Raw genomic sequence first — 57,671 nt, forward strand, 5'->3', positions numbered from 1 at the left:
CTGGGTATGAACATTCGCCAGAACACCATTAACACACGTATTGAGCTGCTGATCGATGATCTGCTGTTGTCCATACTGAAGGCGATTCCTGCTCATCATCCACAGCAATTGCCCGATATACCTTTCTGGGCGACTCTGGAAAAAGGGCAGACCCGATTGCCGTTCTCAGAGCTGAAAACGCTGGAAGCTGGCGATATTGTTTTTTTAGACCAGCACATCAACGACGATCAGGTCATTGTTCGTATCAACCAGCGCACCGCATTTCTGGGAGAGATCGCCAATACCGGAGTCAGCATCTTACAGAGGCATCAGACAATGGACGAATATGAGCAAGAACAGGCACTAGCCGACGCTGAGAATGGCCATGAACAGGAAGGGCCGTCAGAAATGTCGCCTGCCGATGCAGACGTCAGCGTTGACCTGCACGACCTGCCCGTCACCCTGATGTTTGAAGTCGGCCAGCAACAGCTCACCCTGGCAGAGCTGCAGGGCATTCAGGCAGGCTATATTTTTGAACTGGATCGCTCAGTCCAACAGCCCGTTAATGTTCGTGCCAATGGCAAGCTCATTGGTCACTGCGAACTGGTACAGATTGAAAATCGCCTCGGAGCACGCATCACTCACCTGCACGATCAGTAAACCAGCTGAGTTCTCCTGAAAACAAGGGACAGGACTGACCACCCATGGAAAGCGGTATACTGAACCTCACCAGCCCTTTTTATTTAATGATCCCATTGGCGCTTATGGCGCTGATTCCCTTTATGGCGGTCATGGGTACCTCTTTCCTGAAACTGGTTGTCGTCTTTTCCATTCTTCGAAACGCGACGGGTCTGCAGCAGATTCCCCCGAACATTGCCATGAATGCCCTGGCGATCATCCTGACACTGTACATTATGGCCCCGGTCGGTTACGAAATGTACGAGCGAATTCAGCCTGAAACCCTGAATTTTGAAGACCTGTCCTGGATCGAAACGGTTCAGGATGGCATCACCCCTTACCGGGAGTTCCTGAAAGCCAATACCACGGCAGAAGAGCGCAACTTTTTCCTGAAATCTGCCCGGCTTCTTTGGCCCAGCCGTTACCAGACAGAGTTGTCAGCCGATGACCTGATGATACTGCTGCCGTCGTTTTGTATCAGTGAACTGACCAAGGCGTTTCAGATCGGGTTTCTGCTGTATCTGCCGTTTATCATCATTGACCTGATTGTATCCAACATACTGCTGGCCATGGGTATGATGATGGTGTCGCCCATGACCATCTCCCTGCCCTTCAAACTGTTGTTATTTGTTTTGCTGGAAGGCTGGACAAGACTGATTCACAGCCTGGTACTCAGTTACAGCTAGACCTTTCAGGAGGAGAAAAGAATGGTTGATGGTGAAGTGATACAGCTGACAGCTCAGGCACTACTGCTGACCCTGATCCTGTCCATGCCCCCCATCATTGCGGCGGCAGGCGTGGGCCTGATTATCAGCCTGGTGCAGGCGCTGACCCAGATTCAGGAACAGACCCTGCCCTTTGCGTTCAAGCTGATTGCCGTCATCATCAGTATTTTTGCCACCGCTCGATGGCTGGGTATTGAAGTGTATAACTATTCGCTGGCTATCATGACCAAAATTGGCACGATCTGAGATGCTTATCCCGATTGATGAACTCAAGGAATGGTTTTATGTGTTCTCAATGGGAGCCCCACGGATTGTTGCGCTGTTTACACTGATTCCTTTTCTGAATAAACGTCTGCTCGGTGGTGCCATGATGCGTAACGGCGTGGCCATGGCACTGGTGCTGTTTATGCACCCCATGCTGGCGGAAGCCGTTCCGGACAAAACACCCACCATCTACGCAACCCTGTTCATTGTGTTAAAAGAGGTCTTTATCGGGGCGCTTCTGGGCTTCGTGATTACTATCCCTTTCTGGGCTCTGGAATCGGCCGGTTTCTTTATTGATAACCAGCGGGGTGCCTCCATGGCGAGCGCCATGAACCCTTTATCGGGCGCTGAATCATCACCGATGGGCATTCTGTTTTCGCAGGCGTTCACTGCTATTTTCATGGTCAGCGGTCTGTTTTTGCTGCTGGTAAAAAGCCTGTTTATCAGCTATGCCTCCTGGCCCGTCTTCAGCTACTTTCCCAACATAAATCCGGAAGGTGCCATCTTTTTCCTGAAGCAGTTTGACCTGATCATCAGCCTCTCCATGTGGCTGGCCGCACCGGTCATTATTGCCATGTTCATTACCGAGTTCGGCATCGCCCTGATCAGCCGCTCGGCACCTCAGCTGAACGTGTTCATTCTGGCTATGCCGATTAAAAGTGGTGTCGCCGCCGCCATTCTGGTGGTCTATGTCGGAACGATTCTCACCCTTGCCCGTAAACACGACGAAGGCATTCCAACGCTGTTTATGATGCTGGGAGAACTCTGGCGATGAGTGCGGAAAAGACCGAACAACCCACCCCGAAAAAACTGAGGGACGCACGCCAGAAAGGTCAGGTCGCCAAAAGCAAGGAAGTGTCGGGTACTTTTGGTTTTCTGCTGGTCATCGCTACCCTGTGGTTTATGAGTGATGACTACATTAACACCATTCAGGAAATGGTGATTCTGCCCTCTACGGTTTATAACGAAACCTTTGAGGAGGCCTTCAAAATTGTCACCATGGGCATTCTCACCAAATCCATTGAACTTCTGATACCCCTGGTCGGCGTTACCCTGTTAGGTGCAATCATTGGCAATGTCATGCAGTTTGGTTTTCTGCTGGCCGGTGAATCCATCAAGCCTGACATCAAAAAAATCAGCCCGATCGGTGGCTTTAAAAAAATATTTGCCATGAAAAACCTCATGGAGTTTTTTAAGTCGGTGGTTAAAATCGTCTTCCTTTCCATTGTTGTCTATTACGTGATCAAGGGCAGTCTGGGTGATATGGTCAATATGCCTTATTGCGGTAGCAGCTGCATTCTTCCCATTACCGGCATACTACTGAAAAAACTGTTGCTCTACGCCATTGCCGCTTTTATCGTTATCGCCGTACTCGACTTTATGTTTGAAAAGCATCAGTTTACCAAGCAGAACAAAATGTCGAAGGATGAGGTCAAACGGGAACATAAGGAGAGTGAAGGTAGCCCGGAGATCAAAGGCAAACGTAAAGAGATTCATCAGGAAATTCTTAATGAAGCTGAAAACACCAAAAAATCCGATGTTGTCATTAAGAACCCGACCCATCTGGCAATCGGTTTGCATTACAGTGAGGACAAAACCCCATTGCCCATTGTCACGGTAAAAGGTCGTGGCGGGCGCGCCCGCTTTATTATTAAAATTGCAGAGAAAGAAGGGATTCCCATTCTGGAAAACGTCCCCCTTGCACACGCCCTGTTTGACACCGATATTGCCAGCTATATTCCCAGTGAACTGATTGAACCTGTTGCCGAAGTTTTCCGTTGGGTGGAAGACCTCAAGGAACAGGAGAAGTATGGAGAGTTATAAACCCACCATTTTTGACAGCCCCCTGACCTCTTCCCGTACCTCCTTATCGCCAACACGCTCGTCAATGGAGGTAATGCGCTCGGTTTTATAACCCCTGACGCCTACATTCATCTCCTGAACCTCATGGTTGCCGGACTTCAGCAGAATTTCCCTGAACAAGGTTTTCTCGCCTTGAGCCAGTGGACCCGGCTCTGGTACAGCGCCATTTTCAGCAATTCTTGCAGTCAGGAATTTAATCTCTGCATCAAGCATTCCCGTCCGGTCCTTGCCGCTTTTACAGTTAATTAACGGTACACCTCCCAGCTTATGGGTAAGCAAGGCAACTCTGGCAGCCAGTTTATAGGCGTCCTTGTGTTCGTGGTGATGACGACCTTTTCGATAAATATCTTTGATCTGCCGGCTAAGGTCCTGAACGGTTTTCCTGTCTTTTGCCAGCTGACTGGATTCCTGCTTTATTGCTTTAATCAAAGCGGCATCGGGTTTAGCCCGATTTTCTTCAGCCGTCAGTTTGTAAGCGAGTAACTTCTGCTTTTCTTCGTACTGACCAAGCCAGTGAGCAGCCATACCGCCGATTTCACCACTGTGCTTCGAGTTGCCAACCAGGTCTGTGATGGCTTGCTGGTTCATACGGGCCTGATTTCGCCGTCCGCCAAAAACTGACGACAACGGCCCGACACCACCCCAGTTAACCGGAATATTGAACTGTGACTGTCGTAAGTTCACCCTGACTTTCCGGGAGGTACCATCAGGCCCAGCCAGCTCAATCTCTACAGGCTGGTTTCCGGGAGCAGTGAAATATTTGAAGGCCTCATTCTGGGTTTTCTGCATTTTCGCTTCTTTGCCGGACCCTACCCCGGTCGTCAACAGTGATGTCGACGTAGTAAAGAGCGTCGGTATATCTTTTCCGGTTTCTGCTGCTTTGAGTGCCTGCTGGAATAACTCAGGCTTGGTAGAGAGGGCTGCAATCAAAATCTCTTCCGCTTTTTTTCTGGCTCCCTGAGCTTTTAGCGCTTTTGCATCATCACCGCCTTTCACGCCATAAGGGTCTACGACACCATGTCGAATACCGGTAAATTCATTGTGATCACCAATCTGAAAATCGGTGCGCAACAAGTTGGTCGCATGTTTCAGGTTCTTTGTATCAGCACAGCTGACACCTTTGCTTCCCTGGTAATCCAGCAGTTTCTGCTGCTCTCCATTGACCTCAATCTGTGAGGCAGGGGTTTGCTTTGAAGAAAAGATCCGGCCATCATGCTCAAACGACTTATGAATGACCTTCCATTCCCGGTTATTCAACTGCTCAGCACAGGCTTCCTGAAACCTGGTATTGATCCGGGAAGGCTCAACCCCGGCTTCGACCAGAGCGTCCTTCAACAACTGTGGATACAGATCCTTGGCAACTTTGACTTCATCTTTCGATACCGGCCTGTCGCCACTGAGCTGAACGGTTCTCTCAAGCTGGAGAAACTGCTCATCCAGCCGCAGCCCCACCTCTGCCAGCCGGTTTTTCAGGGGGTCATTACCAGCCTTCACGGCAACAGCCAGTTCATCGGCTACCAACGCTTTGGCCGCCTGAAACTGGAGCGACTGAAGCTTGAACAATTCTTTGTGGTTATGAGTACTATTGGCATTTAATTCATCTTCATGGGGCGAAGAAAGCTGTAGCCTGCCCTGCTCTGCCTGCAAAACATCACTGTCTGATACATGGCCCTTAAAGGCTGAAAGCACCTCATCCCCGGACAGTCCTAACTGATCGACGAAAGAGGCAAAGGTTTGCGGGTAGTTCTTTAACGATTTGACCGATTCCGGCGTAACTTCAAACTCATGACTGGCAAGAATCTGTTTCAGATGGGCTTTGATGTCTTTCAGTGTCTCTGCCAGTTCACCACCCCGGGATTCAGTCGCTTCTGAAATCGCATCATCGGTCACCTTTAATGCAGCATTCAGGTACTCATTGCGAACCGCTTCAAACTGGCTTCGCACTTCAGGGTCAGACCTTTTTTCTCCCTGCGACAGAATCAGTAAATCATCCAGTCTGGCTGAGGTTGTTCTGCCCGAAGTGACCTGCGGCTTAACGCCTGAGACTTGCTTTGACAGAGGGCTGGAAACCTCAACACGACGATCATGAATAGAGCGCTTTGCCGGTTGGCGCTTGCCGGAGGCTTTGGCAGACCCGGGGAGAATTTTGAGTTTTACTCCGATGCTTTTGACGGCTCTGTTCAGGCGACTACTGCGTTTGTGGACAACTTCATCGTGTTTTGCCGGGTCAAGAGGATTAAAAGACGCATTGCGTACACCACCAACTGATCCGTTACCTTCCATGGTTTTTCACCTTATCCCCGGAAATGATTCAGCAACATTGCTGTAAACCTTTGTCGTTATTAGGAAAGCATAGTCAATTAAGAAGTTAATCAGTAGTCAGATAGTGGCAATGCTCACAGTTAATGAAATAACTAATAATCAGTTAGGTAGATTTTCTTATTGCTGCAAATTCTAAAGAGGCAGAGACTAACCCATCAAATACACGGATCAAATGCTGCATAATTCCGCCCCGAATCAAGGCTTCTGACAGCACAGAGTGCTCAATTGTAAGCAGACAGACGAGGGCTGATGGCACGATCCATTATTGCCGACCTCCAATCCTCACGGTGATGACCAAAATGGCACTGGATACTACTGAACTGAACGAGTATCGAACTGAACACGACCTGCTGGGTGATGCCAAAGTACCGAATACAGCCTATTACGGTATTCAAACTCAGCGCGCTATGGAAAACTTTAATATTTCCGGTGTCGAACTGAGTCACTATGACAACGTGCCAACTGCTCTGGCGATGGTAAAGAAAGCCTGTGCTCTGGCTAACCGTGATGTGGGCATGCTCGATGCAGCCAAGGCTGACGCTATTGCCGACGCCTGTGATGAAATCATCGCAGGCAAACTGCACGACCAGTTCCGTGTAGACATGATACAGGGTGGCGCAGGCACTTCCACCAACATGAATGCTAACGAAGTCATCGCCAACCGTGCGCTGGAGCTGATGGGCTATCGTCGTGGCCAGTACGAACACCTGCATCCGAACACCCACGTTAACATGGCCCAGTCCACTAACGATGTCTACCCGACCGCCATGCGACTGGCTATGGTGTTGAAGCACAGCGAACTGATCGTTGCTGCCCAAAGTCTGAAAAATGCCTGTGTACAGAAGGCAGAAGAGTTCAAGAGCATCCTGAAGATGGGCCGCACCCAGCTGCAGGACGCTGTGCCGATGACTCTGGGTCAGGAATTCAAGGCGTTCGCCACCACCATCGGTGAAGACATTGACCGTATCAGGGATATGGCAAAACTGCTGTGCGAAATCAATCTGGGCGGCACCGCCATCGGTACCGGCATCACTGCCGACAGCCGTTACGCGCCTCTGGCTGTTCAGTACCTGTCTGAAATTTCCGGTCAGAACATGATCCTGGCAGGCGACCTGGTGGAAGCCACTTCCGACATGGGTGCCTTCGTGATCTTCTCCAGCGCCCTGAAGCGTATGGCAGTAAAACTGTCCAAGATGAGCAACGACCTGCGTCTGCTGTCTTCTGGTCCTCTGTGTGGCCTGAACGAAATCAACCTGCCTGAAATGCAGCCAGGTTCTTCTATCATGCCTGGTAAAGTAAATCCGGTTATCCCGGAGTGCATGAGCCAGATCGCTTTCCACGTCATCGGCAACGACATGGTGGTAACCATGGCTTCTGAAGCTGCACAGCTGCAGCTGAACTACGCTGAGCCGGTTCTGGTTTACAAGATTCTGGAGTCCATCCAGCAGCTGACCAACGGCATGTTCATGCTGACCGATCGCTGCGTTAAAGGCATCACTGCCAATGCAGAAGTTTGTCAGGCTTACGTAGACAACTCTGTTGGTCTGGTAACTGCTCTGAACCCATACCTGGGCTACGAGAACTCCAGCCGCATCGCCAAAACTGCACTGCGAACCGGTCGTCGTGTTGTTGAGCTGGTGAAGGAAGAAGGTCTGCTGACTGACGAGCAGCTGGCAGAAATTCTGAAGCCGGAAAACATGGTGGCTCCACTGGACCTGAGCAGCAAGCTGATATAAAAGACTAACGTCGTTTATAAGGCTTCGAAAACATCCGAAAAGCCCGCATTCAGCTTCCTGAACGCGGGCTTTTCGGTTTTCCACCAAGCTACAACACTAAAAACTAAGTAAGCTTCACACCTTCAGTCGCATATCCCCCAATTTAAACCTCACCCCATTCGTCTTACATTGCGCAATTCGCATAAGGCAAGGTCAAAAACGAAACAACTTAAATTCACAGAACGTAACAACTGCGCATTATTAATGGTAAGATGCACGATCGTAACGAGTAGAGAAATCACACCGGCTCATACTCCGCAATGTCGAAATCCTCTGCTAAACTGTGATCGAATTCCACAGCCGTTAAGCATCTTTTTGCGTCCGCTTTTCATAAAACGACTACAGGCAACTGTAGTTTGACCAAGCAAGCATACGCAAATTACCTAATGCCTGAGATGAACAGAAGTATGACGTGGTTCTGTGTTCGTTATGCCTTACCCAACTGTGAACCAAAATTACTGCCTGCAGCACATCATGACAAATGATGGTATGACTACAGGCACCCTCATGGCATGAATCACGGCATGAACGGTCATGGCATGAATCGAGGCATGGAAAGTTAGCTGAAACCTTCCTGCCAGACGGCGATTAACTGTCACCCTTTTACGATAACTTGTACTCAGTGGAGTCATTATGCAGCAACAGGACATGAAACAGGAACCCACCGTTTTCATCATCGATGATGACGAAGCTGTGCGTGACTCGCTGAAAATGTTGATGAAGTCTGTTGGTCAGGCTGTTGAAGCGTTTTCCTCTCCGGCAGAATTTCTGGAGAGCTACGACGAAAACCGTCCGGGTTGCATTGTGCTGGACATTCGTATGCCGGGCATGAGCGGCCTGGAGCTTCAGAACAAACTGAACGAAATGCACTGTATTCTGCCAATCATCTTCATCACCGGCCACGGCGATGTTCCGATGGCCGTTCAGGCCATCAAAGACGGTGCCATGAACTTTATCCAGAAGCCATTCCGCGACCAGGAACTGCTGGACCTGATCAACGATGCCCTGAAACTGGATACCCAGCAGCGTCGCGAACTGCTTGAGCACAAAGAAATCCTGCGTCGCCTGTCTACCCTGACCGACCGTGAGCGCGAAGTGCTGCATCATGTTGTAGAAGGCAAAGCCAACAAGGTGATTGCTGCCGATATCAACCTGAGCCAGCGTACGGTAGAGATTCACCGGTCACGCGTGATGGAAAAAATGGGAACCAAATCTCTGGCCCATCTGGTACGTCAGGTAATGCAGGTTAAAGATCATCTGGAAGGTGAGTTTAACTTCAAGATTTAAGTAAATCCCATTAGTTAAACCGGGGCAGAGTGAACCATTGAAACCCATAACACTCTGCCAGCGGTTACCCTCACGGGTAAAAACTGCAGCGCCCATCTTCTCAGTTTCGGCTTGATACCAGACGATCAACGGATTTCTACCATCAGAACCAGCGGGTAGCATCCCTTTGCAATTCGTCACGAAACTGGAACAAAAGCTTTAAGTACTCCCCGTACAACGTCTAGTAAATCCCTCCATTCAGCAATTCAGACTCTAAATCTAAACTTCTTTCAGTCTTAGTGGTAACCCGCCACATCGCCTGGTTATCAAGCCCTGCAGCTAAAAGCTATAGTTTCTTGTTAGAGCTTCTTGTTAGAGCTTCTCAACAAAGAGACTATTTTTAGAACAGCGGGGTCTAACGCCCTATTAAATCATCAAGGCCGCCTATATGAATCTGGCTAAACAAGCAATCGTGTATCTTCTTGAAAAAGATACCAGCATTACCGATACCATCCGCAGCCTGTGTGATGAAAAATCCATGATGCTTGAATGCTTTGATTCCGGACCAGAGCTGCTGCGCGCTATAGATCTTCAGGTGCCTGCCTGTATCGTTGCGGCAGACAACGTGCCTGTTGGCCATGCATTGACATTGATGGAAGCACTGGACGCCTGTCATCAGGATATCCCGGTCATCATTCTGGGTGAGCACAGTGATGTGTCCAGCGCCGTAGCAGCCATTAAAGCCGGTGCCATCGATTACATCGAAAAGCCGGTCATCTACGGCCGCCTGGCAGAGCATTTCAATCAGGCACTGGCTCGCACAGCATTAACGAGCTAAACCGGCTTGCAGTTGGTCGGCGTAAGCGGCCAACTGATCAAGCAACTTAAGCGCATCAGCCGAAGCCCCTTGCTTCGCACTGTCCAGATCGCTCCGGAACTGACTAAACCCAAGTACAGCGGAGTCCTGACCGGATAATCTCTGGCGTCGGAACTCATGCCACCTGAGAGACTCTTCCTGATCCAGTGTTTCAGGGTAATGACGCCCACGATATCTGAACAGCATTTCATCAAGACGACCGTCTTCAAACGACAAGTGCAAATTCCCAAGTGACTCCGGGGTCGCTTCTGAAATCCGTTCCATCAGGCGTTTATCCGCCCAGGAAAAAAAGCCACCTGAGTACAGCATTTGATCAGGGTCCTGAGTCTCTTTGCCTGACGAACCGGTAAAGACAGCCTGTACCTTTTCAGCCAGCTCCGGAATGTTCAGTAGCATTTCCCGATGACGAAAGCAGGTGTCCAGATCAATATTGAGCCTTGCCTGATCTTCTGCCCTCAATACCTTCAGAGGTGCCAGTGCCGGACATTTATTGAGACTGACACCCTTCAGCGGAATACGCTCCCGTGTCTCCCCTTCCTGCCTTGGGGTAAAAAGGTTGTCCTGAATCTCTTCCACAGACATTGCCAGCAAAGGCGCTGGATCAACACTCAGGTCATACACAAACACCTGGTTCCGGTTCCGGGGGTGCTCAACCAGAGGCAGTACGACAGCCAGACACTGTTTTGCCAACCCAAACATACCGGAAACGTGAACAACCGGCTGTTTTGTATGGAGGCCCAGCAAAGCTCCGGCCTTGTCTTTGAAGCGATGATCCAGATAAAACTGGAATAACTTAGGCTGTTTTTCCCGAATCAACCGGGCCAGGGCGATAGTAGCACGGACATCAGACAGCGCATCGTGGGCAGCTCCGTGTTCAATGCCATTGGCTTTGGTCAGTTCTTCCAGCTTATAACTGTTAAAGCCATCTTCTCGTTTTGGCCACTGGATTCCATCAGGCCGTAAAGCCCCCGTCATACGCACCAGGTCAATCAAATCCCAGCGGCTGTTGCCATTGGCTCTTTCCCGAAGATAAGGGTCATGAAAATTCCGATAGAGGCTGTTCCTGATGACCTCGTCATCAAAACGAATGCTGTTGTAACCTGCTGCGCAGGTGCCGGGAACCATCAGCTCATCAAGAACGTGCTGAATAAACTCCGGCTCAGACAGACCTCTGGCATTGACAGCCTGAGGCGTTAAACCTGTGACCAGGGTCGCCATGGGATGAGGCAGATGATCATCGGGCAACTTGCAGAAGAGGTTGACCGGCTCTCCAATCTCATTGAGTTCCGCATCAGTACGAATAGCAGCAAACTGCGATGGCCAGTCGGTGGCAGGATTGGTGCCAACGGTCTCAAAATCGAACCATAAAAAACTTTTTAGCATAGAAATATCCGGGTTAGTCGTCTGACCATCTTAGGATTGCCTGCCCTTTACTGGCCTCTGACACCCTGAGCCCAAAGGACTGATGCTCAGAATCAGGAAGTGAGACCTGTAATTCAACGACTTCAGAATAGCTATGGCTGACCACTTCCCCCCCAAAGCCTTCCAGCAAATGTCTGACAACCTGTTCAGAGGCATAATCAATAATCACTATACCCGTTTTCATTGCCACACGCTGTTCAACCGGCAACGCATCACAGGCCGCCTGAACCGAAGCACCATAGGCCCTGACCAGGCCACCAGCCCCCAGCTTAATACCACCAAAATAACGTACGACAACAGCACACAGTTCGCCAATGCCTTTGTGCTGAAGAACGTTCAGCATCGGCTTACCGGCAGTGCCACCGGGCTCCCCGTCGTCATCAAAACCTACCACCGTATTACCTTCCGGAGGACCGGCGATAAAAGCGAGGCAGTGATGGGAGGCATCAGGGAAACGTTGTCTCAGACTGGACTGAAACAACAGGGCTTCGTTTCGGGAAGAGACACGGGCAAGAAAACAGATAAAACGGCTGCGCTTTATTTCGGTTTCCACTTCAATAAAGTCGCCAACCGCCAGGGCAGGTACAGCATAATCCTGAGACATGAAGTAACAGATCCAGAGTTTCAACGTTATGACACCCCGGAACCTGTCGGACTTAAGGTGTCACTCTATTTCCTGAAAAGTAAAAAACTCTTTCAGGGATTCAACCAGATCAATAATATCACTGTCAGCATTGACAATGCTGTAGCCGGAGTCAAAAAACTCAGGCCCCACATCGGGTTTACACCAGTGGCACCGGGCCTCAAAGTCTACCGGCGTATGATCACCCGGAAGAATAATACGCATACTGTAAACCGCACCGATTAAAACGGGTACAGTGCTGATCAACATCAGCCCGTTACTGCTGATATTGCCAATACTGCCCATCTCTCTCATGGTATTGCGATTATAAACCCGCAAATATTCATTTAACTGGTGTCGTTTGATGGTTCGGCTTTCCTTGCCTTTTGGTATCAGTGACATTCCCTGCTCACTCCTTTACTGCGTTTTAACGGTAAACTGTTGCATCATGTTCGCCTGTCGCGTCATGAAATCCACTTTGGCTTCTGACTCTTCCTGACGATCCCTGTAAAAAACGTTCATTTCATTCAGAGCCTGTTCTTTCCATTCACCAAGACATTGCCTGAAAACCGGGCTATCGAGCCTGGCACAAAAATCTCTTATGGCGTCATCATCTTTCTGTACCTGTTTCAGACGTCTGGCGGTATTAATCAGCTCATCCACCTCTTTTTCCGGATCGGTTTTTACACTCAAGTCCGGAGTACTGGAAAATCTGGCTTTCGAATGACGATTGAGATGCGGGATTCTTGGCAGCCGACCAGCCCGTGAGGAAGGTCTTGCTTTTGGCGACCTCTCACTCTGTGCAACAGAGTCGCCAAACAGCATATTCGAAAATTCGTAGTTGTTTTCTAAAACCCTGACTTCACTATTGACCGTTTTTCTCCAGGTAATAAGATAAATACCTGTAAATTCTGAGTTAGTGGCAGTGGCATCTATCCCTTTCTTTTTAACAGGCGCTTTTTTCTTAGCCTCCTGCTGAGTGAGGATTCTCTTTCTTTCATTTTCCTTTTCCCTTTCAAGACTGGTGTAGTGAACACCCAGCTTGTGACTTGAATTAGTCACAAATTTTGCGCATGAATCGTTTATGTTTTCTATAATAGAGTCTCTTAACAACGGGGTAATATGGGTTGTAAAAGACACATTAGTCAGGGCATCCATCATTTTTACATAACGCTTTTTCATGTCTGTCTTTAACTCGATGGCCAGATCATCCAGACTGCCACTGGGCTGGCTTTGCTTATCCAGTACTGACCGAAAATCAGAAATCTCTTTTTCCGCCTGTTCACATACTTTTGTAAGACCTCTCAAGTTTCGGATATACGATCCTGCAGCTTTTTTGTCAGTCGCCTTCTTGTTTGAAGCAACAGACTTGTCAGCCTGGAGTATATGCGACTCAATCTCTCTGGCCCTCTGCACAAAAACCTCTCTGGCCTGGATCGCTTTTTCATACAACTCTTTCCGTACCATTTTTAAGGGATCTGTCACCACTTGCTCAAGCCCGCTGGTCATAATTTCATCAGCACACCGCTTAATCTGTTGTTTAACAAAGTCAGGCGTAACCGTCTCTTTTACTTCTGATATATCCATCTGCTTCTTAGCAACACGCCGTGGGCTCTGCTGCATCAACGCTTCAGTCGTGTCCCGGAATGACTGAAGAATCATAGTCTGCTTCCGTTCACTGCCAAGCTGTTTTTTAACGTCTTCACTAAAGGTCAGTTTCTGACAAGCGCCAGCACAACCCTGCTGAAGCCACTGATGCTCTTTTTCCAGCTGCCCACTCACATGGCTGCGAATCTGTGCCTGTTCCAGCAACGCTTCATAATGTCGGGTGTCCTCATTTTGTTCACGTTTTGCCATTTCCACAAAAGCCAGCTCCACCCAGGCTTTCTTTGCCTTCCATTCGAGTTTTTTCAGTTGGGCAAGGTCTTCAGCAAATTGACCGAGAATACCGGACCGGGACCATTCGACCGTCTTTAAATGCTGTAACTGCTCCTGCATCTGGTTCTCCAGTCGTGCATCCAGAGCCGCTTTTATAAGACCAGAGTTGTCTTTATGGGTCTTTCTGATCTGCTTTTCAGCCTCAACATCATCCTCAACATCCAGCGGCTGATTAACCAGCTTTCTTTGTGCGCTGCTCAGGTTCTCCTGATTAGCCCCGGCATGTTCATTCACTTTCGCCTTTGCCGTTTCCAGCTCCGGGGACAGAGCCATCAGCGTTTCTTTCTGCGGTGAGTCTGAACAGATGCCAGCTACAGCGCTCATATCCACCACAATAAACAACTTCTGAAGGTTTCTTGGTGTCGAACGTCGCATTAAACGACCCAGCTGCTGAGCGGCTGCATCGACCCTGCCTTCTTTGCCCTGCTCAACCAGCCCCAGGCAGACGCCGACCGAACCGGCCGACTTGCCATCCGGACCTTTCTGTGGGGCGTCCGTTCCTTCGGATTGTTCCAGCGTAAAGTACACATCAATGCCTGTGCCGCCTTCCTGCCGCATTAAGGCTTCTTCTTCAGGCAATACCGTCGCTCCGGCCTCCTGACCATAGCGTGGGTCATCCTCCAGGTATTGCTGCATCTCCTTCTGTTTGTTGTAAAACACCATTCCCCTGACTTTTTGCGCCTGCGTCGGAGCGTACTCCTTTCTGGCGGTTTTCAGGTCTTCATAAAACGCTTTGGCTTTCTCAACCGTCTTATCGCCGGACTCGGTACCATCAAAAACCAGTACTGACCGATCGGTACCGACCTTGTTCACAACCTGCCTGAGCAACTCGGGACGATTGTCGGTGGCCGGGGCCGTGACAAAAATGGGTTCAGCCTTACTCATCCAGAAATTAAATCGCTGCTGGGTGGTAAAAGGATCGGTATGGGCCAGTTCTTTGATGTCTTCCGCCCTGTCTGCTTCTGCTACGACCGCCTGGGCGTAATTAGTACCCGGGGTTGCACATAACAGATGCCTGCGGCTGCAACTCATAACGTATTCATCGTGACTTCGGATGATATCGTCCATCGTCAGCGTATAGTGGGGCAATGCACTGACCGCCCGCCGGGTAGCATCCAGTATGCTTTGCGGATCTCCGGTTCTGTATGGCACAACCAGACTGACCCACTCATCAATAAAGGTGGGTGATTTAGCCAGTACCGAAAAAACTGAGTGAAGTCGATCCACAACCCTCTGCTCAGAGGGCTGAAGGTCACCTTTTGACTCGAGTGCATTTAACAGGTGCTTCAAAATCTGGACATCTTTTACAGATATCCCGACAGGTGCCTGCCCCTCCTGACGAAGCACGGTCTGACGCTGGTTTTCAGGCACTTCCGGGGCAACACCCAGCACGATATTTTCTATTTTTCTGACCGCCTCTTCTGTCCACCACGCGTGTCCCGGTTTTACAAAATCCTTTTCAAGATCCAGCCTGCGATAAACCTTTCCTTTGGCGGCATAAAAGCGGGACAAGTCAATATCCAGCTCTGACTGGTTAGTGACCGGAGCGCAGACAACCACACTGCAATCTTTTTGCCCCTCTGCCAGCTCTGCAGCATGGGCTGTGAGGATTTTGAGAATGGTCGACTTACCCCAACCTGTTCCCTTATGGGATACCCTCGACATCGACTTGTCACTGGCACCATCTGCCATGCAGTCCGTTAACTGCTGCAGTGCGGCATTCACCTCTTCAATCTGGTTCGCCCTTAAAACGGTGCGGGCTCTTCGCTCAAAGGACAGCTTTGCCAGCACATCCGTTGTTAAGGGGGCATCAGCATAGTTTTCCAGTGACCGGTGAATATTCTCCTGCGCAGTGGCGCAATCAGCCATGCCCAGATTAATCTCCCTACACCGATCCGCATAAGCGGCACGATCTCCCCCTTTCACATCAATCATCATGGGTGCGTCCGCTGCCAGCTGTTTCAGGTCACGCTTTATGCTTTCCTGCCGGGAAAGAATCTGCTGAGTCTGGGCAAGGTCGTTCTCAGCCAGCATAAGGTTGGCAACAAGATTAATAAACTGACCATCCTTACAGTGAGCAGGCAACCGGCCTCGCTCAAAATCCGCCATTACCTGGTTCAGAATCTGTCGTTCTGAATAACGGCTGAACGTCTTCTGATCAGCACTGGACACCTGCTGAACAATTTGTTTCCGTAAAACAGCCATCTGCTCGCCCAGACGAGTACAGTGTTCCCGGTTCACTGTCATTACACGATCAAGTCGTCGTACAACAAAGGCGGGAGAACCTTCAGGTGGTTCTTCGTCCATGGAAGCAGGAATATACTGAGGCTTAAGCTCACACCCTTCAAACACATAAAGAGGTTTGAACACTTCCTTACGAAACCTGGCCTGTTCTGCTGCCTGCTCCACTAATACCGGGTCACTATCGTGTTTCAGACGCTCCTGACAGGTGCTGATAAAAGCATCTCCGGCAATATTGAAGGTCGCATCGACATTGAATGAGTCATAATGCTCAGGGTTGTACTCTCTAAGACTCGTGGCACTTTTATGCTGTTCTTCGCGTTTGGTTTTGATGATATTTCTTAACGGATTAAGCGACACCGTGTAAAACTGGAGATCATCAGAAGCATCAACCGTTTCGATGGGTGCCTTCACAGGATGATCAACGGCAGAATCCAGATACAGCTGATGCGCCTGAGCTTCACAGTTGACAGGCAGCCATTTGCGTCTGCTGCCCAGAACCGCCTGAACCAGAGGCTGTTTTTCAACCGCCGCATGCGATTCGTTGTTCGGTTTGAGTAAGACGACCTCTGATAAAAAGCGTGCCTGTTGCAGCTCTTCAACCGGCTTGTTACTGATAGTTCGAGGCACCAGCTGGCCAGAAGTATCCACTTCATAAAGGAAATATTGCGGGTTGCTCCTGGTCTTTTGCAGCAGCAAAATGCCGATATTACCCTGGTCATCCCGAACGGGAATCCAGTCTCTTTGTACCGGAACTCCTGAACGGTTTTCAAAAGGCACTTCCAGATTCGGATAATCCAGCAAAAGCGTGGGGTCAACCGTCCAGACAGCTCCGCCCATCGCTACTTTCCATTTAGCGGGCTGCCATTTAGCGGGCTGTCGTTTATCACGTTTCTCTTCAAAGACCAGAGGAGGAATGCACTTGTCATTCTGCAACTGCAGATAGCGGGTACCGGTGACGATACTCTGCTTAACGCTGGCTGTTCCGGCGCCATCAAAAAAGGTATTAAAGAGTGCGTTAGTATTTTGCCCAAGGTCAGTAATGCGGTAACTGCCGTTTACTCTGGAGACTGCAGTACTATCCAGCAACTGCTGCCCCGTACCCTCTTTAAAACAGTCCAGAACCTGTCGATGAGGATGGACGACCAGTTTATTGCCCTTATGGGATTGTCCACGAAACGCCTCAGCACTGCCTTCCAGTGCTTTTTCCTCGTTCTGGCAGCCTTTGACCTGATTAATCAGCTTTTCTCGCTTAGAACCCTGCTTCTTACTGGAAAAATCACCTTCATTCGACGTGACTTTGGCAGTAACCAGCCTTGAGGCATTTCTGGACTCCAGATCAAATCGACATGCGTCGTACAACTCGCTAAAGGTCGGCATATCAACCAGACCATGTTTCTGTCGCATATCCCTGAGCCAGGCACTGGATGCCGCCGTGTAGTTGTACCAGGGCTTATCAATACCCAGATGCTCTTTACGCACACTGGCCAGAAACGACAGGACATCACGGGCAAATTCCGGATTATCCAACAGCGACAAAGCCAGTTGCTTGCCAGACTCACCTCTGGGATCGTCCGGATCAGCGGGAGCAAAGTCAGCGGCACTGTCTGTGCGATCACCTTCAGCAGCGCTCTCAATCGCAGCCACGGCACCGGCAATCTGTTCTTCCATGTAATGCCGGGCATTAGGAGAAACAGCGTTTGCCAACTCCAGAGGCAGCCGCCCGGGCAACATCCGCTGTAAAGCCTCTTTGTAAGCTAACAGGCTTTCCAGCGTTGAATCATCCTGCCCTTGCAGGGTCTGAATTTTCTCCTGAAACTGGCTCAACAATGTCGAACAGGCCGACGTTGCCAGAAATGCTGCCGTGTAGCCGTCCAGTTCTTTCTGAATGGATAAACTGGACGAATGTTGTTGCAAATGGCGCAATTTAACCAGAACCCGGGTCACCAGATCATGAGGGTTGTCGGAATTCGTCTGAACCAGACTTTCAAAAGGCTTGGTATGTTCATCAAAACCATGCTCTTTGATGAGTGCCTGCGCACTTTCAAAAGATTTCTGTTCTGCCTCAAACACTGCCGTGTTGGCATCAATCCTGGCCAGATATTTTTGTACGGTTTTGCGGGAACCGGACGCTTGTTCGTCAGTTTTGTATTTATCTCTTAAACGTTGAACCTTGTCGTGGCACACCTTAAGAGCCAGAATCATTTGCTTCCGTTTTTCGGACTGACTGGGAGGTTCGTCAGGCTTATATTGATAAACCCTGCTGTTTTTTTCTATTTGTTCTATTTCTTCCTCAAGCGCAGCGCCCGCCCTGGATAAAGCTGCACCTATCTGATCGTCATCCCCTTCAGGTATTACATAACCAGAGTCGCTGGCCTTGAAGCTCTGAAGTTCCTGAACCAGCTGTTTAATACCCAGCGGTTCAACAGTGCGCCCCGTGCTGTCAGGGTTAAGGGAATAACCAGAGTCTGTACTACTAATTTCGTCGGAATCACTTTCCTGAACCAGAGGTTTTTTCAGGTGTCTGAATCGTAAAAGAGCCTGTTGTTCATTAATGGCTTCATCTCTTTTCAGGAACGCCTCATCCCTGTCCTGAAGCGCCATTTCAGCAAGTTCTTTTTCAAACGCAACCTGTTTTTCCAGCTCAACTATTTTTACCTCTGTAACGTCAAGCTGTTCACTGGTCTTACGCTCTTGTTCCTCTAGCTCCTGATGGCTATCTTCCAGCGATTTAACACGGGCTTCCGTACTCTCCAGTTTAATCAACGTCTCTGAAAGCTCTGTCTGCTCATGCCCCAGTTGTTCCTGCTTCTGATTCAGTTGCTGCTGCAGGCTGTCAGTCTCTTCTCTGGCTGCCTGTAACTGACTCTCGACAGCAGTTTTTTCTTCTCTTATTAAAGCCAGGGCTTGCTGCTCTGCAATCAGATCATTTCCTGTTGATAACACCTGAGCTTCGGCGATTTCTGCTCTCTGCCGGGCAGCGCTCAACTCTTTATCCAGCCTGGATTCAAGCAGGGCGACTTTACTGGATGAACTTCCCAGGTCGTCTTTCAGCCGTTCAACGGCGAGGGTTTGCTGTTCAAGGTCATTAGTTTTAGTGGCGAGTTCAGTGGATACCTGAGCATGTGCCTTTTGAAGTGTCTCGTAATCTTCTGAGCTTTTTTTCTGTAGATTATCCAGCTCGTCTCTGAGGCGTTCTTCCTCATTCTTTAATTGTTCGTTTTCCGGCCTTAGTTTATTCAGATCATCTACAGCCTGCGTATGGGCTTGTTTTAATGCCTTGTGATCTTTCTTAGACTTATCAATCTGCGAGGATAAATATTCTATTCTTTTTTCAGCGGTTTCTGACCTGTTCCTGAGCTCGCCCAACTCTTTATTAAGCAAACTGCGTTCGCTATCCCAGAGGCGCTTTTCACTACTAAAGCCTGCTGTTTCTTCAATCAGCTTTTTATTGCTTTCGTTCAGCTGACTCTTAACGCTCTGATAATCAATTTGCAGTTCTGCCAGTGTTTCAGATTTTTCCGTCAAATCATAAATCTTGCGTTCTAAATCCAGCTTTTCGCTGGTTAATTCACTTTGAGCCAGTTTAAGCTTTCCAACTTCTTTAAGTTGCTCTTCTTTTTCACTCCTTAATCCTTCAGCCTGACCTTTCAACTGTGTATTGAGAACACGCTGCTGTTCCAGTTCGTAATTGACACTTTGCAAATCAGATTCAGCCGCTTTAATCTGGCTGTCAGCTTTCGCTTTTTCTATCGTCAGTTTATTCAGCGCTTCATCAAGAGTATTAACCCTTTGCTCCCGCTGTTTCAGCTGATCCTCAACCTCCCTGATGGCGTGTTGATGTTTCAGCTCCAGCTCACCTTCCTGCACCCTGAGCTGTTCCAGTTTAAGCTCTGCTTTTTGCTTTTGTTGCAAAGTATCTTTTACGGCATCAGCCTGCTGGTCACGATCCGCAGTAATGGTTTTAACATCCTCCTGAAGCCGGGTCACTTTCTCTGAAAGGACTTTTACACCTTCATCCCCGTCATTGAGTGTTGCTATCTCTAATTCACGTTCCCTGAGCTGAACTTCCAGCTTCTGGATCTGCTCTGTTTTGTCACCAAGCTCTGCAAGGCATTCATCTCTTTTATTCTCAACCTCAGACTTCTTCTGCTCCAGTTCAGCTCTCGCTGCCTGCAGACCTTCCAACTCATCAGACAGTTTTTGTTCCCGACTGAGTGCCTGCTGATTTCTGGCTTGCTCTTCTTCAAGCTTTGTCTCAAAGTCATCCACACGACCCAGTGCGTCTTCGTGAGCTTTTTGAGCATCGCTCAGCAATGACTGTGACACTTCCAGCTGACTTTGCAATTTTTCAAGCGCTGTCTGTTGATCAAACAAGCGCTCCGTTTCTGCCTGAAGTTGCCCTTGCAGTTTTTCCTGTTCAGCGACAAAAGCCTGGCGCTCTTTACCGGAAGTGTCTTCCTGATTTCTTAATTTGCCCTGAAGCGCTCGAATCTGTGCTTCAAATTCACTACGCTGCCGGTTCCAGGCCTTTTGTTCTTCTAACAGATTGTTCAGTTTGAATTCTGTTGCCTGCTTATCTTCCTCAACAGCATGGCGATCAGATTCAGACTCTGTTAATGCCTTATCTTTTACTGCAAGCTCTTTCTCAAGAGTCAGCCTCTGCTGATCAAACTCCGCCTCTTTCTGGCTGATAACGACGGTATGTTGCTCTTGTTGTTCTTTTAGCGCCTGCTCAAGAGACTTCACCCCGGCACTGATCGTGGTCTGTGTCTTTTCAGCATCCGCCAGCTGTTGCAGGTATTGAGTCTCTTTATTTCTGAGTTCAACCAGCTCTTCTTCAAGCCTGGTTTCCTTATCTTTTAAACCAGCCAGTTCTGCCTGAGTTTTCTGTTCAGCTTCAGCCTGACTGGACAATTGCTGCCCTGCTTTATCAGCCTCTCCCTGAACGGTGTTGAGCGCTTCCTGAAGCTCACTGATTGTTTGCTGAGAGGTTGTTACCTCATCTTGCAACGCCCTCACTTTTTCTTCTGCGGTTTCCCGTTGTTTAGTGGCGGTTTCAATCTCTGACAGTTTCTGGTTCAGCACTTCCTGAGACTGTTCTACTTTTGCCTTCCAGTTTGCAGTTTCTTCTTCACTGTCTTTAAGCTTCGCCGCAAGTAACTGACTCTCTTCTGATGCCTCGATCAGCACCTGATCATGTTGTTTCTGCTTTGCCTCAGAGTCATCAATTAACTGTTGATAGTCCGACTTCAGCTTCTGCAACTCGCTTTCTTTTGCAACAGCCAGTGTTTCAGCATCAGCCTGCGCTTCCTGACTTGAAACCAGTGCAGACTGATTTTCTGATTCCGCAGCAATAAGAAGACTGTACTGTTTTTCCAGCTCCTGATGTTTTGTCTGCCATTCACTTAACTGCTCTTTTAATAAAGCCTCTCCAGCTTGAAGTTCTGATAATTGACTGTGTAATAACTTATTCTCAGCCTCAGAAAGCTTATTTTGCTGGTCTGCTTCTGAGGTAAGAGATTCTAAGGATGTGATTTGATCACGATAGGTATTCAGCTGGCTTTCATGTTCAGCCATTGCTTCATCAAACTGACGCTCCCAGTCCGCGACTTTGTCATCTTTCTCTGAAAGCTGCCGCTCAAGGGTAGCAATCTTTTCATCCGCTTCCTCGATGAGCCGTTTGCTTTCAGCCTGCGCTGCTTTAATATCTTCATCGGTCTGCTGTTGAGCGTTAGCAATCGCCTGTCTGGCTGCTTTTAACCGGATAACTTCCTGTTGTTCTCGATTCAGTTTTTCCTGATTGTTTTCAAGCTCTGACTTTAAATGCTGGACTTCTATACTGTCCTGCCTGTCTCTTTCAGCAAGAGCCTGTTTAGCCTGATTGACTTCAGCTTTGAGCGTTGCCTCAATCTCTTTATAGGCTTGCAGCTGATTGTTCAGTTCATCACTTAACTGTTTTGTACTTTCCAGCTCTTCGGTTAACTGCCGCTGTTCCTCCAGAGTCCGTTTCGAGGCGTTTTCTGCCTCTGACTGCTGACGGCTCAGCTGTTGTTCTTTCTCAGCAACACTCAGTTCCAGTTCTTCAATTTTGCTTTCCAGTGACGCTTTATCTTTCTCTACGCTTTGCAGTGTGCTGTTGAGTTCCTCAAGCTGAGTATTTAATGAGGCTTCCAGAGCTTTGCTGGCTTCTGCTGCTTCTATTAAGGCTTTTATCTGCTCTTTGTATGTTTTCAGCTCTGTATGGATTTGGGATAACCTGCCCATCTGATCATCAACGACCTGATTAATATTTTCATTGAGTGCTTTAAGATCCTCCTTTGCTTTCCTCAGCTCATCCTTTGTCTTTTGATGCTCAGTCTCAAACTCTTCAGCAGCGGCTAGCAACTGTGCTTCCGATGCGCTTTTAGCCTGTTCCAGCTGTTGTTCCGCCTCAGCCAGCTGATCTTTTAGGTGTGACTCTGCCAGCGTTAACTGTTCCAGCTGCGATTTCAGCTCTTCGTTACTTCTGGCAGACTCTTCCAGCAAATCTTGTACTTCCTGAAACCGCGATGCTGCCTCAGCCGCTGCCTGACGAGAACGCTCCTGTTCCTGCTCCAGCGCAGAACTCTTTTGCAGAATCTGTTCTTTCTGGCTGGCAATATCCTTTTCCAGTATCCCTATTGTTTCCTCAAGCTCACCTTTTGCGACCTGCGTTTCGGCCAAAGTGGTTCTCATCTGGTTTTCAGTCAGTTGTAATTCTTCAATCAACGCCTGTTGGCGCTGTTGCTGCTCAAGAAGGCTGGCGTTCTCTTCCGTTAACAGGTCATTGCTGGCTTTCAGCTGTTCCCACTGATCTTTTAAAGTCTCAAGCTCTTCTTCCCGGTCATTCAGCAACCGTGTCTTAAATTCCAGTTCCTGGCTTAAGAATTGAATGATTTTCTCGTTGTTCTCAGCATGACTCTGTGCTTCTTCAAGACGACTGTTGAGCTGTTCCACTTCGGTCTTCAGCTTTTCAACAGCCTGCTGGCTTTCCTCCAGCTGTTCCTGAAGCTCGCTTTCACGCGAAGGAGGGGGAGACGTTGAGGGCTGGGATTCCGGGGCGGCAAGAGGCTCACCGTCAGCCGGTGTTTCGGACATTTCTTCGCCAGAGAAATAATCTGATTCTGATCCGCTTTCTGGACTACCCGGTATGACAAGAGGGGTGCTGCAGGGTATATAGCCTTCTGGTATATGGCTTCTACGGCAATAGTATTCAGTGGCGATTTCGAGATCTTCCCTGAGTTCTTCCAGTTCGGCACTAAGAAGAATTGCTCGATAGTAAGCATCGTTCGTCTTGCCCTCTCTCTCCAGCTGTTCATTTTTTGCAGCTTCACGCTGCTCAATCATTTCCCCTATAAACCTGGCTCTCACAATGGTCAGCTGAACAATTCCCAGAGGGATTGCCCCTCTTGTCAGAGATTCTTTTGTGAGGGACCGCGTATTCAGGTTTTCCAGGGGCGGTGGCAGGGGAAGATTGAACGCTTGATGCAAACGAATGATCCGAGCCTGCATTTGTTCAAGATTTTTGGCACCTGCACGCTGTATCTCATATTCTGTAACGCCCATCAGCGTGCTTTCTGCTCCGGAAGAAAACGAAAAGGGTGCAGACAGCTTCAAAGCAGGATTGTCGTACTGCTCATCAGGCGAGGTCAGGGGCGGAGAAAGAACAGGGGTAACACCTTTCAGAGCATCAACAGATCGTTCATCCATCTCCAGAAGAGGAGAGCGCCCCATCAAAGATGACCGGCTATACGCTGGCTTCGGAAGATACAGTGTAGGCTCTACCCGTCTGACATTCGGATGTTTGCCATCTCCCCAGTCTAAATGAACCGGGTGATGAACACCTGTGCTGTGTTTTGTGCCATCACTTCTGGGTGGGTGAAAATCCATATTCCGTTACAACTCGCCCTGTTAACCTCGGTAAGCAAAAAATTGGAATAAGCACTTCTATCTTGATAGCAGGAAGGTACAACTGATGGATAAGATCAACCTCTGCAATAAGCACTGCTTACTGCAATAGCTAATGCTCATAAAAAGACTGCATTATGAGTGAGATAGCTTGTTCTCTAATTATTGAGGCTAGCAAGGGAGTTAACGGAGGTTTTTAACTCATGAGATAAATTTTAAATAACAGGAAGCTTTAGAATTAGCGTTCGCTATATATACCGTCAATCAGAAACACATCACCTTCACTGCGCCTGTGTACTTCTTCAAGCAGGTGAGCATAAAGTGCCGATAACTGACGATATTCGCCTTCAGACAACGCTGTTTTGTTCAGTGCCTGCTGTGCCTGATTGCACAGGCTGTCAATAGTCAAACTTTCAACTTGTTGTATATCTGCACTTTGCAATTCAATTAAAAATGGAAATTTTGGTTGACCAGAATCCTTCCTCTCCTGGCAGAGCCTGCCCAGACTGTTATGAATCAAAGCAAGCTGATACTCGTCAGGCCAGTTTTCAAGATCGACCTGATGCCTGAGCCCCGGTTGAGCACAGTTTTCAAGAAATGAAACGACCATAGCCAACAGGCTGACTTCTGGCACCTTATGTGACAAAAATCCCTGTTCACAGTTGCCTTGCTCATTTTCCACAATGGCCCTAACCCTTCTCCTTAATTCACCGATCTTCATTCTGGCTAAATTGTGCGGCTGAAGCTCCGGGTAATACTGAACAAAATGTTGATAAAAAGCCGGCTTTGTGTGCTTCCAGTTATCCAGCGTGTCCTTAAGGGCAATCAGCATTTCACCATCGTTTGTACACCGGAATGCAGCATAAGCTTGCCTGAAAAAGTGTTTTATCTCACCGGCAGAATTCAATGCCTGAGCTTTTACAGTACCGATCTCCCTGTAGAGCAGCTTTTTCAACCAGGGACCCGCTTCATTAATAGCAGCATGCAACTGGCACCACGAATAGTTAACTGACCTCCGGCATAGCCGGAGGCTTATCAGATTACGCCCTCTAAGGGCTTTTATTGCGCCCAAGGGCGCTTACCAGTCAAGATCATACTGATCTCTATTTCCATCATTCTTTTCTTGATCTCGGATATATGCCCGAACCACTTCTTCATCAAGTCCTACTGTTGAGACAAAGTAACCTCTTGCCCAAAAATGCTCTCCGTTAAAGTTACGCTGCTTGCCTTTGAAATTTTTCGCAATCTCTATTGCACACTTTCCTTTCAGATATCCAACGACATGAGATACCGGATATTTGGGTGGAATACTGATGCACATGTGAACATGATCAGACATCAAATGCCCTTCGAGAATTTTGCAGCCTTTCCTTCTGGCAAGCTCATGAAATATTTCTCCGAGAAACTTTCTCAAATTCCCATAGATTACCTTTCGTCTTCTCTTTGGGATAAAGACAATATGGTACTTACAATCCCAACGCGTATGAGCCAAACTCTTGTAGTCTCTCATTGGTTTTACCTTCAATTTTCTTGGTCGGAAACTGAAGGTTAGCTACTGTCGCTACGGTTAAACCTATGAGAGTCTCCCCGGCATAGCCGGGGGTTTATCAGTGTTAATTAAACCAGCCTTCCTTTAGCAGGAAGCGAATTGTCCGGAGGTCTTTACTTTGCCCCGCATCTTCAATGCCAAGCTCCACGAACCTGTTCAGCTGGTCTTCAACAATCTGAAGAATTCTCTGCCTGCAAGCCGTCGTATCTGTGTGAACAATACCCTCATACTTTGCCCACACGCCTTCCTCTGCTTTCTCAAGGGTTACCCGGGCTTGTGCAAGACGGTCAAATGCCGGATTTTTTGAATCAATAACACCCATTTTTTCCAGATTATGTAAATGACGCGACAACTGGTTCAGCGTGCTGCCATGAAAGTTAATTTCCCGGTCAACAGGTAGCAGTGCCTGACTGACATCCAGGCCTGAATACAGCCTGATTAAACGTTCTTCTATCGCACCTGCCTGCACGCCAACACCTTCGGCATCCAGCTGGTCACCGGCATAAAACAGCAACGATTGACAGATTTCCTCTCTTGCTGAATTCCTTGCCACTTCATCCTTGCGAATCTGAAACTGTCGCATCAGTAGCAAAGCCTGAAGATCCCTGCCCTCAGACAGCTGGCAACGCTCACCGGCATCATGAAGCGACGCTTCCACCCGCCTCTCTTCTGCCTGTAAATGCTGCTCTATCCTGGCAACATACCGATCCAGGTCGATGCCTTGCCATGGGTCAAATTCTTCAGGTATGACCTTTCCTGCAAACAGATGCTCAAATGATCTGGCATCCTTAATAGCCTTATGCGCAGCAATATTAACCAGCCGGTCTTTCTGATCCTTCAGAGCTTGTGTGAGCTGCTCAAATTGATCAGCCTTCAGGGTTGTCTTTAAATCCTTTAGATGAAGGAACTGAAAGGCATGCAACGACTCAAGGTCTGAAAATTCTCTTGTGACAAAGCCATTCAGGTCAGGAACCGGCTGTTCAAACAGAGAGGTTATCTTTCCCGGCAATAGCTGGCTGTTGTTAAGTTTCATTGGAAGGATTGATGACGGAGGCGCAGGGCAGCCCACAGCAGCCCGTCGGGCTCCGGCACAAAAGCGCTGAAGCGGGCCTTTTTGACGGTTAAACAGGGTACGGCGATCCCCGGGAGCTGATCGTGAAGAGACTAAAACAGGTTCTTCCGGGGCAACCTCAGTTTCCGTGGGCTTCGACGGTCGATGACGTTCAGGTAAACTTTCCAGCCGTCTCCTATGACCCAGCAGTGGCTTAAAACCCTGAATCTCAGGATGAGCCTCAGCCCGTAATGGCGCTCCAAACATTTCCTCAACGTGTACATCTCGCCCGGCATCCGCTTCACGACTGCCACCCACGGGATCAAAAACAAAATCAAGCAGCTTTTCAAGCTTACCAACACCATAACATCCCACCCGATAAGCACCGTGGCACAACCAGCCCAGATTCTGGCCAAAACAGTGAATAAGCTGTGAGGGACTCAGCAGGTATTGTGTAAATTTATTTTCTGCACGAGTCCGTCTTTCCGTCCTTTCCCGGACAACATCCGGCTCCAGTCGCTCAATGGCTGTTGAGACATTATGGGACTTCAATGGCCGGGAACTCAGATGGCAGGCTTCATTAACACCATCCAGCAATTGCCTTGCACTGTCATGAAAGGACTGACAGTCATCGAAGACTTTTTGCAGTAAACGATTGACCTCCTGCATAGACACGCTACGGTCAGCCACTGCTCTGTTCAGGTCTTCAATGCTTCCCTGAAGTCGACTAAGATCCGCTTCAGCCCCTATTCTCCCACGTCCATCCCAGTCAGGCCCAAGCGTTGGGGCATGCCCGGTAGCCAGCTGTAGGGAATAGGCGTGTAACCGGGCTCCAAGGTCTGGAATAAATCGCAATAAAGGCGTGGTTCTCTGAAGCACCAGCTCAACATCCTGCTCATCTCTGACCAGGTTTTTGCAGGAAACCAGATAACCAGCCTCAACTCTCAGTTGATTGATCATCGCATCAAGTTCGTCCCCCAGTCGCTGGGGAGGCTGCATCCTTCGTCGCTCCCGCAGTGAAACATCGGGTACTTCATCACGAACACCAGAAAGGGTTGGTTCCGGGCTGAATGAATAAGGTCCATGACGAACAACGCCCGGGCTATCCGAAGAATGGCCCGGGCGGAAAGGTTCTGGAGATCTGGAAGAGTGATCGACATCCATGTCAACGCACCAAAAGGATCAGAGCATTACCGGCTTATCGGCAGGCTCTGCAGAGCCTTCTCCATAAATTGCCTGAACTCTGGCATCAGGGCTTCCTGAACATCCTGCTTTTGTGCGGTAGAAAGGCTTTTTCCGGCTCCCTCCCAGTCCAGACGACAGAAACCACGGCTCTTGAACTGTTTTTTGCTGACAAAATCAGTTGAAACCCAGTCCAGCTGCAAAACCCCGACATAAGGTTTGACAGCCTTTGCTCGAGTCGCTTCGTTCGCTTTCGTCAGTACCCGGCCATAGGGGGAGTAACGTGTATGGAGCATAGCCGGAGCGTTGAACAGGTCAGAGGTTGACATCAGAAGATACCCCACTGAATCATGAGACTTCATCCACTGCTCTATACGACTCCAGTCGTAAAGGTTATCACTGCTGAACAACCCTCCCACACTGAGCCAGCCTTTTATCACACAGCCATCAATCTTCCGGGTGGCATTCTCTGGGCATGCATGCTCCACACTGCCCAACAGTGTCTGGAAAAACTCCAGACTGATGCGAGCAGATTCCAGCTTCAGGTGATTATTAAGGGATTTATAGAGAGGCACACTGGCTTCGATATCCGGAGCCAGTGTGTGTTGCTGACCCACTTTAAGTAATGGCAGAAGCAGCCCTTTCTGACTTCGGTCATTCAATGTCTGTAACATTCGGGGGGACATTTGGCACTGCCCCCTCAGCTGCACAGGACCTGAAAAGAAGTCTGAGACTGAATCAGGCAGTTCGGATACCTGCCACTCACGGCTGTAATCCCAACCCTGCCTGACTTCAGCTCTGGCGTCACTGCGATGATGGTCAGACTTGTCTTCACTGAACCAGTTCAACCAGGAACATCCTGTTAAAGCCAGTGACAGCATGACAGGAGTCAGCCGTATAACCGAACGATACATTCTGGACATTACTTACCTACATCTATCCTTTTATCGTATTTTAATCTTAGATAGACCTTTCACCCAGAACTGCCCAAAATTCATGGACGAAAGTTCTGTAGAGAAACGTCAGAAACCCGCCAGAATCAACAGCTACTCCAATATTAAACTATTCAATATCAAACTATTCCAACCCCAAACCCTGTTCAGGTGGCTGCGTAAATTCACGAACCGTCTCTTCCAGCTGATGAATCTTACGATTAACCTGCTGACGGAAGTTGTCCATTGATTTCACGGCATCAGACTGATCCCTGATACGCTGTTCCAGCTCAGCATTCTGCTTTTTCTGCTGTGCCAGTTGCGACTGCAACGCTTCCAGCTGGCTGCGCATTGCCTGAAGATTGGCCGTGACTTCAGATTGTGCAGCCACCTGTTCAGAACTCATAGCCTTCAGGCTCTGCCTGGCATCCTTTAGTTCCTTACTCAGACCAGCAATGGCTTTGTTAGCCTTGCCTGCCTCAGACGCTGCGTTATCTGCCTTTTTGGTGGCTTTCACCACATTATCCTTATTGATCAGAATCCAATGCCGGTTACGCTTGTTGGACACATCCCAGAGCTTGCGGATCTCGGAATTCACTTCCTTCAACTCAGAGCGAATAGAAGAGTCGCTCTGGTTCAGGGTTTTTCCTGTTGCTGACACCTCTCCCGTCACCTGACTCAGGTTATCCTTGGCATTTTGCAACTGAGAACGGGTGTCCTCAAGCACCTGCTGCATCTCATAAAACTGCCAGCCGCCAGCGCCTCCCAAAGCGGCTACCAGTACCAGCAAAAACCAGGTCATACCATTACCTGGTTTCTTTGCCACCTTTGGCGCTTGTGACTTTGGTGTATCCGCCACGGTGGGCTTTCTGGCAGTCCCTTTTGACTGACGGCGCTCCGGGCGCTCATCGGCCGAAATGGATAATTCAGGAACAGCCTTTATTTTCTTGTCATCATCTCTCATGGGTTATCCATCCAGAATCAATCTCGCCATTTTAGAAGAAAGGTTCTTCAGTCCCAAGAGACACAGCTCAAAATAAACACTGTTTTCAATATTGTTAAATGAAGTGCTTTTCATATAAAAACAACCATTTACCTATATGGATTCGTATGAATACTGATGGTAACATCGCTTCTGCGAAACACTAGATCGAAAATTGATTCTTATTTATACAAAACCACGTGGAGAGATTAACATGGCTTTTGAATTGCCTGCACTGCCATACGCTCGTGATGCTCTGGTTCCACATATCTCCGAGGAGACTCTGGACTATCACTATGGCAAGCATCACAACACCTACGTTGTGAAACTCAATGGCCTGATTGAAGGTACCGAACTGGAAAGCAAGACCCTCGAAGACATCATCAAGACATCAGAAGGCGGTATCTTCAATAATGCAGCACAAGTCTGGAATCACACCTTTTACTGGAACTGCATGAGCCCTGATGGTGGTGGTCAACCAGCCGGTGAGCTGGCTGAAGCCATAAACAAGGCTTTTGGTTCCTTTGATGAGTTTGTTGCCAAATTCACTGATATGGCCGTTAACAACTTTGGCTCTTCCTGGACCTGGCTGGTAAAAAATGCTGATGGTTCTGTTGAAATCATAAACACCAGTAACGCCGCCAACCCCCTGACCACAGACCAGAAGCCTCTGTTAACCTGTGATCTCTGGGAACACGCCTATTACATTGACTACCGTAATGTCCGTCCGGATTATCTGAAAGCTTTCTGGGCGCTGGTAAACTGGGAGTTTGCTCAAACTAATTATGCCTGATGAAGTTCACTTGACAGATACACAATTAAGTTGGCAATCAACACAATGAGTTGGCAATTACCACAATTTATTGGCAATTCAGACATTTAAATTGGCAATCAAGGTTGTTTTTTAACCTATACTGTCTGGTAGTAATTACCAGACAGTGATTTTTATATGCCATCAAAGAATATAAAGAACTCTCCTTATTCCGTATCTGAGAAACTGTATAAGCTCTGGAAAGAAAAAAAGCTACGTGGAACAGGCACAGGGCCAAACTATATACGAGGCTTAAACATTAATGAAGTTCGGTCTAGCAAAGGCAATCGCAAGCGAATCGTTCCTAGTATAAAAGCCCTTGGTAGACTTGTTCATTTAATGTCCGACCTTGAATACAAGGTGTTCAAATTTTTTGATCTTTCCAAAAATGTATTGGATATTCGTGAACAGTTCCCGCTTGACAGAGAAGTTACCCTTTCCATCGCAGAAAAACTTAAGATCAAACACCCATCAGTAACCGACTACAACACCAAAGAGCCTATGGCTCACTGGATGACAACTGACTTACTTGTTGATTACTTTGATAATGAGGGTAATAAAAAGCAGTTAGCTGTGTACATAAAGCCATCAAAAGATCTAACCCGAATATTTCATAAATGAGCAACAAGTTCCGGAAAAAACATCCCATTCTGATTTTTTCGGAGGTCTGTTGCTCTACTGTCCATGAAAAAGGTATTACAACCCGAACTCACCATTAATTCGGATGTTTTTTGATCAGCACCTGCTTTTTCAGGACAACAGAATTCCCCAACACTCTTTCTGTTGGTCGCTATTTTATTCTGATTGAGTTTATGAAGCTGACTATCCCGGTCGAGGCAGCGGCATTGAATAAAAGACTTCGGTTATATGCTGCAAAAGCCCTTTTATTGGACAGCTGCGGGGCAAGTGAAGTTTGATTCGGTCTTTATACTCAACCACTTTAACCGCGACCTTACAAAGTTTTGTGATCACGGTTGATGGCTGTGCCTTTTCCAGCTCCGTACCTTTCAGTGCCTTGGTTCTCAGCTCATAGTGAAGAACATAAGCAGCGCAGGCGTAAAACATTCTCAGGTGATTTGCCAGAAAGCCTTGATCTGACAAGCGATCACCGGACAAATCACTTTTCAGATGCTTAATGAAGTTCTCATCCTGCCCTCTGGGACAATAAAGGTCTTCATATATTTCCTCGGGGGAAGCCTCCATCATCGAAGTCACAATAAAGCGGGGATTGTCGCCTTTCTGGTTGACCTCTGCCTTATAGATTATCCGGGTGTCCAGCCCTTTCCAGCTTTTTGCCTGATAGTCCGTTTCTCCGTAGAGCCTGAGTCGCTCAGGCTCTGGCATGTTGTTCAGTTTTGCCAGCCCGGTTTTAACGTCGAGAGCTTTCCGCGCTTCATCCAGCAACTCTTTGGCTTTAGGTCGCAAGGCCGTCTTGTGTCCTGCGCCTTTTCCCAGCACGTAGTCGGAGTGAGGGTCATCCTGAACAACCTGCATTAACTCTGGTTGGGCAAAGTGGCTATCCCCACGAACCAGTAAATGGGTTTTCGGCCATCTTGTACGGATCAGCTTAATGAGGCGCTGGAGAATAGCTGCATTCTCTCGGCCTGTGGGTGTTTTTCCAGGACGCAGGATCGAAGTGATCAGCTTGCCGCTGAGCCCCTCAAAGATCATTAAGGGCAAGTAACAGTAGTCTTGATATTTGGCGTTGAACAGGTTCATCTGCTGGCCGCCATGGGTGATAGCAGGCGTATGATCCAGGTCGATAATGATGGCTAATGGCGGGTATTCATAACTGCTGATGAAGTGATCAGCCAGTGCTTTGGTCATATTATAAATATCCCGTTTGGTCATGGACTGACCAAGCCTTGTATACGTTGGAGCGGAAGCCAGATGGTTATCATCGTCCAGTGGGTTTCTTCCATTGGCAAGCTTAAAGATTGGGTCTTTACGCAGATGGTTGCTGTCGTTTGCATCTTCATAACCACAGGCCATTTGCAAAACTCTTTGGGCAATGAGTTCTTGCAGGGTGTGGTCGATGTAGGATTGATGACGTTTATCGTCAATGCCGTCAGTCAGCCTGGATATGATACCGCTGTGAAGCATTGTTTCACGTAGCATCAGGGCGCCAAAATCAGAGGATAATTCTCCGCCATTGAAGTCTGCCCGGATAGTTTTTCCGTTGGAGGGGTGAAAACGAAGCTGTTCTTGTGTAAATTTGTTCATGGCAAGTTCCGGTTTGCTTCTTCCGAAGCATTTTTTTGGTCGACCCAATTATATCAAGTGATTGGGCGGAACTTGCCTCTTTTTATGAAATATCCGGGCTAACCCCTCGAAACCTTCAAAAGCTGATCATTGAGTATACATACTGGCTACTATTGATGTGAGCCAATACTTTGCAGGTGCAAAGTCTGTATTGTGACACCTCTGTTTTTGAGGTGTTTATGAGCAAGGTTGACGGTCGCAAAATTTCCCACGAAGTGAGAGAAGCCATTCGCATGGAAGCTATTCAGAAATGGCTTGATGGTGCGACTGTAAAGAGCCTTGCTGAAGAGTATGGAACTGATGAATCCTGCATCTATCGGTGGACTGGAAGGTACCGCGATGGCGGGATGGAAGCCCTAAAAACTCGACCCATCGCCCATAGCAAAAACGCTAAGCTCTCACCTGAGCAACGAGAGTCCCTGACCCAAATCATTCTGACCAAAGACCCAACCGCTTACGGATTTTATAAAACGCTCTGGTCGAGGGATATTCTAGCCTCAGTAATAAAAACAGAATTCGATGTAACCATGCACCCTGCAGCCGTTAGTAAGATGCTCAGGAGAATGGGATTAACTCCTCAGCGGCCGGTGCGAAAAGCCTGGCAGCAGAGCAAAAAAAAAAGTACAGGAGTATCTGGATATACGCTATCCGACCCTTCGCAAACTGGCTGAAGAAAAGAAAGCAATTATCTACTTTATTGATGAAGCCAGCATACGCTCTGACTATCACAGTGGCACAACCTGGAGCCGAAAAGGCTATACGCCGACTGTCACAAAGACAGGAGCCCGGTTTGGCATCAACATGATTTCTGCAGTGAGTGGTGAGGGACATATGCGCTACATGACCATTCCTGGTCGCTTCAACGCCGATGTTTTCATCAAGTTTCTGAAGCAAATTGTCAGTTCTCATGATCGTCCGGTTATGGTCGTAACAGATGGACACTCGGCACATAAAGCCAAGAAGGTGATGAAATATCTCAGCAAGGAAGAGCGGCTGTTGGGTATCCAGATACTGCCTCCGTATTCTCCGGAACTGAACCCCGTAGAACTCATTTGGAGTGTATTAAAGTCGGGCCGCATAGGTCGTATGGCGTTGAAAACCAAAGATCAGTTTCTCAGAGCGGTCAGTTCTGGTTTGAAATCCATACAGAGGAAGAAAAAGATGATTTTAGGGTTCTTCCGAGCTGAGAACACTGCCTATGCTTGCTTAGAAAAAGTTCATGCATAGGGTGTGCGCAGATCAATAAAAGGTGTTCGTTTTTGCATCATTACAGATAAATCTTTCTCTAAAGACGTTTACGAAAACCTTGAGTTTGCTGGTTCATTTTATGATGAAGACAGGCTAATTGACGAAATGATACCCAACTTCATTGAAATAGAAGAATCCATAATTTCCAAAATCAGCTCCATGCACAGTAGGATAAATTTAATTTGTGAAAGTGTCGACCAAGACCTGGCCATACCTTCTGGTGAATCTTTAAGAGTTTTTTATTACATGATTGGAACTAGAAAAATTGATATTGAATTAAGAAAAGTATCTATCGGCCCATTAACAAACTCATCCATTCTTCAAAAATATATACGACCATGAGTTCATCTACAAGCCTGCTTTTTGAATCTTGTTTGATCATCGAAACTGAAGATCAAGAGAAGAGCATTTCAATTAAAGATAAAAAAATTTTTCGGATACTTTTTTTTGATGATGAAAATGAAATAGTATTTCTGATTAACATATCGGATGACAGCCTTCCCTTTCAATTATCAAATGAAGAATTCATGTCAAGAATGGAAAACAACCATTATTCTATATATACAGGTAAAGACCCATTTGACACACCAATAGATCTAACAATACACGACAAAGATTCAGTAAAAACTGCCAAAAATAAAGCAAAAAAACAACAAATAATGGAAAAAAGGTGGCTACAAATAAAGAATCACATTAACAATGAACCAAATATTTTTTACAGTTCATTCAGATCAACTTTAATAAAAAGAGAGAAAAAAATATCAAAAGAAAATAAAAAAGAATATACCTTGTCATACATACCTTATAAAGATGAATATGGAAAAAATTGCAAATGCAGCCTCAAATATTTTTTAAAATACTTAAAGCTCTACTGGAAAAGGGGAAAGTGCTATTCAGCTCTTAGCGATGATTATAAAAATTGCGGGTCAACCGACACTAACCTCGAAAACCCGGGAAAGAAACGGGGACAAAAATATAAGGAAGACCCTCTAGGACTAATAGGCCGTGCACCTAAAAAAGTCGACCATCAAATTTTCGAATTTTTTATAAAAAAAGAGATAATAAAGAATAAAAGTGGTGTTAAAGAAGCATACGAAGCAATGAAGAGATCAGTTTATTTCTCTAATCCAGAGCAACTAGTATCAGCAAAACAAAAAACACTATCCATCTCAGAACAAGATATTGAAACACTAAAGCAAGGCTCCCTTTCTCAGCGACAGTTTGAAGTTTATTACTATAAAAACTATTCACCAGAACAACGAGAAAAAAACCGTGTAAGCAAACGAACTTATGACCTGGAAAGAGCACCAAAAACAGGCTCTCAGAAAGCTTTATTTCCGGGACATTTGTTTGAACTAGATGCGACTGTCTTAGACTACTATATCGTATCTCACTTTTATCCATATAACCTTATTGGCCAGCCGACACTCTATTTAATTATCGACGTCTATTCGAGGTTCATCATAGCCTGGTATTTGTGCTTAGGCAGGCCATCTGGTGAAAATGCTTTAAGAACTCTTGTGAATATGGCTACTGACAAATCTGAGTTGTTAAATAAAATCGGATACAAAAAGCCATCTTGCTGTACTAAGAATGACATGTTCACAATACAAGGAATGCCTAAAGGGCTTGTTATTGATCAGGCTGAATTACGAAAAAATATACCTAAACACTTTCAAAAAACATTTGGAGTACAAATCATCCAAACACCTGCTAAGCAACCTAAATGGAAAGGTACTATAGAAAAACGCTTTGATATAGTTCAGAGGTGGAATAAAATGTACGACCCTTCTTATGGCAACTACCCAAAAAAGAAATATGGCGACCCTGACGTTAGATTAAAAGCTATCAGGTTTTTTGATGAAATGTATATAGAAGTAACTGACGCAATCTTTGAACATAATTACAAACCAATTGACAACCCAAAACTACTCAATGTATCCATACTAGAAGAAGGTTTGTCAACCACGCCTGTTGAACTTTTTAATCATGGAATAGCAAAAGTAGGAGGTTCAGTAAAATCTTTCAGTAGAGATAAGATTTTGAGGAATTTACTAAAGCCTGGAGTAGCAACAAAAACTCTTCAAGGAATAAAGTACAATGGATTATTTTACTTACCTCAAATTGACAACGTTGAAGAATTCCTATCTTCTTCCAAAACAACTCAATACAGAAAAGTAGCTTTAAACAACAAACTAAACATTCTTGAACACGAGCAAATAGTTGACCAAATATACATGCCTCTTGATGGTTATGATGATCCTATTATTTGCAACCTTCTTGATAGTTGTAACTTCCAAGTACAGAGCAATCTTCCTGAAGGTTTAGATATGAACGACAAGAATTCAATTAAAGGCATGTCATGGTATGAATACAATGATATTAAAGAGGAATACAATAAAACCAAGAAGAAGGCTGATGAAAAATACGAAAACATAAGGGATGAAATAAATAAGCGCCGAAAACAAAGAATGGAAGATGCTAAAAAAAGAACTGATAAATTAACTGCTAACTTGTCAAACAGTGCATTTCTTTCCGGTGCAAATGAAAGAAAGAAAATGCTAAAAGAAAAACAGAGTAAGGAAGAGGCAGCAGCCATTAAGGAAGCATATCACTCAATGGATCAAACGGATACAGATGATAAGCAGCAACCTAATGATGAGCAGTATTATGATGATGAAATAGATTACTCTGACCTTATTGATGATATCGAAGACGAAATGGAACAAGACAATGAGTAACGACAATGGTGGCAATAAAACAAAAGAAGATAAACAAAGAGTATTTTTCCAAGCGGTAAAAGATGGAAAAATCAAAACACCTGAATTTATTATTTGGAAATCGAAACAAAAAGCTCTCATTGCGCAATACACTGATTTTACAAAGGCAAACCCATACAGCAACTCTATTTTTGCTCAGGCTTTACCTCCTTATCTATCAGAAGATGAATTCATTAAATATGCCAATTATTTTCCAAATTATTTTACAGAAGAGGTCAGAAAGTTAACCTCTCCGGAAAAACACGATAGAGCTACAACCGTAGATAAGTTATTCAGGGTCACAAACAAAAATATTGAGGTTTTTCAAAAAATTTCCTCTGCAATAAGAAGAAGTTATACAGACAAAGTTCATGATGGCGAACATCAGAACTCCAGAGGAGGCATTGTTATATACGGCATCAGCTCAGAAGGAAAAACATTTGCTGTGAATTTCAGTTTATCCTATTTTTATCAGTTTATTGTCCACTTAAAAACCAGATCAAACTATAAAAATTCCGCTCAACCTGATATGGATTTTGTCATACAAGTTACATGGCTAAAGATCATTTGTCCCTCAAATGGAGGCCCCATAAGCCTCTGTAATAATATTTTATCTGCCGTTGATGCACTGATTGGTTCTGATTATGAAAAAAGCTTTAAATCAAGTTATGGGCATAGAACAGAACTTGATTTGAAAATATATATCAACCGTGTGAAGCAGGTAATCAAAGACATTCATCTTGGCGTTTTGGTAATTGATGAAATTCAGTTCATAGCACACGGCGAATCCAAACAGCAACTCGCTGATTTTCTGGTTGAACTCAGCGATGAAATAGGAATACCTATTATCGTCATTGGTACTCTTGAAGTTATTTCAGCTTTCAGTGAGTTATCCTTCTCATTTAAATCCAAACTAACAAAAGATAATGAGGTTTATTTTGAACCGTTTGAACCTGTAAATGGAAAAGCACCCAAAGGTTATCGCTCACTGATACGATTGCTATTTAAAAAATACCAAATTGGTAATCATCCAATACCCATAGAGCTGTTTGACGAACAGGAAAAAGTCCTTAGCACTGCAACTGAACAAGCCAAAGTAGAATCAATAAGTGATGTTTTTTTTCATGAGACAGCTGGAATAACCCTGTATACCATTAACCTTTTTATCTTACTCCAACAACATATAAATTTACTGGAAGATAAAGCTAAACGTAATGCACGTAAAGCCAAAGACCAGAATAAAAAACCAACACCTCCCAAAACAAAGTCAGTAAATGAAATCAAGACTCTCATCAAAAAAACAGCAAAACAGTCATTCCAGATAAACAGGAAATACCTTAATGCCATAATAAGAGGTGATAAAGAGTCACTGCAAAAAATGAAAGATGTTGATTTTCGAGAATTCAGGCGAAAAGATGCTTCAAAAAAATTCCAGCCATCTGTCGATATTGAAGAGGCTCAGGAACAGTATGAAAAAAATGTCGAAATCCCCTCAAAATTAAAAACCACCCTGGATACTTATGGCATTTCAGAAAAGATTGCCGATGAAGCCATTAAGGCTGTTATGGATGGTTACAATGATGAAACTGAATTCGAACTTATCACCAAGGCAATGGACCTTTGTAAAAAGATGGTTGAAAAACCAGACAAGCCAATTCGCTTGTCCCCTCACATTGAACGTGCCGATATAGACCTTGGTAAAGTACAAGATGAATTGGAAATGTAACTGCTCAAAATTGACTGGCAAATCAACCTCTACAGGTCAAAGAAAGTTATCCTGATCTTTCGTATATTTCACCGTATGCACCTGCCTGACTCACTATTCTCCAGTACAGACAATGAACAGTTGCGTTCATTCGTCAAAAACCTTCTCGACACGGTCGAGAAGCAATCTGTGCAAATTGAAAGGCAGCGCGTTCAGATCGAACAGCTGGTCGAAGAGAACGAACAGCTTCGAGCAGAAATTCGCCACCTGAAGAAGCACAAGGGCAAGCCTAAAATCAGGCCTAATGTCTCGGACAAGGGCGATGATCAGGAAGACAGCTCTTCTGCGGAAGACACTGATCAGGCTGCCGGGAAAAGTGACACTGATCGTCCGCCGAAAAGTAAACGACCACGATCACAAGAAGCCGGTGAAACCGCTGCACCACCAATGACTGTTGACCGAGAGGAAATCTGTTCAATCGCTGCTCCCGGTGAGAACTGGCGCTTCAAGTGCTATATCGACTTTTTCCATACTGAGCTGGACTTGCGTTTTGTCACTACTCGCTACAGGCGTGAGTATTACACAACTCCGGAAGGCGGGGTGTCAGCCCCGCTACCTGATCATGTGAAAGACCGTTTTGGCGACAACCTGAAAGCCCATCTGCTGGATTTTTATCATTCATGCAGTACGACACAGCCACTACTGCTATCTTGGCTGCACGACCATGGATGCTCAATATCAGAAGGTTCCCTGAGCAACATCCTGACGAAAGGCCATGATATTTTCCACCAGGAAAAAGAAGAATTGCTGGAAGCAGGGCTGACTTGCTCTGATTATCTCCAGGCCGACGACACAGGTGCTCGCCACCAAGGAAAAAACGGCTACTGCCTGTTTATCGGCAACCCTTATTTTTCCTACTTCCATAGCAGCGACAGTAAGAGCAGGATTAATTTCCTGGGCTGTCTGCAAGGGCAGCAGCGGCTTTATCTTCTCAACGACGTTGCCATTGACTACATGGAGAATCAGGTTGATGTGTCGAAGAAGTGGATCACTGCGCTATCCGAATGCGGCGAGAAGCGTTTCTCAACAGAAGAAGAGTGGGAGAGCTTCCTTAACAGCATTGGTTGTGCTGCCCCGCAACAAAGGCGCTGGGCGACAGAGGGTGTTTTAAAGGCCGCATTGATGCTCAATCATCGCCTTGAGAACCTGATTATCCATAGCGATGGAGCCCGGCAGTTTGATACAGCCTTTCAGCATTCGCTGTGTTGGTACCATGCGGGAAGAAACATGGACAAGCTGATACCGGCCAATGACCTGGAACGAGCCGCCCGTGACACCGTGCAGGATCAGTACTGGTGCCTCTACGACGACATTGAGGCCTACCAGAAAAAACCAACGGACAAGGAGAAACAGAAGCTCTACCAGGAGTTTGATCGTTGGGTAACACAGCGGGTTGACTACCCTGCCTTGCAGGCTGAGTTGGGCAAACTGATGGTTGTCAGGGAAGAGCTGTTATTGGTTCTTGAGTATCCGTGGCTGCCACTGCACAACAACCTGAGCGAGAGGCAGATCAGAGAGTATGTGAAACGGCGAAAGGTTAGCGGTGGTACCCGGAGTAAACTTGGGAGGAAATGCCGCGACACCTTTGCCAGTTTGAAAAAGACCTGTAAACAACACGGGGTGTCCTTTGCCAACTATCTCAGGGACAGGCTGACTGGAACCAATCTGATTCCGCAGCTGGGGCATCTCATCCTGAAGGCATCAGGCTATCAGGAAACGGTTCTTGCCAATGGAATATGAGCAGTTACTTGGAAATAATACGGGCTTTCTGTGAAGAGCAAAAAGCAAACAAAAACCCTGAGGCAGTGCCTGATATTTTACGCAAGCACGGGTTAGAATTTAATCTTGAAGCAGAGTTAGATCTGTAAACCAACATAGTGGAAAACAAAAGGTCACGGATGATCCTGACATTTCCCCATCCCTACCCAGATGAAACCTTCTACAGCTGGATCGCCCGCTACCACGAGCGATCCGCTAACCACTATGCCAAAGTTACTGTCAAGTCTATTTATGACAGCCCCTATGGCTGTGCCATCTACAACCTGCCCACCGGTCTCGAAAGCTTCTGCAATCAACTATTGCCACTGCGCAAATATCATGCGGAAGACATTCTCAAGTACCACACATCACTGCCCTACTACTCAGCGACATTTTCCAAACAGCGCATTGCAAGTGCCAAATCTAAAATGTTGAGTAATCTGAACATCGGCATCCACGGCCTGCTTGGTATGCAGGCATCCAGCGTAGCAGAGTTTCGATACCTGCGATATTGTCCTGACTGCCTGATCGAGGATACGGAACAATTTGGTGAACCTTATTGGCACAGAGTTCATCAGCTACCTGGAGTGCTGGTTTGCCCTGACCACAATGTTCCCATCCTCAACTCAATGGTTGACAAGCAAAACAACCACTCTCAGCTCTATGCCAGCGCAAAAGACTACGCAAAACCCAATCTGGTCCAGAAAAATATACAACCAAGCTCACAGTTAATCGCCATAGCATTAGAAAGTAAAAAACTACTTTCACATTTCCGTAGGCCAATCACATTCACTCGCTATCGTACTCAAATACTCTCTGCCGGTTTTAACAAAGGAGACTTGATTGATCAGGGGAAGCTGGCCGAAGCCTTCCTGAATCACTGGCCCGCCACTTTGCTTGATGAATTGAGCGTACCTTCTGACCTGAATAGCGAAGGGTGCGGTTCATTTGCTACGACGCTCTACCCCAGCAAAACCAACCACTTTGGCGACTGAGAGCAAAGAAAAAAGGGCTGTTTCGTGGTGATATAACGTCGCCAAACAAATAACACCGGAAAAGCAGCCCTTTGTGAACGCATCTTACGCCAATACTCTCGACTTTCAATTTTTTTCTCCTGCACAGGATCACTTTAATAGCATGATCCGCCACCTCGAATCTGCCTGCCTGCAGGAACATGGCACAACTGAAGAGTACATTCGAACCAATGGGGACGAGCTGCTTCGGCTAATGTTTCAGGGCTATCTCGATAAACAGGCTGAAGATGAAGAAAGAGCAGTGTCTGTCACTCCCGCTGACGGCATACCTCGTAACCATATTCGTCAAAATACCAGCCGGGTTCTCACCACGGTGTTTGGCAAGGTAACGGTCAAACGGTTTGCTTATAGCCAGCGCAATGTCTCCAACGAATTCCCACTGGATGCCGGGCTCAACCTTAATAACGACCAATATTCTGATGGTGTACGCAAGCGTGTGGTCACGGATGCTATTGATCGTTCTTATGACAATGTCGTCAAACGGCATCGTGAAAATTGCCCCGGCATAGTTGGCAAGTACCAGACAATAAAGCTGGTTGAAGGCACAGCTCAGGATTTTGTCGAATTCTATGAACAACGAACCATAGAAGATGAGCAAACAGATGACCTATTGGTTCTGAGCTTTGACGGGAAAGGTCTGGTCATGTTGCCAGATGGGTTAAGGGAAGCGACCCGCAAGAATGCAGAGAAAAGCAAGAAAAAATGTCAGACACGTTTAAGTCCGGGAGAAAAGAAAGACCGGAAGCGTATGGCTATGGTGGCGACTGTTTACACTGTGCGGGCAAACCCACGCTCACCAGAGTCCATCATGAACTCTGAAAAGAAAGCGGACAATGTCGTCAAATTTCGACCTCCAATACGCAACAAGAGGGTTTGGGCCAGTGTTGAGAGGGACGGAGAAACAGTCATCGAAGAAGCCTTTGATGAGGCTCTCAAGCGTGACCCGGAACGAAAACGACAATGGGTTGTCGTGGTCGATGGGCATCCGCATCAACTGAAAATGATTGAAAGAGTTGCCCGCAGAAAACAGGTCAAAACCAGCATCATAATGGACTTCATTCATGTGCTGGAATATCTGTGGAAAGCCGCTCATTGTCTGCATGATAAAGGTGATAAATCTATTGAGAAATGGGTTGAGCAGCAAGCACTGAAAATTCTTCATGGGCAGTCGGGTCGGGTAGCCAGGGGCATAAAGCAAAGTGCCACGAAACGAAAATTGAAGAATCGGGAAGCTATTGATAAATGTGCTAGCTATCTGCAAAAAAACAGAGACCGGCTTTGCTACGATAAGGCGCTACGCTCAGGCTTTCCTATTGCCAGCGGAGTGATTGAAGGCGCTTGCCGACATTTGATAAATGACCGTCTTGATATAACAGGCGCACGATGGAGCCTGCAAGGCGCGGAAGCCATTCTGAAGCTTCGCTCAATAAACTCCAGTGGAGACTGGGATGAATACTGGTCATATCACCATTCGTGCTCTAAGAAACGAAATTACGGTGAGTTGATGGTGAATAGGGAGGCTTCGTCGTAGCAAATGAACCGCACCCAATAGCGAACACAGCTGGTTGAAGTTCATAACCCGCAGAACACGACAAGGGCTTAAGGCACATCCACTCCAGCATATTCTTCTCAGATTATTTCTTAAGGAATACCAACCTGTACCGCAGAAAAAGCCAACGGCCGAACAAAAAAACTATCCCGCCTCAAGCTATCCGTGCCCAAACCCATTTTGCTCTATAGCTGATGACCTCAGTGCAAAACTTGAAGAAACTTACCAACACCATAAGTCTGGACCTGTTTTCGGAGTCATGGGGTGTGACTGCGGCTTTAAGTTTTCTGCCAACATTGAATCGGAAAATATCTACCAAAACAATGTGCTTCAGTATGGCTCTGTATGGGATACCCAGTTCATCCTGTATGTTGAGCAAGGGCATTCCATACATAAATTAGAGCAGCTTCTTTCAGTCAGCAGGCCCGTGATAAAGAAAAAAGCCCTTGAGTTAAAGCTCTCTCCAAAGTGGTCTGTTCAATCCAGACCCACCAGATTGAAAAGGAACTTTATGGATGTTCGCAGTAAAAAACATAAAGAGATTTTTCTTCGATACCGGAAGAAACACCCTGATGCGTCCATGAAAGAGCTCAGAGAAAAAATCAACAGCACCATCAAGTTTCTTTACCGATACGAACGAGTCTGGCTGAATCAACACAGACCAGATCAGAAGCCCCCCTGCAAGCCTACCCCACGCATTGACTGGAATAAGCGAGACCAAAGCTACCTTGAAGAAGTAAAATCCATCGTCACAGAACTGAATAGTACGCCTGGTAAACCACAGAAACTTACCCCTTTCAAAATCAGCAGAATCCTCGGACAAAAAAACATCTTCACAAAAATTCCTGAGAGGCTCCCTCTGACCATGGCTTATCTGGAGAAAGCCTGCAACAAAGACGAGTACATCAGCCGCACATTCATCTGGGCTGCCGCTAAGCTACGTCATGATTTCCAGACTCTGACACGAAGTAAAATCCTGAGCAAAGCAGGCATTCGCTATACTCCGTCCGATCAGCATGAAGCCTTGCTTAACCAGCTTATGGACATCCCTGATGAAACGCCGTATCAGCCGCTCAAAAATCGCTCCAGTCAGAATTCAGGTTCCTCTTGACTCAGCTACCTCAAAGATTACTCTTGTCGCCTATGGCAATCTTGTCAGCGTAAATAAAACCCCTCACATATGGTGTCTGTTTTGCGATGAAACAAAACAGCTGATAGAAGAACTCCAACCACTATCTTTAATGCCCTACTTCAGGCTCGGCTGCACCTTCAATAATGGTTATCCGATTAACGCCACATCGTACCAGACAAGTTACTCATTGAATGTCAGCAAAGCAAAAAACCAGCTACAAACAATACCTGACAAACTGCTGCAACCCGACCTGTCACAGCTGCATGGCCACTATCGAAACCAACTCTGTATCCCTGCAAGAAACAAATATATTTCACTGCCAGACCTGATTTTGAAAACCCTCTGCCCTGATCCAGCCTTTACCGAAATTATCCTTGAGCCAATTTCACAGTCATTCATCCTTCGACAGGTTCTGAAAAAGGAAGATCAGCTCTTTGCTGAGCTGGACAACCTGTATTCTCTGAGAGTCAATGCGGCAACAGCAAGGCAGCTGGCATGGCTGGCTGGAAGCTCTGAGTATCGAGCCTGGGCTCGTTCCATAGCTATTTATGCTGGTGAAGCCCTAATTTCCCCAGAAGGCAAGCCTTGGCAGTGTCCACTACCAGACTTCAAACTGAAGGTAGACTATTCAGTCATAAAATCACCGGGAGCAGCACTGGTATATGGGATTAACCGTATTAGCCCAGTGCTGGGTATGAAGTATAAAAAGATCACGCTCTATCGGAGCAATAGGCAGGAAACATTTACTCTGTAAGGTCCGCGCACCTTTCATAAAGTAATGACACTAACTTAAGCTCGAAAAGCCCGAAAAAAAGCAGCCATAAACAAGGGGCTGTAAGTATTTTGACTTATAACTTGCTTTCAACAACACAGGGTGAGAGACACAAATGGCAAAGGCATTTTCCTCGAATCAATGTCATTAACTCTTATTCGTTATGCCTCGGTTTCGACCCCAAGAATTACTTCTGCTAACTCTGATGCTATTTCTTCTATGCTTTTAATAGACGTGTTCAATGCTACTTTATCAGCAAGAGCTGGACTAAAATTCATAATGTCATTTTTTGTGACCTTGTGCCAAATTGGTAGAATCATTTTGTAACCGTTCATCTCCCTTGCCACCATAGAGTCCAGCTCGTATTGGGTCCAGCTCTTTGAGCAAAACGCTGAAGATAAAATCACTGCACCAAATTTAGATTTCATAAGGCCATGATCGATCCTTTTTCGTAAGCTGTCTCCTACTTTTAGCGTAAATTCATCATACCAGACTTTAAGCCCCATATTTTCCAAGGTCTCAGCTAATGGCCTCACAAAATCTTCTTTATCCTCGGATGCATGCGAAATGAACAAATCGTATTCAACTGTTGATGATAAATACGAATCATGACTTGGCAAATTCTCAAGTGACGCCGATAAATTTGCTGTATTTTTGATCTCAGCCTGAAGCTTCTTTTGATAAGCAACCTGCTCTCTCTGAGTTCGCTTCTCCAAATCAGCAATCCTTTTTCTCTCCTTCTCTTCGGCTTGAGCCTGTTTCTTTCGTTCCTTATCTTCTTCTTTTGAAAGATCCTGTTTCAGCTTTAAAAGCTTACCTTCCTTATCTGCTAGTTTTTTATACAAATCTGTTTTTCTTACTTCAGTTTTAACAATTTCAGCCTGCTTTCTATTCATTTCTGCCTGTTTACTCTTAAGCATGCCGGCACTTGTGTTTTTTGTAATGCTTCTTGTGATCTGACCTATACGATTGTCACAGTCAGACTTTTTTTTGGATTCCAAGCTAATTCTGTGCTGAATGTCAGCAATTTCTTTTTGTGTTCTTGTAATATTGTTTGAAATTGTTGAAATCGACATAAGTCCTCTTAATGTATCAATTAATCCCTTAATCTACTTGGAGACAGAATACCGATTTTCAAGCCTTAGTTTGATATTTTAGGGAGGCATAATCGGGATAGTGCAAAACCCCTTCACCACCCCACACTCAACACATCCCTACGCTCATCCGACGACAGCACCATGCGGCAGGACTCCCAGTCGATGCTCTCCACCCGGCTGTATTTCTCATCAAAGGGATGCTGATGCTTTACGCCATCAATCAGTTTGGTGGCTTCTTCCACCTCTCCCAGGGCAATATCAACCCACACATCCTCCAGTACATCAGGAATCTGGCCAAACAAACCGTGAATATCCTCCAGTCGGTCTGATAGCAGCTCATGTACCCGGTCTTCCACAGAGCCACGGTAGCGCATATTCAGTATTTTGACCGTATCCCGAATCTGGCCAATTCTTTGGATGCGTCCCTTTCTCTGCTCCAGACGGGTTGGGTTCCAGGGCAAGTCAAGATTGATCAGGGTTCCCAGTCTCTGAAGGTTCAGCCCCTCACTGGCAGCATCCGTACCCAGCACCAGACGCAACTGGCCAGAACGGACTTTTTTCTTGATGTCATCCCGGTTAATTTTTCTGAACAGCCCATTTGTCATGATTCCCGAACAGGAAGCCCCGGCGTAAATGACAATAGGTTCATCCGGTAAATGCTCTTTAGACAACTGTGTTGCCAGCCACCAGACAGAATCATAATACTGCGAGAAAATGATGCAGCCGGACTCCAGCCATTGTTCCTCAAACAGGTATCTCTGAACTTCAAGGTATTTCGGGTCTTTATCCTGACTGGACTCCAGAGCTTCCTTGCAAAGCTTCAACAGTCTGATTTCTGCCGGAGTAAGATCTTTCATGGAATCAGAAACCGAGAGTTCGTCCATATCGTCTTCATCTTCCAGAAAGGCAGAAAATTCCTGCTCATCACCCGCAGCACCTGCCCATTCGCTCAACAGTTTGTCCACGGTTCTCTGTCCGGAGTAGAGCGTGCTGCCAATCCTTCTCAGTAACAGGGTCTTGAAAAAGCCTGCCCCTTTTGCCCTCTTACTTAAGGCTTCGGAAAACTCCTCGGCTTTCTCATAAGCCTTCTGAAAGTAAAGAGGCAGGGGAATTGAGTCTCTGTCACCCTCCCCAAATAACTGAACCTTAACCGGCTTCGTAAGCGGTTGGGGAACCCCATCTACCCCTATTTCCACCAATCCGCTATTTTTAAATTATCCGGTGTCAGCTTCATAGGCAACAGGTGTTCGACACTGCTGCCTTTGGATAGCTGAGGTAATTTAGACAGTACGTAGCGGAACCATGCATAAGGCTCCAGACCGTTGGCTTTGGCCGTTTCGATCAGGCTGTACAACACTGCGCTGGCTTTGGCTCCATCTACGCATTGGGCGAAGAGCCAGTTTTTGCGACCGATCACAAAGGGTTTTATCGCTCGCTCTGCGGCATTGTTGTCAATGTCCAGCAGCCCACTATCAAGGTAGCGCATCAGGTAAGACCACTGATTTTGTGCATAAGTAATGGCTTTGCCAAGCCTGCTTTTCGGGGCTATTTTGGGTTGCTGCCTGTCCAGCCATTTTTTCAGCTTATCCATAACCGGTCGGCTTTCCGATTGCCGGATCTGGAAGCGTTCTTCAACGGATTTGTCTTTGATCCTTCTCTCTATGGCGTAGAGTGTCTGGATCATGTTCAGCACCTGGGCCGGTTTGCTGACTTTAGTCTGTGGTACGCCCTTCTTTTTTGGGATGGCGTCCAGAGCTTCCTTGAATTTTCTGCGGGCGTGCGCCAGACTGCCAACCAGTTTAATCTCCGGCTGCTTGCTACTCAGGGTTTTATAGGCAGGCAAGCCGTCACACTGTAAATAGCCGCTAAAACCTGACAAAAACGCTTGTGGCCGTCCGTGATCCCGACCTGACTGGTAGTTGTACAACACAACGGGAGAACCCAGCTGCCCTGTCGTACGATACAGCCACATGTAGGACTTGTTTTGCGGTGTACGATCAGGTTCGTTCAATACCTGTAGTGGTGTTTCATCCGCCTGGATGCATGGCTGCTTAACCAGCATCTTCTGTAAAGTGTCGTACAGTGGCTGAAGTAAAACCGATACCCTGATCATCCATTCAGACATTGACGCACGACGGATCTCTACGCCCATGCGCTTGAGGATAAACTCCTGACGGTACAGTGGCAGGGCGTCGCAGTATTTACTGGTGATAATCCAGGCCAGCAGGCCGGGGGTAGCAATACTCTTGGGGATAGGCAGTTTCGGCATCGGCGCTGTCTTAACGCCAGACTCGCACTCACAGCGGTACTTTAACCGCTGAAATTCAATGACTTTAACCTGGGCCGGAACAATATCCAGCTTGCAGCTGCTTTCGTGACCAAACGCCTGAAGCTCTTTGCCACAGCAGTCGCATTGTTTTTCTTCTTCGGAGACATCCAGCGTTACAACATCACGGGGCAGGTCTTCAGATAATGTTTTTCTGACAGGCTTTTTCCGCTGGTGAGCCTCAATGGTTTGGGTTTCAGGCTCTTGCTCTTCTTCAGTGGCAGCAGTTCCCGATGATAACACGTCGATAGTCGTTTAAAATTATTTCATCGTTTCAAAAAATCAACGGCAACCAATACCCTGCACCCTAAGTGCATCACTGAATATACTGTTGCCCCTGAAACCTTGACTACAGCAACATCCTACGAAGTGTTAATTTTAACCCTGCCCGGCTTTATACCCTTGTTAATCGCTTCAAATAACTCATCCCACCCTTCAAGAAACCAGGACAGGAAAATACGTGTGATTAACTTCCATAGGTAAGTACGAACACCTTTCGATCGTTCTTTTAAGGCTTTTTGAAACTCCGGGCTGGTCATTTCCTGAATTTGATCAACCATAAATGCCAAAAAGGTCAAATAAGCCAGATTCGTAGCCAGATGGTACTTTCCATGACCATAGTTATGCTCAATGTTGTAGCCTTGGTTTTTCAGGGTATTAAACGTTTGGTTTTCTATATGCCAGCGACACCGTCCTCCTATCATAATTTCTTCAACGGTTTCTTCTGTTAACTCAATATCAGTAACCCAGCACCAAGTATGGCGGTTACCTTCTTTATCAGTTTCAACGTAATCAAGAACATTTACATTTTCAGCAAAATCGGATGCATTAAGTGGCACGTTATTGGCGTAGCGGAACCAGTGTTTAGTGCCTTTTTCTTTATTGGTTATCTCATGATATTTGAGGTTACCCTGATCGCACAGCGCATTCATGGCCTCAATAAGCGATTTATGATTCCCGTCTTTGGCAACAATAATGTAATGCCAGCCATAGCTCCTGATCAGCTCAATGGTGGGGTTATCAGCGTAGAGGCCGTCTAGGAGAATCGCTAAATTAAGATGAGGATGCTCTCGTTTGACGTGTGCCAAATAGCGTTTTATTGCATTTTTTTCACAATCATTTTTGGTGGCACCATCCTGAAGAACGATAGCTTCCGGTGCAAAGGGAATAACTGTTTTTTGCTCTGGGTGAACTATACATCCACCCATTAAGTTGTGGTAATAGGATTCGTTGCGCTTCCCCTTGTTCTTTACACAACATTCATTGCAACGGCATTCTCCAGAATAAAATAGGCCAGTTCCATCAACAGGCATCAGGTAACAGTCTTTTAAATCTCCACACTTGAACTCAAAAGCCTTGAGAAGTTTATTTCGCTGAACCAAAGAGAAGAGTTTTTTGAATGGCTTGCGGAACTCCTCTGGCGCTATTGGATCAAGAATCTCTCTCATATGGGTATCACAAGGTACTTTTCCGTCTTTCACGTGATACATGGTTTCAAGATTATGGCGAATAACAGGATCGGCCTGATCCGTATCAAACGACAGAAGAGAATCATATTTCTGATGCATCATGGCAAAAGCAGACTTTGCAAAATTAGAAAAAGGAATACCATTGGAACAGTGGTTAGGACGGTAGTCCGGAATGGTATCAAAGCATTTGCAAGCCTGAAGGATAAGGTTTTTGACACAAAGGTGCTTACTGTATTTCTGGAGAGCAGTGGTCATAATTGACTCAGCGACGACCGGTACAGAAACTTTCTATTTTAGCCTCTTTAGTCTGCGAAAGCGTTTTTTTTGTTCATGCTGCCGGCTTAGTCTTGCAAGGGGCTAAATGATCAGCGGGAATTGCTGCTTCAGTGGCTTCTTCAGCCAGTTCTTCCGCTTCATTAAAGAGCAGTCCCTGATCTTCAAAACGTTCGCTGGAGGAACCAAATTTCTTATGCTGATATAACCGGAACTGTTCTTCATACCACGCCAGTTTCGTCTTCAGCTGGATAATTTCCAACTGAAGCGATTCAAAGGTCGGGCTGTCTGGCGTAGTGATCGTATTCATGTCGTTTATTATCCGACAGTCGCCCTGTAGTTTGCATTGAAGCAGGTCATGGCAATTTAAGCGGCAGGCTGGTAGTGCAGAGGTTGATGGGCTTTTTTCTGCTCTACCGGCAACCCGTCCAAGAGCCAGTTCAGTTCTCGGCGTGTTAATGCGATGGCCTGATCCGGAGCACCCTGGCGAGGCCAGTTAAAACAGCCCTTTTCCAGGCGGCGATAGTAGAGCCAGAAGCCGTTGGTTTGCCAGTGCAGAATCTTGAGCTTATTGCGTCCCCGGTTGCAAAAGACAAACAGGCTTTCAGAAAACGGGTTCAGTTCCAGCACTTCACTGACGATGAGGGACAGGCCGTCAATAGACTTGCGCATATCCGTCACGCCGGGCACCAGATAAACGCTGAGAGATGAAGATGCACCAATCATGCGACCTCCAGAAGGTTGAGAACCTGCTTTAATGCATCTGGGTCAAACCCGGCGGCCAGCTCAACCCGGAAGCCCCCGGGGCTGATAAGGGAGATACCTGTTTCGGTTGTTTCTGCGGGTGCTTGTTTTTTGCTGACTGGTTCTTCTGCAATAGAAACAGGAATCAGGGGTTGTGAATCCTGAACTGACTCAATGACAGCTTGGTTGAAGTGACGTCGCTTGTGATAGCCGAACGTTTTGACCGAAAGCTGATGCTTCCGGGCGTATTCCGTCTGGGACAGGCCGCTTTTATTCCAGGCGTGGATGTGGTTTTTCCAGAAATCGGTGGTGCGATAGGTTGTCATGACTGCTTCCTACAGTTTGGAAGCATTAGTGTTCAGGATTTTAAAGCAGTCTGGTAGATGGAGTTAGCCTGACGCTTACCCGGCTTCAGATAGGGCTCACCGGTTTCCGGGTCAATGGTGGCTTCCAGATAGTCCCGGGTGCGTCGAATAATATGCCTGATAAAAGGGTTGTGTTGTCTGCCATAGTCTGGCAACACCCGGCGAAGTTTGGTTTTATCAGGACCACGTAATTGATTAAAACTGCCAGCATCGACAACATGGTCCCCCGGCTGCAATTGCAACCGCCTTCTTAAATCCCTGAAAGTCCGGTGATCCTCAGCCTGTGGTAATGGATTTCTGACCCAGCTCCAGGCCAGCGCCTCATCAACGGGGATTTCACTTTCCCCCATCACCATAGGCACAGCCCTGTCAGCCTTGCGCCATTCACTCCAGGGATCGCCCAGCACCTGATCACTGCCCAACGCCAGAATGCTTAACAGATCAAAAGCCTCAACAGGGTGAAGCTGAACCGGTGTGGCAGTAGCCAGCAACATGCTTTTGGTTCGCTGGCTGATCTGGGACAGAAAGCGCATCAAATTGTTGGGATCAGCTTTTTCTTCCAGACAACTGTCGGTTATTTTTTTCCGTCTGGAGCGGTGAGCTTCATCCACAATGACGCATTCATAGTGAGCAGCAAGAAGGTAATCCTTGACTTCAGAACCGGAAGTAATGAGCCCCTGGGAAACAATGCCCAGCCGCCTCGGGCATTTGAGAATACTCTCCGGCCCGGTAGCAGGCCAGGCAATACCCTGTTCATCCAGCCACTGCTTACCCGTCCAGATGGCGGACGGGTAAGCAGTTCCATCAACTCATCCTGCCATTGCAAAGTCAGAGGCTTGGGGGCAATCACTAATACGGGCTTATTCCCCTGAAGCGCCATCAACATACCCGCCAGCGCCAGCTGTACCGTTTTACCCAGACCCACTTGATCTGCAAGGATATACCGGGCTCCGCCTTTCAGGTGGTCGTCGAAGGCTTTTTTTACAAAATACTTCTGATGAGGCCAGAGCCCGAACTCTTTGCGATAAACCGGAATTTCGACAATGGCAGCAGCCGGGTCAATATCGGGTTCCTGCTGCCAGGTGCTTCTGTCGACCTCAACCCGTTCTGAAATCCGCTTTATATCGGTAATGACGAAATCGCTGAGCGGAGTGGCAAGATGATGGTTCCAGAGAGCGTTAAACTCATTCTCAACCCAGTCTACAGCCTCCTGTGAATCGTCTTCCCACACCATTTCATAGTTCAGTTTCCAGGCGGTCAGGCTCTCGTTGGTGCTGCCCATAAAGCTGGTTTTGCTGCCATCGGCCAGAGTAATAACTCCTGCCTTACCATGCACAAGACCAAAGGCTTCGTCAGGCAAAACCCGCACCTCCATTTTCCCGGAAACCAGAAATTCGTAGAGCGTCTTAAAGCGGTCATGGTTGGCTTCCGGCAACTTTTCCGGCTCTCCGGCGCACCAGTCCCGTCGCATGGCCTGCCGGGCGGCTTTGGCGGTGATGACATCTTCTGCCAGCAGCTCTGAATTGCAAATAACCCTGACCTTACCGGTCATGCTGTCCAGGGCTTCACCAGCCACTTCAAAAATACTGGATCGAAAAAAACCGGCAATGCGGTCGTAGGATTGTGCGCCAACCAGTTTTTCACGGATAAACGACCGACCCAGTGGCTGCTGGCGGGATGAATAACGCTGAATCACTGGAACCTCGAACAAAGACTAAGACAATTATTATATCGTTTTAGCCACGTCCCTCTCCACAACCGTATGCGCTATGAGACTATTCAGTCCACCATTTAGGTCTGGGCTCTGGCTCATGGCCGAGAATATGTTTCAGCTGATTGACCAAATCGAAGGATTTTTTTCCATCAATATGGGTCTGGAGATCACTATCCACATTACCCCATAGTGGATCCAGAACCACATCGACACCATGGGTTCTTGCCAGTTTTGCGGCGGGAACAAAGTCTGCATCACTGGCGAGTAGAACAATAGTGTCGGCATAGTGATTCAAAGTCACGGTGGTAATATCGACACCAATTCGGGTATCCACGCCTTTCTGTTGCACACTATAATAAAAGTCATCATTAGTCAGATCAGAAAACTGCTTTTCATTCGCCAACAGCTCCCTTAATACCGTGTCCTTCACCTGCCACTGCCCAGAGTTAGACAGTTTACCCATGCGAAGTGCCAACTTGCGAGAAGCTCTCAATTGCTTGTGAAGCTCCGTTTGGAAAATATATCCCGACTCTTTCTTACAGTTCCAGGTGCCGGGTGTTTGATGACCAGAAGCCGGTCGGGGGTATCGAATCTGTTTCTCAAGAGGCGGGGCATCGTAATAGTAAATCCGGTACAGTTGATCCCGTCCCAGATTTTCCTGATGCTTTCTGACAAGATTGTATATGACAGAAACAATATGATGAGGTTCTAATGCACAGGCTTGAAAATGCTTCCGATGATAATACTTGATCCGCCGGACAAAATAGCCACCATCTACAAAAAAAGCGATTTTCTGCATTACACCCCCTTAAACGCAAAAAACCTGCAACCGTGGCCATTCGCTACGTATTTGAATGGGCACCGTTGCAGGTCTGTGACTAAATATATAGCAACTTATGAAGGAAACGCAAGCCGGGTTAGCCGTTAGTATTCTCCAGCGCCCCCGCCAGGGTACTGGCCGCTTCGGCATCGGTTTCCCAGTGATCCATATGGTCAATATGTTCCAGACGACTGAGGAAGCGTAATACTTCAATCAGCTTTTTCCGGTCGTTCCAGAAGCCCTTCAGTTCGGTCTTGAGGTAGTTCACCCCCTGCTGGGCCGATTCCTGTTTGATGGTTTCATGCACAGCAAACAGAGCGTGGCGCACGATGGAAGCATCGAAGCCGTGATCCTTCAGGTTGCTGCGGCCAAACTCACGGGCAGTTTTAAAGCGCACGGCGTTGGCTTTGGTCTTGGCGTACATAAACTGGTATTCCCGCACACCGAACCCTTTTGCCAGTTCCTGATAAGCCCCGGCACGGAGTTCGCCGTGTTTTTCCAGCTCCAGGCCTTTCAGGTACAGGCGCTCATCGGCGGACAGGTTTTTCCAGTGGGTCTCGTCAAAGCCATCGGGCACCAGATGGTTACAGGCAATTTCCACGGCCTGGTCAATCAGTTTCTCGAACTGGGATTTCACCCCTTTCTGCTTTTCTCGGTACAGTTCGTTTTCGATATTGATGCCTTCAATCTCGCTGTACTGGGTCAGCACCCGCAGTGCCGCCGCATAGGCCGCCAGCTGGTAATCGGTATCACCAAAGTTCGGGTGGTCCTGATCGTCGATGGTGGTCATATGGTCAAGCTGGTCTTTTACGGCGTCTTCGATTTCGGGGATGAGTTCGTCGTCGAAGGCATCCAGATCGTCAAGGCGTTTGCGGAGGATTAGAAGAACCGTTCCCTGAACGAAATTGCCTTTTTTCATTCCAGAGTCTGTTTCTGTGGCAATAGTCCAAGCAGCTGTAACTTGAAGGCCTGCAGCCCAAAGTATCATAGCTAGTTCCCATCCAAAAACAGAACACAGAAAACAAACCTGCCTTTAGGTTTAAAAAATATTGTCCTTTCAGGCAGGTTTTCTGGCTATCAATATAAGCCAAAGCTCATAAGTAGTGAATTTCAAGCATATTAACCCCTCTGGTCGTTGCCAGCTTTCCCATCGGCCAAAGTCTTTACGCTATGGCGGGGGCTGGATAACGACTCAGAATCACAAAGTTGTAGCAAACAACCGCCGCCCAACACCAGGCCTCAAAATGCTCTTCGTCTTGGCAAGGACATACAGAAAGTCCAAAACACCGTTTTAACCACGAAATTCCTGCTTCGATACCTGCCCGGAAGCAATATAGCTTCCGATAGACATATTGGCTCTTGACCATATCTTTTACTTCCAGCCCCCTCTTTTTATGAAAAGCGACATCGTTAACTCCCAATGCTTTTGCATCCTCAAGATTGGTGCTGCTGGCATACCCACCATCCACCGCAGCTTGTCGTGGCGCTCGTTCATAAATATCTATTTGTCGCTTAAGCATGGGGATGAAACGGTCTGAATCTGCCGGGTTGCCCGTCTCAATGACCAGATCGAGAAACATCCGGCTCTTACCTTGTGTCAGGTTGAGCTTATGGCTGTATTGAACATCACGACGGTCTTTCACAATGATGTCTGTATGAGGTTCGTACAGGCTGACAATTTTCTCCTGTGCCGGAACTTTTTCACCTTTGAATACACGACGTTCAGTCTGAGAAACAACGGCTGCAACCAACGGTAACAACCGATCCACGTCTGATAACCATTGAACAACCGGCGCAGTGTCGAAACAGTTCCCCTGTTTCAGGGCGCTTTCCAGATCAAACCGGGCTTTGAGCAGGACTTTCCGAGTCTTGCGGGTTAGTTGTAATAGTTTTTCGTAATGCTGCTTTTGTTGCTCCTTCTTCTTTGCGTATGAACACTCTTTGACTGTTTTCTTTATGACTCTGTTGTGGTGGGTAAATTAGTAAAGAGGCTCAGGTGTGAAGCCAACCCCCTGCTCAAGCAAGCGACACATCTCTTTAACAGAAGTGCCAAGGAGGTCACTGTCGTAAGGCGCTTTAATATTGGTTGCAGTGACAGTGCTGTCGATTGCAGCCACTCTTCCTGTTTCTATTTTCTGCTCCCTGGCTGTTTTTAACTGCGCCCGGTGTATGCGCCGATACGTAGTGGCAGTAATTGAACAAACAAGGGATTGCAGGGATGACTTGTGTGGAGTCTGGTTGGGAGCAAGACGACAGAAGGCGCGGTACAATGGAGAGTCCATTAGAACGAAAGCAAGGCACTCAAAGCTGAATTGAAAACGCTGCCTTAAAAAGTCGACTCGTAAGACTGATTCAGCACTCAGTGCATCTCTCCCGGTGTCATGGATTGCTTCGCTACGAAGATCGTTAAACACCCAGTCAATGAACTGGGAATGAGCATCCAGCCATTGAGAAAGACTGCAAAGTTCGTCATAAATTGCGTGATCTCTGTAAGGCAAATCCGTACTAAACTGCGGGGTGCGTTTTTTGCGCATTTTAAAGCCCTCTGCTTTTTGGCTTTCCTACGGAATTGGTATCTGAGGAAATATAAGCGCTAAAGAGCAGTAGGGTTTTATTGTTTGCAGCTTTTGAGAACTCAGTGATTGCAGCTGGTTACGTTTTTGGATGAGAACAAGCTAGTACACGAGCAATACTGGAACGGTATGCACAAGGCTAAGACGCACCTTGAAATGTCAGCTACCAAGTCTTACACGGGTATCCTTCTATCTACGTTTGTAGCGGAAGGCAAAGTAAACATGAAAGACCAGCTAACTAAGTACTTGCCAGAATTAAAAGGCACTGGTTGGGACGGTGCGACGGTTGAGCAAGTTGCTGATATGCGTTCTGGTATTAAAGTTGAGTTCACACCGGGTCTTCTTTACTCAGACAAGATGACCGAAACACAAGACTGGAATGGCCCATCTAAGTACGACTACAAAAACATCATTGAGGTAGCTCAAGAGCTAGGTCAACGTGATGATGTAGAGCGTGGTGAAGCGTTCGACTACCTATGTATGAACACTGAAATGCTTGCTCAAATAATGGAGCGCATCGAAGGCAAGCGTTATACAGAAATCCTGGAAGAACGTCTCTTCCAACCAATGGGTGCGGAGTACGGCGCAGAAATGATGACAAACCGCGACGGTGAAGCTGTCTCGTCTGGCGGTCTGCACATCACAGCACGCGACGGCGTTAAGTTGATGGATATTATGATGAACGAAGGTAAAAACCGTAAAGGTGAGCAAGTCGTTCCTAAGCAGTTCATTGACGACCTGATTGAAGGTAACGACGAAGTACGTAGCGCATGGAAACACGATGGTTTCGCAGCAATTCTAGCTGACGCCTGGTACAAAGACCAAATCCGTGTACTCAACGTTGACGGTCGCCGCTATATCACGTTCGTAGGTGTATCTGGTCAGGTAACAGTAGGTGAGCCAGCAACAGGCACAGTAATAAAGATGGCTCTTTTACAGGTTGGCTGATCATTTTACAGCCTCCTGCCTGATTTTAAGATAGAGGTAATCAAGATCATTGTAGCCACAAGCTTTGTAGATAATCCGTTTGATGACTCCATTGAAAGCTTCAATCTTCGCGCTGGTTATACGATGATGGCAGTACGACAGCAAGCCCTCTCTTGCCCTGTCCAAGCCCTTAGCAAACCTCTTAAGTTCTGCAATTCCGGTTTCTTTTGCTAACTCTATCCATCTATCCAGAAACTTGCCGGCACACGCTTTGTACGTGTACGTCCATAGCTGTTTGAGCATGTCTTTCAGGATGTAAGCCTGATTGAGATCCTCGTTCATGCTCAAGAGCTCTTTCAGACTGCTTTCTCGCTTTGGAGTCAGGTTCTCAGGGTTCATGAACAGGTTGAACCGCTGACCCTTGATAAAGGGCTTGTTCTCTTCTTCAGCCTGACGCCACTCCCTGCGCCTTATCTGATCTATCACATCATTATAATTGGCAATAATGTGAAACTTGTCGTATACAATATCCGCATTGGGCAAGTGCTCTTTCACCGAAGCCTGATAGCTGCCACCACGGTCTATGCCAACACACTCGATGCTCGCTTTTTGCTCTTCAGTCAGGCTGCTCAAGAACTCATCCAGAGTCTCTTTTCGCTTGCCTTCACCAAGGAAG

Annotated in this window: 45 protein-coding genes and 1 pseudogene (2 of these 46 only partly in view); 21 read left to right on the forward strand and 25 right to left on the reverse strand. The window is 46.9% G+C overall.

Translation table 11 applies throughout. The annotated features are described in order from the left end of the window. The 5 genes in view from sctQ to sctU are tightly spaced (at most 44 nt apart) and all read left to right on the forward strand, a layout consistent with a single transcriptional unit that may run on beyond the window. Positions 1-639, forward strand: partial view of a type III secretion system cytoplasmic ring protein SctQ gene (sctQ, locus tag NX722_RS15515; protein WP_262563743.1) — the 3' portion only. The gene continues 399 nt to the left of window position 1, outside the view; 639 of the gene's 1,038 nt are visible here — the last part of the coding sequence; its start codon lies off the left edge, out of view; it ends in the stop codon at positions 637-639. A 44-nt stretch (positions 640-683) separates the two neighbouring features. Continuing rightward, positions 684-1,343 (forward strand): type III secretion system export apparatus subunit SctR, encoded by a 660-nt coding sequence (gene sctR, locus NX722_RS15520; RefSeq protein ID WP_262563744.1) that lies wholly within the window; start codon positions 684-686, stop codon positions 1,341-1,343. Between the two features lie 21 nt (positions 1,344-1,364). After that, entirely contained in the window at positions 1,365-1,628 is a 264-nt protein-coding gene (sctS, locus tag NX722_RS15525) for a type III secretion system export apparatus subunit SctS (RefSeq protein ID WP_262563745.1), read from the forward strand. After that, positions 1,615-2,421 (forward strand): type III secretion system export apparatus subunit SctT, encoded by an 807-nt coding sequence (gene sctT, locus NX722_RS15530; protein ID WP_262563746.1) that lies wholly within the window; start codon positions 1,615-1,617, stop codon positions 2,419-2,421. Before sctS ends, sctT begins: the two co-directional genes overlap by 14 nt. Next, positions 2,418-3,470 carry a type III secretion system export apparatus subunit SctU gene (gene sctU, locus NX722_RS15535; protein ID WP_262563747.1) on the forward strand — a complete coding sequence of 351 codons (1,053 nt, stop codon included), beginning with the start codon at positions 2,418-2,420 and terminating at the stop codon, positions 3,468-3,470. Before sctT ends, sctU begins: the two co-directional genes overlap by 4 nt. Here sctU and NX722_RS15540 read toward each other — a convergent pair. Further along, positions 3,465-5,792 carry an inositol phosphate phosphatase SopB gene (locus NX722_RS15540; RefSeq protein WP_262563748.1) on the reverse strand — a complete coding sequence of 776 codons (2,328 nt, stop codon included), beginning with the start codon at positions 5,790-5,792 and terminating at the stop codon, positions 3,465-3,467. The two genes, sctU and NX722_RS15540, sit on opposite strands and share 6 nt — an antisense overlap. A gap of 338 nt (positions 5,793-6,130) precedes the next feature. Here NX722_RS15540 and aspA point away from each other — a divergent pair, with 338 nt between their 5' ends. From aspA to NX722_RS15555, 3 genes are all read left to right on the forward strand, one after another. Further along, positions 6,131-7,567 (forward strand): aspartate ammonia-lyase, encoded by a 1,437-nt coding sequence (aspA, locus tag NX722_RS15545; RefSeq protein ID WP_262563749.1) that lies wholly within the window; start codon positions 6,131-6,133, stop codon positions 7,565-7,567. Positions 7,568-8,254: 687 nt separating this feature from the next. Beyond that, positions 8,255-8,893, forward strand: a complete 639-nt coding sequence (locus tag NX722_RS15550; RefSeq protein ID WP_262563750.1) for a response regulator transcription factor — start codon at positions 8,255-8,257, stop codon at positions 8,891-8,893. A 427-nt stretch (positions 8,894-9,320) separates the two neighbouring features. Next, positions 9,321-9,710, forward strand: coding sequence for a response regulator (locus NX722_RS15555; protein WP_262563751.1), 390 nt, complete (start codon positions 9,321-9,323; stop codon positions 9,708-9,710). On the opposite strand, the gene sbcB is transcribed toward NX722_RS15555, so the two are convergent. The 9 genes from sbcB to NX722_RS15600 form a co-directional block, all read right to left on the reverse strand. Then, positions 9,699-11,132, reverse strand: a complete 1,434-nt coding sequence (gene sbcB, locus NX722_RS15560) for an exodeoxyribonuclease I (RefSeq protein WP_262563752.1) — start codon at positions 11,130-11,132, stop codon at positions 9,699-9,701. The genes NX722_RS15555 and sbcB overlap by 12 nt on opposite strands. Positions 11,133-11,145: 13 nt before the next feature. Then, positions 11,146-11,775 (reverse strand): YigZ family protein, encoded by a 630-nt coding sequence (locus tag NX722_RS15565; protein ID WP_262563753.1) that lies wholly within the window; start codon positions 11,773-11,775, stop codon positions 11,146-11,148. A gap of 60 nt (positions 11,776-11,835) precedes the next feature. Beyond that, positions 11,836-12,195 (reverse strand): PilZ domain-containing protein, encoded by a 360-nt coding sequence (locus NX722_RS15570; RefSeq protein ID WP_262563754.1) that lies wholly within the window; start codon positions 12,193-12,195, stop codon positions 11,836-11,838. A gap of 15 nt (positions 12,196-12,210) precedes the next feature. Beyond that, positions 12,211-23,883 (reverse strand): hypothetical protein, encoded by an 11,673-nt coding sequence (locus tag NX722_RS15575; protein WP_262563755.1) that lies wholly within the window; start codon positions 23,881-23,883, stop codon positions 12,211-12,213. Between the two features lie 256 nt (positions 23,884-24,139). Further along, positions 24,140-24,889 (reverse strand): hypothetical protein, encoded by a 750-nt coding sequence (locus NX722_RS15580; RefSeq protein ID WP_262563756.1) that lies wholly within the window; start codon positions 24,887-24,889, stop codon positions 24,140-24,142. A 90-nt stretch (positions 24,890-24,979) separates the two neighbouring features. After that, positions 24,980-25,411: an IS200/IS605 family transposase gene (gene tnpA, locus NX722_RS15585; protein WP_262563698.1), complete on the reverse strand. Its 432-nt coding sequence runs from the start codon at positions 25,409-25,411 to the stop codon at positions 24,980-24,982. A gap of 103 nt (positions 25,412-25,514) precedes the next feature. After that, positions 25,515-27,665 (reverse strand): BAR domain-containing protein, encoded by a 2,151-nt coding sequence (locus tag NX722_RS15590; protein WP_262563757.1) that lies wholly within the window; start codon positions 27,663-27,665, stop codon positions 25,515-25,517. Positions 27,666-27,691: 26 nt separating this feature from the next. Next, positions 27,692-28,606, reverse strand: coding sequence for a hypothetical protein (locus tag NX722_RS15595; protein ID WP_262563758.1), 915 nt, complete (start codon positions 28,604-28,606; stop codon positions 27,692-27,694). A gap of 154 nt (positions 28,607-28,760) precedes the next feature. Beyond that, positions 28,761-29,579 (reverse strand): hypothetical protein, encoded by an 819-nt coding sequence (locus tag NX722_RS15600; protein ID WP_262563759.1) that lies wholly within the window; start codon positions 29,577-29,579, stop codon positions 28,761-28,763. A 232-nt stretch (positions 29,580-29,811) separates the two neighbouring features. Here NX722_RS15600 and sodB point away from each other — a divergent pair, with 232 nt between their 5' ends. Both sodB and NX722_RS15610 read left to right on the forward strand, forming a co-directional pair. Continuing rightward, positions 29,812-30,390, forward strand: coding sequence for a superoxide dismutase [Fe] (gene sodB, locus NX722_RS15605; RefSeq protein ID WP_262563760.1), 579 nt, complete (start codon positions 29,812-29,814; stop codon positions 30,388-30,390). Between the two features lie 156 nt (positions 30,391-30,546). Next, positions 30,547-31,029 carry a TnsA endonuclease N-terminal domain-containing protein gene (locus tag NX722_RS15610; RefSeq protein ID WP_262563761.1) on the forward strand — a complete coding sequence of 161 codons (483 nt, stop codon included), beginning with the start codon at positions 30,547-30,549 and terminating at the stop codon, positions 31,027-31,029. A gap of 201 nt (positions 31,030-31,230) precedes the next feature. On the opposite strand, the gene NX722_RS15615 is transcribed toward NX722_RS15610, so the two are convergent. Then, entirely contained in the window at positions 31,231-32,631 is a 1,401-nt protein-coding gene (locus NX722_RS15615; RefSeq protein ID WP_262563762.1) for an IS1380 family transposase, read from the reverse strand. A gap of 218 nt (positions 32,632-32,849) precedes the next feature. Here NX722_RS15615 and NX722_RS15620 point away from each other — a divergent pair, with 218 nt between their 5' ends. From NX722_RS15620 to NX722_RS15665, 10 genes and pseudogenes are all read left to right on the forward strand, one after another. After that, entirely contained in the window at positions 32,850-33,341 is a 492-nt protein-coding gene (locus tag NX722_RS15620; protein WP_262563702.1) for a helix-turn-helix domain-containing protein, read from the forward strand. Further along, positions 33,334-33,897, forward strand: a complete 564-nt coding sequence (locus tag NX722_RS15625; protein ID WP_262568630.1) for an IS630 family transposase — start codon at positions 33,334-33,336, stop codon at positions 33,895-33,897. The genes NX722_RS15620 and NX722_RS15625 overlap by 8 nt, the downstream gene beginning before the upstream one ends. A 3-nt stretch (positions 33,898-33,900) precedes the next feature. Next, positions 33,901-34,260: a TnsA endonuclease C-terminal domain-containing protein gene (locus NX722_RS15630; RefSeq protein ID WP_262563763.1), complete on the forward strand. Its 360-nt coding sequence runs from the start codon at positions 33,901-33,903 to the stop codon at positions 34,258-34,260. Beyond that, on the forward strand, positions 34,257-36,659 hold the full coding sequence (locus NX722_RS15635; protein ID WP_262563764.1) for a hypothetical protein: 2,403 nt from the start codon (positions 34,257-34,259) through the stop codon (positions 36,657-36,659). The genes NX722_RS15630 and NX722_RS15635 overlap by 4 nt, the downstream gene beginning before the upstream one ends. Further along, on the forward strand, positions 36,652-38,403 hold the full coding sequence (locus NX722_RS15640) for an ATP-binding protein (RefSeq protein WP_262563765.1): 1,752 nt from the start codon (positions 36,652-36,654) through the stop codon (positions 38,401-38,403). The genes NX722_RS15635 and NX722_RS15640 overlap by 8 nt, the downstream gene beginning before the upstream one ends. 75 nt (positions 38,404-38,478) lie before the next feature. After that, positions 38,479-40,182 (forward strand): IS66 family transposase, encoded by a 1,704-nt coding sequence (locus tag NX722_RS15645; RefSeq protein ID WP_262563696.1) that lies wholly within the window; start codon positions 38,479-38,481, stop codon positions 40,180-40,182. Between the two features lie 158 nt (positions 40,183-40,340). Beyond that, a complete protein-coding gene (locus NX722_RS15650; protein ID WP_262563766.1) occupies positions 40,341-41,195 on the forward strand; it encodes a TniQ family protein in 855 nt (284 codons plus the stop codon). Positions 41,196-41,268: 73 nt separating this feature from the next. Further along, positions 41,269-42,765, forward strand: a complete 1,497-nt coding sequence (locus tag NX722_RS15655; RefSeq protein WP_262563767.1) for an ISKra4 family transposase — start codon at positions 41,269-41,271, stop codon at positions 42,763-42,765. Between the two features lie 31 nt (positions 42,766-42,796). After that, positions 42,797-43,894, forward strand: a pseudogene (locus NX722_RS15660) (TnsD family Tn7-like transposition protein); the annotation flags it as partial. Beyond that, positions 43,836-44,669 carry a hypothetical protein gene (locus tag NX722_RS15665; RefSeq protein ID WP_262563768.1) on the forward strand — a complete coding sequence of 278 codons (834 nt, stop codon included), beginning with the start codon at positions 43,836-43,838 and terminating at the stop codon, positions 44,667-44,669. The pseudogene NX722_RS15660 and the gene NX722_RS15665, both read left to right, overlap by 59 nt. A gap of 179 nt (positions 44,670-44,848) precedes the next feature. Here NX722_RS15665 and NX722_RS15670 read toward each other — a convergent pair whose 3' ends face one another. The 13 genes from NX722_RS15670 to NX722_RS15730 form a co-directional block, all read right to left on the reverse strand. After that, positions 44,849-45,763 (reverse strand): toll/interleukin-1 receptor domain-containing protein, encoded by a 915-nt coding sequence (locus tag NX722_RS15670; RefSeq protein ID WP_262563769.1) that lies wholly within the window; start codon positions 45,761-45,763, stop codon positions 44,849-44,851. A gap of 113 nt (positions 45,764-45,876) precedes the next feature. Next, the gene (locus NX722_RS15675; RefSeq protein ID WP_262563770.1) at positions 45,877-46,980 is read right to left on the reverse strand and encodes a helicase-related protein; all 1,104 of its coding nucleotides are present in this window, start codon (positions 46,978-46,980) and stop codon (positions 45,877-45,879) included. Then, complete coding sequence (tnpC, locus tag NX722_RS15680) at positions 46,971-48,353, reverse strand: IS66 family transposase (protein ID WP_262563771.1); 1,383 nt, start codon at positions 48,351-48,353, stop codon at positions 46,971-46,973. The genes NX722_RS15675 and tnpC overlap by 10 nt, the downstream gene beginning before the upstream one ends. 119 nt (positions 48,354-48,472) lie before the next feature. Beyond that, the gene (locus NX722_RS15685; RefSeq protein ID WP_262563772.1) at positions 48,473-49,834 is read right to left on the reverse strand and encodes a transposase; all 1,362 of its coding nucleotides are present in this window, start codon (positions 49,832-49,834) and stop codon (positions 48,473-48,475) included. 73 nt (positions 49,835-49,907) lie between these two features. Continuing rightward, on the reverse strand, positions 49,908-50,162 hold the full coding sequence (locus NX722_RS15690) for a transposase (RefSeq protein ID WP_262563773.1): 255 nt from the start codon (positions 50,160-50,162) through the stop codon (positions 49,908-49,910). Positions 50,163-50,218: 56 nt separating this feature from the next. Continuing rightward, complete coding sequence (gene tnpB, locus NX722_RS15695; protein WP_262563774.1) at positions 50,219-50,578, reverse strand: IS66 family insertion sequence element accessory protein TnpB; 360 nt, start codon at positions 50,576-50,578, stop codon at positions 50,219-50,221. Further along, entirely contained in the window at positions 50,575-50,922 is a 348-nt protein-coding gene (tnpA, locus tag NX722_RS15700) for an IS66 family insertion sequence element accessory protein TnpA (protein ID WP_262563775.1), read from the reverse strand. The genes tnpB and tnpA (NX722_RS15700) overlap by 4 nt, the downstream gene beginning before the upstream one ends. 32 nt (positions 50,923-50,954) lie before the next feature. Beyond that, positions 50,955-51,572 (reverse strand): DEAD/DEAH box helicase family protein, encoded by a 618-nt coding sequence (locus NX722_RS15705; RefSeq protein ID WP_262563776.1) that lies wholly within the window; start codon positions 51,570-51,572, stop codon positions 50,955-50,957. Continuing rightward, on the reverse strand, positions 51,536-52,657 hold the full coding sequence (locus NX722_RS15710; protein ID WP_262563777.1) for a phospholipase D-like domain-containing protein: 1,122 nt from the start codon (positions 52,655-52,657) through the stop codon (positions 51,536-51,538). The genes NX722_RS15705 and NX722_RS15710 overlap by 37 nt, the downstream gene beginning before the upstream one ends. A gap of 79 nt (positions 52,658-52,736) precedes the next feature. Continuing rightward, on the reverse strand, positions 52,737-53,474 hold the full coding sequence (locus NX722_RS15715) for an NYN domain-containing protein (protein WP_262563778.1): 738 nt from the start codon (positions 53,472-53,474) through the stop codon (positions 52,737-52,739). A gap of 118 nt (positions 53,475-53,592) precedes the next feature. Then, positions 53,593-54,414 carry a hypothetical protein gene (locus NX722_RS15720; protein ID WP_262563779.1) on the reverse strand — a complete coding sequence of 274 codons (822 nt, stop codon included), beginning with the start codon at positions 54,412-54,414 and terminating at the stop codon, positions 53,593-53,595. A gap of 244 nt (positions 54,415-54,658) precedes the next feature. Continuing rightward, positions 54,659-55,264 carry a transposase gene (locus NX722_RS15725; RefSeq protein WP_262563780.1) on the reverse strand — a complete coding sequence of 202 codons (606 nt, stop codon included), beginning with the start codon at positions 55,262-55,264 and terminating at the stop codon, positions 54,659-54,661. Positions 55,265-55,474: 210 nt separating this feature from the next. Then, positions 55,475-56,029, reverse strand: a complete 555-nt coding sequence (locus tag NX722_RS15730) for a hypothetical protein (protein ID WP_262563781.1) — start codon at positions 56,027-56,029, stop codon at positions 55,475-55,477. 126 nt (positions 56,030-56,155) lie between these two features. Between NX722_RS15730 and NX722_RS15735 the strand changes: the two genes are divergently transcribed. Beyond that, positions 56,156-57,016: a serine hydrolase domain-containing protein gene (locus NX722_RS15735; RefSeq protein WP_262563782.1), complete on the forward strand. Its 861-nt coding sequence runs from the start codon at positions 56,156-56,158 to the stop codon at positions 57,014-57,016. On the opposite strand, the gene NX722_RS15740 is transcribed toward NX722_RS15735, so the two are convergent. Further along, positions 57,017-57,671 carry the 3' portion of an ISL3 family transposase gene (locus tag NX722_RS15740; protein ID WP_262563783.1) on the reverse strand. The gene runs 548 nt beyond the window's last position, so 655 of the gene's 1,203 nt are visible here — the last part of the coding sequence; its start codon lies beyond the right edge, outside the window; the stop codon is at positions 57,017-57,019.

It is taken from the genome of Endozoicomonas gorgoniicola (assembly GCF_025562715.2).
GTDB lineage: Bacteria > Pseudomonadota > Gammaproteobacteria > Pseudomonadales > Endozoicomonadaceae > Endozoicomonas_A > Endozoicomonas_A gorgoniicola.

Excerpts from the sequence above, each read along its gene's own strand:
- sctR (WP_262563744.1), top strand. The coding sequence starts at position 684 with ATGGAAAGCGGTATACTGAACCTCACCAGCCCTTTTTATTTAATGATC.
- sctS (WP_262563745.1), top strand. The coding sequence starts at position 1,365 with ATGGTTGATGGTGAAGTGATACAGCTGACAGCTCAGGCACTACTGCTG.
- sctU (WP_262563747.1), top strand. The coding sequence starts at position 2,418 with ATGAGTGCGGAAAAGACCGAACAACCCACCCCGAAAAAACTGAGGGAC.
- NX722_RS15540 (WP_262563748.1), bottom strand. The coding sequence starts at position 5,792 with ATGGAAGGTAACGGATCAGTTGGTGGTGTACGCAATGCGTCTTTTAAT.
- aspA (WP_262563749.1), top strand. The coding sequence starts at position 6,131 with ATGGCACTGGATACTACTGAACTGAACGAGTATCGAACTGAACACGAC.
- NX722_RS15550 (WP_262563750.1), top strand. The coding sequence starts at position 8,255 with ATGAAACAGGAACCCACCGTTTTCATCATCGATGATGACGAAGCTGTG.
- NX722_RS15555 (WP_262563751.1), top strand. The coding sequence starts at position 9,321 with ATGAATCTGGCTAAACAAGCAATCGTGTATCTTCTTGAAAAAGATACC.
- sbcB (WP_262563752.1), bottom strand. The coding sequence starts at position 11,132 with ATGCTAAAAAGTTTTTTATGGTTCGATTTTGAGACCGTTGGCACCAAT.
- NX722_RS15565 (WP_262563753.1), bottom strand. The coding sequence starts at position 11,775 with ATGTCTCAGGATTATGCTGTACCTGCCCTGGCGGTTGGCGACTTTATT.
- NX722_RS15570 (WP_262563754.1), bottom strand. The coding sequence starts at position 12,195 with ATGTCACTGATACCAAAAGGCAAGGAAAGCCGAACCATCAAACGACAC.
- NX722_RS15575 (WP_262563755.1), bottom strand. The coding sequence starts at position 23,883 with ATGGATTTTCACCCACCCAGAAGTGATGGCACAAAACACAGCACAGGT.
- tnpA (WP_262563698.1), bottom strand. The coding sequence starts at position 25,411 with ATGAGAGACTACAAGAGTTTGGCTCATACGCGTTGGGATTGTAAGTAC.
- NX722_RS15590 (WP_262563757.1), bottom strand. The coding sequence starts at position 27,665 with ATGGATGTCGATCACTCTTCCAGATCTCCAGAACCTTTCCGCCCGGGC.
- NX722_RS15595 (WP_262563758.1), bottom strand. The coding sequence starts at position 28,606 with ATGTCCAGAATGTATCGTTCGGTTATACGGCTGACTCCTGTCATGCTG.
- NX722_RS15600 (WP_262563759.1), bottom strand. The coding sequence starts at position 29,579 with ATGAGAGATGATGACAAGAAAATAAAGGCTGTTCCTGAATTATCCATT.
- sodB (WP_262563760.1), top strand. The coding sequence starts at position 29,812 with ATGGCTTTTGAATTGCCTGCACTGCCATACGCTCGTGATGCTCTGGTT.
- NX722_RS15610 (WP_262563761.1), top strand. The coding sequence starts at position 30,547 with ATGCCATCAAAGAATATAAAGAACTCTCCTTATTCCGTATCTGAGAAA.
- NX722_RS15615 (WP_262563762.1), bottom strand. The coding sequence starts at position 32,631 with ATGAACAAATTTACACAAGAACAGCTTCGTTTTCACCCCTCCAACGGA.
- NX722_RS15620 (WP_262563702.1), top strand. The coding sequence starts at position 32,850 with ATGAGCAAGGTTGACGGTCGCAAAATTTCCCACGAAGTGAGAGAAGCC.
- NX722_RS15635 (WP_262563764.1), top strand. The coding sequence starts at position 34,257 with ATGAGTTCATCTACAAGCCTGCTTTTTGAATCTTGTTTGATCATCGAA.
- NX722_RS15640 (WP_262563765.1), top strand. The coding sequence starts at position 36,652 with ATGAGTAACGACAATGGTGGCAATAAAACAAAAGAAGATAAACAAAGA.
- NX722_RS15645 (WP_262563696.1), top strand. The coding sequence starts at position 38,479 with ATGCACCTGCCTGACTCACTATTCTCCAGTACAGACAATGAACAGTTG.
- NX722_RS15650 (WP_262563766.1), top strand. The coding sequence starts at position 40,341 with ATGATCCTGACATTTCCCCATCCCTACCCAGATGAAACCTTCTACAGC.
- NX722_RS15665 (WP_262563768.1), top strand. The coding sequence starts at position 43,836 with ATGAAACGCCGTATCAGCCGCTCAAAAATCGCTCCAGTCAGAATTCAG.
- NX722_RS15670 (WP_262563769.1), bottom strand. The coding sequence starts at position 45,763 with ATGTCGATTTCAACAATTTCAAACAATATTACAAGAACACAAAAAGAA.
- NX722_RS15685 (WP_262563772.1), bottom strand. The coding sequence starts at position 49,834 with ATGACCACTGCTCTCCAGAAATACAGTAAGCACCTTTGTGTCAAAAAC.
- NX722_RS15690 (WP_262563773.1), bottom strand. The coding sequence starts at position 50,162 with ATGAATACGATCACTACGCCAGACAGCCCGACCTTTGAATCGCTTCAG.
- tnpB (WP_262563774.1), bottom strand. The coding sequence starts at position 50,578 with ATGATTGGTGCATCTTCATCTCTCAGCGTTTATCTGGTGCCCGGCGTG.
- tnpA (WP_262563775.1), bottom strand. The coding sequence starts at position 50,922 with ATGACAACCTATCGCACCACCGATTTCTGGAAAAACCACATCCACGCC.
- NX722_RS15715 (WP_262563778.1), bottom strand. The coding sequence starts at position 53,474 with ATGCAGAAAATCGCTTTTTTTGTAGATGGTGGCTATTTTGTCCGGCGG.
- NX722_RS15720 (WP_262563779.1), bottom strand. The coding sequence starts at position 54,414 with ATGAAAAAAGGCAATTTCGTTCAGGGAACGGTTCTTCTAATCCTCCGC.
- NX722_RS15730 (WP_262563781.1), bottom strand. The coding sequence starts at position 56,029 with ATGCGCAAAAAACGCACCCCGCAGTTTAGTACGGATTTGCCTTACAGA.